Source organism: Pseudomonas sp. GX19020 (assembly GCF_023371075.1).
In the GTDB taxonomy this organism is placed as follows: domain Bacteria; phylum Pseudomonadota; class Alphaproteobacteria; order Rhodobacterales; family Rhodobacteraceae; genus Pseudogemmobacter.
Map to the genome: position 1 here is coordinate 1 of NZ_JAMCCR010000007.1, position 57,671 is coordinate 57,671.

Consider the following 57,671-nt stretch of genomic DNA (forward strand, 5'->3'; position numbering starts at 1 on the left):
CGGGCCGGACCACTTCTACGCCGGTCATATAGCAGGGGCCAAGATAGGCACGGATCCCCAGCTCGATGGCGCTGGCGGCAGAATTGGCAAATTCCGCATAGGTTTCCGCCCATTTGCGGTAGAACATCGAGGTGATCGGCAGCGCCGTCGTGATACCATTCCGGATCAGCTGGGCGAAAGCATACTTCATTTTGAAGGTCTGCTCTTCTTCGCTGTACATCTCGATCGGGCCGGATTGCAGATAATCCTCGGGCCAGGTCCGCCCCTTGGCCCAGTCGGGCTGATTGTCGAAGGCCAGCACCGTCGTATCAAGATCGCCAAGCGCATTCAGGTCGATGAAGCCCGGCCCCAGGACGGCATTGCCGCCGTCGATCTCGATATCGACCTGACCCTCGAACGCTTTGCCGACATAGAGGATCGTGTCGCCCCGGAACACCACTTCGCCATTCAGCAAGGTCCGGTGAGAGCGGCCATCCCAGGCGATGACATAGCGGGCACGGATACGGGTGGTGGTCGACGACATGGCTGGTCCTTGGGATTCGATTTCAGAAAGGGGCAGGGCGGCAGGCATGGTCACTTGCGGCGCCTGATCAGCATGAGCCTTGTGCGCGGATCGAGGGAATCGCGCAGCGAATCTCCGAGCAGATTGAACGCCATGACGAGGATGGTGATGGCAAGGCCGGGGACTGCGGCGATATGGGGGGCGTTGAAGATAAAGTTGCGACCCTCACTGGTCATGATGCCCCATTCGGCGGTGGGCGGCTGCACACCAAGGCCAAGGAAGCTCAGCCCGGCGGCGGTGATGACCACGGCGCCGACGATGGTGCAGGAATAGACCACCGACGATGCGATCACATTCGGCATCATCTCGGACAGGATGATCTTGTAGCCCGGCGTTGCCATGGCCCTTGCCGCCTCGACATAGGCCTGATCGCGTTCAAGACAGGCGGCGGCATAGACGACGCGGGTGTTATAGGGGATCAGCGTGACCACCAGCGCGATCATCATATTGCCTATGCCAGGCCCCATAAGCGCTGCCAGCAGAATGGCAAGCAATGCCATCGGGAAGGCGAAAAGCACATCCATCGACCGCATGATCACCGAGCCCGCAACCGGATACCAGGCCCCGAACATCCCCAGCGGCACAGAGATCACCGCGCCGAGCACGACGGGGGTGATGCCGCAAAGCAGCGTGTAGCGGGCGCCATAGATCAGGCGCGAAAGGATATCGCGGCCCTGATTGTCAACGCCGAGCCAGTGGCCGGGCGTGCCGGGCGGGCGCAGGCGCATCGACGGGTCGGCCTCATTCGGAGGCCAGGGTGCAATCCAGGGCGCGAAAACCGCGGCGAGGAAGAAGATCAGAATGATGCCGACCGCAATACGTGCGACCGGATCACCGAGGACGCCGCGCCAGACGAAATAAAGGTTCGAGCGGCGTTTTTCTGCCGGCTGCCTTGCGCGGCCGGTCTCAAGGGACACATCGCTCATGTCTCAGCCTTTCTTGGGGTCAAGCGCGTAAACCGCGATATCTGACAGCAGGTTGCCGATCACGAAGACCACCGCCACGACGAGCACACAGCCCTGGATCATCGGGATGTCGCGTTGCAGGATCGCGTCATAGACCTGCAGGCCGATCCCCGGCCAGTTGAAGATGATTTCGGTGAAAATCACGCCGCCGAACAGATAGCCGATCTGCAGGCCGCCGATACTGGCGAAGGTGGGCAGGGTATTGCGCACCGCGTGGCGCAGAACCAGCTGGCTTTGCTTCAGCCCGCGGGCCTTGCCGGCAAGGATATAAGGCTGCGCCATCACGTCGATCATCCGCGAGCGGGTGACACGGGCCACGACCGCCACCGAGCCCGCCGCAGTCACGGCCGCCGGCAGGATGAGGTGATGGATCAGATCCCAGAACCCACCCGGACTGGCGACATTATACATCCCCGAAATCGGGAAGAGCTTCCATTTGAAGCCAAAGAAATAGAGCATGATGATGCCCAGCCAGAAGGCCGGAAGACTGGCAAGGACCAGTGTGATCACCACCACGACCCGGTCGGTGATGCTGCGGAATTTTGCCCCCGACAGCACCGCCAGCAGAAAGCCGAAGACCAGCACGATGAAAAGGCTGCCCGCCATCAGGATGAGCGAGTTGATGATCTTGGGCCCCAATATCCCGGCGACAGGCAGTTGCTGCGACAGCGAGACGCCGATATCGCCCTGCAAAAGCGCCGTGAACCAGATGCCGTATTGCACGACAAGCGAACGGTCGAGGCCCATCTGCTCGCGCAGGGCCTGAAGCTGTTCCTGCGAGGCCATCCGGCCAAGGATGGAAAGCGCAATATCCCCCGGCACCAGCTGGACCGCGAGAAAGACGATGATGGTGACGCCGATCAGGACCGGGATCGCGGACAGCATCCGCATGAAGGTGAACTGGAGGATTTGCATGAAGACTTTCTCTTGCCTGCCTGTCCCCCGTTTCCGGACGATTGCCGGAGACACTATGTCCGGAAACGGGGGCGCGATCTGAAGACCGGTTCGGCGCGGCTTACTCCTTGACGATGGAGGTCAGATCGAACCAGTGCTGCGGGGCAAGCCGGAAGTCTTTGATGCCCGGAACCGCGACATAGACGGAATTCGTCGCGAAATAGCTTGAGAAAGCCATGTCTTCGGCCACGATATCGCGGGCTTCCTGCAATTTGGCGACCATCTCCTCTTCCGAGCCGGCAGCGCGCGCTTCACTCAGCAGCCGGTCCATCTCAGGGTTGTCGTAATAGCCGGAATTGCAGCAGTTCGGCGGCATCACAGTGGTCGGGAGCAGCTGGTCAAGCCAGGAGAAGGTGCTTTCCCCCCAGGAGGCCGAGGTGATCCCGGTACCGTCGCGCATCCCCGCCGACATCATATCCCAGAAGGCATTGTTGTCGAACATCTCGATTTTGGCGCGGATCCCGACCTTTGCCCAGTCGCGCTGCAGCCATTCCGCATCGCCTTTGGTATTCACATCGGCGCCGCCGCCGAAGGTCCAGTCCATTCTGGTGTCCAGCCCGTCGGGATAGCCGGCCTCGGCCAGCAGCGCCTTCGCGCCTTCCGGGTCATAATCGCAATCGCGGAAGTCCGGATCATAACCGGGGCCGCCGGGATTCAGCACGCCCCAGGTCGGCTGCGCATATCCCATGCGCTGATAAAGCGCCATTTCCTCGCGATTGATCGCCATACAGGCCGCTTTGCGCACCCGCACATCCTTAAAGATTTCGTCCTTTGTATTGAACCACATGACGTAGATCATCGGGGACGGCCCGGTGATCAGCTGAAGCCCCTGAGCTTCGAGCATTGCGATGGAATCCGGCGAGGGTGTGCCGATGATATCGACCTCGCCGGACATGATCGCGAGTTCGCGGGTCGAGACTTCCGGCATCGCGCGCAGGATGATGCGGTCGGTTTTCGGGATCCGCTCCGGGTTCCAGTAATCGGGGTTCTTTGCGATGGTGACGCGTTCCCCGGGCACCCGCTCGACGAATTTGAAAGGCCCCGTCCCGATCGGGTTCTGCTCGATCCCGTCATTGCCGAAAGTCGCCACCGCCGTCGGAGAGACCATGCGCGGCGACCCGGACCCACCCGCCGTCAGACGGCGCAGAAACTCGGCATTCGGCTGGGTGAGCGTGATGGTGAACGTATAGGGGTCAACGACCGCGTAGCTTTCCAGATCGCCCCAGACCCAGCCCATCAGCCCCGGAGAGGCCGGCACGAAATACTCGAAATCAGGGTTGGTCATGCGGTCGAGATTGAACTTTGCCGCATCGGCATTCCACTCGCTGCCGTCGTGGAATTTTACGCCCTTGCGCAGATGGAACGTATAGGTCCTGCGGTCGTCCGAGATTTCCCAGCTCTCGGCCAGGGCGGGGACAATCTCGGGAACGGCGTCGCCGCCTTTCGTCAGATCTTCCTCGACAAAGGTCTCGTAGACATGGCGGATCACTTTAAAGGTGTTCCAGGTTCGCGCCGCTGCCGGGTCCATACGGCTGAAATCTGCCTCGACCCCCATGACGATGGTGCTTTCAGCCAGTGCCGGGCTGAACCCGGCCATGAGACCCAGAAGCGCGGTGGAGGCGATCCCTCGCCGCAGGCCTTTGACAAAAATTGACATTCCAGTGCTCCTGTTGGGATTTTGTTTTGTTGGTTTTTTGTTGTTTTTTTTGGGGTCAGGCGGTGGCGGGGTACAGAAGACAGGCCACGCTGCGCTGATCATGCAGGGTTCTGAGCGCGGGCATTGCCCGGGCGCATTCGGGCATCCGTTGCTGGCAGTTCGAGACATAGGGGCAGCAGGGGCCGGACATGGCGGGGGCCGCCGATTCCAGATCTTCCGCGCGCTCGGCCGCCGCTTCCCAGCGATTGTCGCGCCTGAGGTGCAACACGGTACCCAGAAAATCCTGGGTGAACGGGTGCATGGGCTGACGGTACACCTGATCGCTCTCGCCGGTTTCCAGCAGCTTGCCGCGATACATCACCATGGTGCGGTCGCAAAACTGCCGGACGATTTTCAGATCATGCGAGACAAAGAGGAATGTCAGCCCGAGTTTGGCCTGGAGATCCCTGAGAAGCGTCAGGATCTGCGCCTGGATCGAGACATCCAGCGCCGAGACGGGCTCGTCGAGGAAGAGGAATTCCGGCTCCAGCGTCAGCGCCCGCGCGATGGCGATCCGCTGGCATTGTCCGCCGGAAAACTCATGCGGATAGCGGTAAGCCTGCCCGGGATCGAGCCCGACCAGCTGCAAAACCTCATCGACCCGCGCCTGCACCTCATCCGCACGCATCCCGAAATTCAAAAGCGGCCTGGCCACATTCTCAGCGACCGTCCGCCTTGGGTTCAGCGATTGCAGCGGGTCCTGAAACACGATCTGCGCCCGCCGCCGGTGCAGCCGCAACTCGGCGGGGCCGAAGCTGCGCAGATCGGCACCATCATAGGTGATGCTGCCGCTGTCGGCCTCGATCAGACGCAGGATCATCCGGCCCAGCGTTGATTTGCCCGAGCCGGACCCGCCGACACAGCCAAGGATCTCGCCTTTGCGGATATTGATCGAAATATCGCTGACCGCAGGGTTTTCTGAGATCTCGCGCCTCAGGAACGAGCCCCGCCTGACGCGGAAGGTTTTCGACAGATTGCGGATTTCAATCAGGTTTTTCACTTCAGACCTCGGCAAAATGGCATCTGACGAAGCGCTCGTCGGCAAGGCCGCGCCAGTCCGGAACCTCTGCGCGGCAAATCGCTTCGGCGCGGCCACAGCGGGGCGCGAACCGGCATCCTTTCGGCGCCAGGGCGAGATTGGGCGGCTCACCCTCGATTGACCGCCACTCGGCTGTCGGCTCGTCGGGGTCCGGGATCGCGGCGATCAGGGCCTGGGTATAGGGGTGTTTCGGATCGCTCAGCAGCGCATCAATCGGCGCCGATTCCTGGATATGCCCGCCATACATGACCAGAACCCGTGTCGCGACCGCTGCAACCACGCCCATATCATGGGTGATGATGACAATCGGCAATCCCGTGCTCAGGCTGCGTCGCTTCAGCAGCAAAAGGATGCGCGCCTGAACCCCCACATCCAGCGCGGTGGTCGGCTCATCGGCGATCAGGATCTCGGGCTTGCAGGCCAGTGTCATCGCAAGCGCGATCCGCTGGCACATCCCGCCCGACAGCTGATGCGGGTAGCTTGCCATGACACGATCAGCCTCGTTAAAGCCGACCTGGTTCAGCGACAGGATGGCCGCCTCGCGGGCCGCGGCTTTGCTGAGCCCGGGTTCATGACGTCGCAGCGTTTCGATCAGCTGCGCGCCAATGGTGAAAGAAGGGTCAAGCGAGGCGCGCGGGTTCTGAAAAATCGTCCCGATCCGCCGCCCCCTGACCTCGGCCATCTGCTTTTCGCTGAGACCCAGCAGATCAAGCCCTCTGAGATTTACCGTCCCGCCAAGATAGATCGCCGGCGGTGTGCTGATCAGACGGGCCAGCCCCATCGAGGTCACGGTTTTGCCTGAACCTGACTCGCCGATGATGGCGAGAATTTCCCCGGAAGATACCGAAAAGCTTATATCTTCAGTTGCGACGACAGTTCCGTTTGGCGTGGCAAAGCCTACAGAAAAGCCGTTCACCTCAAGTATGGGTGCGTCCGTCATCTACCTGTCCGAGTGAATTTGTCACCCGAACTTATTCGGAAGTTGAAGAGTTATTATGTCGAAATTTAATAAACATATATCAACAAATGAGGCCAATCATTCCCGCCAGATCTGGTGCAGTCTGCGGCGGTCCTGAGGTGGCGACCAGGGTGATGGGGACCAGATGCGGCGCGCGAGGCTGCGCTCTGTGGTTCAGAATACCGCTTTTCCCGACCGAGCCTGGCGCATCTCCACATCTGACGAAACATGGCATTTCACCGGGGTTACAGATGTGCCGCCCTGCACGACAGCCATCCCTGGTTCGCCGCTGCGCGCAACATGCGGGCAGGCGGCAGGCCAGCATTCGGCGTGCCGGGTGAGGGCGGAGCTGTGCGCGGATATCATCTTGCCGCGCCGCCATACAATGACATAAATTGTATGCGTGCAATCATGGGCAGCAGAGGCGGAGCATGTGGACCCCCTGGATCACCGATGGCGCGAGACTGAAATATCTCGGTATCGTCGAGGCGCTTGAAGCGGATATTCGCGCCGCAAGGATCGGGCCGGGCGAGCGGCTGCCGCCACAGCGCAGCATTGCCGAACAGCTGGGCGTGGATCTGACCACCGTGACCCGTGCCTTCAACGAAGCGCGCCGCCGACGGCTTGTGGCCGCCCAGGCCGGGCGCGGGACTTTCGTGCGCGATGATCCGGCCGAATTCTTCCCCGACGAACCCGCGCCGGTGCTGGATCTGAGCATGAATATCCCGCCTCAGCCCGAGGGGGTCGATTTCCGCAAACTGATCCCGCAGGGGCTGGCTGCGATCCTCAATGGCCCGCGTGGCGGGCTGAGCCTGCAATATCAGGAAAGCAGCGGCGGCATGGCAGACCGGATCGCCGCGACGCAGTGGCTCTCGCGGCGCCATGGGGCGCTGTCGCATGACCGGGTGCTGGTCACCGCCGGGGCGCAATCGGCGCTGTCCGCGCTGACCGATCTGCTGGTTCCACCGGGGGGGCATATCGCCGCCGGCGAGATGACTTATCCCGGGCTGAAGGCCAGCGCGGCGCAGCGTGGCGTGATGATCGACCCGATTGCGATGGATGCCGGCGGGCTGATCCCCGATGACTTCCGCCGTCTGTGCGAGGCGCGGGCGCCGCATGCGCTCTATGTCACGCCCAGCATCGACAACCCCACAACCGCCACCCTGCCCGAGGCGCGGCGCATCGCGATTGCAGAGATCGCGCGCAAATACAGCGTCGCCATCATCGAAGATGACCCATATGCGCCTTTGCGCGCCCAACAGCTGCCGTCTTTCCTTGCGCTGGCGCCGGATCTGACCTGGCATCTGGCCACGCTGTCGAAATCGGTCACGCCTGCATTGCGGGTGGCCTATGTCGTGGCGCCTGATCCGGCGCGGGCCTTGCGGCTGGCTTCGGTTCTGCGGGCGACTGTCCTGATGGCGCCGCCGCTTCTGGCCAGTCTTGCGACCCGCTGGCTGCGCGAAGGCGTGGTGGATGAGATCGCCGCTGCGATCCGTGCCGAGAACCGCACCCGTCAGACCCTGGCGGCCGAGGCCTTCCGGGGGGCCGATTTCCGCGCTGACCCCGAGGGCCATCACCTCTGGCTGAGCCTGCCGCCGCATTGGCGGGCGACGGACTTTGCCGAACATGCCGACCGCGCCGGTGTCTCGATCGTGCCGGCCTCGGCCTTTGCGACCGGCGAACATGTCTCGGCGCATGTGCGGATCTCGCTTGGCGTGGCGCCAGACCGGGGCGTGCTTGAAGAAGGGTTGCAGCAGCTGGCCGGGCTGATGCAGCGGCCAGCGGGGGCTGTGCGGGCCGTGGTCTGATCGCAGCCGTGGTTCTTCCGGTACGGGCTTTGACAGGGAGCATAGTCGGGTTGTTTTCATCTGCACCTCCGAGCTGCGCGCCGGATCTTTGCTTGCCAGTGCATCGGTCATGCCGCGCGCCGGGGGATTGTTTTCCGCAGTGCGGAAGGCATCATCTTGCAGCCGGATCGGCTTTGCCCCACCCCTGAAAGCCGGAACCCATCCGCAAAGCGAGCCAGAGATGTCGCAAGAGCCCGTGCTGTCGTCCCTTGATCAGGGTGTGCTGCTGGTCGAGCTGAACCGCCCCGAGCGGATGAATGCCTTCACCGAAGAAAGTCATCTGCGGCTGCGCGAGATCCTCGCGCGCGCGGCTGAAGATCACGCTGTGCGGGCCGTGCTCCTGACCGGACGTGGCAAAGGATTTTGCGCGGGACAGGATCTTAACAACCGCGATCCCCGCCAGCCGGGGCCGCGCAGCGATCTCGGCCAGTCGCTGGGCCGGTTTTACAACCCGACCATCCGCGCCCTCCGGGGGCTGCAAAAGCCGGTGATCTGCGCAATGAACGGGGCAGCAGCCGGCGCAGGTGTTGGGCTAGCCCTGGCCTGTGATATTGTTATCGCGGGCGAGAGTGCCAGGTTTGTGCTGTCTTTTTCCAGGCTTGGGCTGGTTCCTGATGCCGGGTCCAGCTGGTGTCTTACCAGACTTCTCGGCGAAGCCCGCGCCAAGGCGCTGTTGCTGACCGGAGAGACGATCCCGGCGCCGCGCGCGGCAGAGCTGGGCCTGATCAGCAAGTCAGTTCCCGATATGGAGCTTGCAGATGAAGCCCGGGCGCTGGCTGGCAAACTGGCCGCAGGCCCGACCCTTGGGCTTGGCCTGATGAAAACGCTTATCCAGGAGGCCGGCGGGCGTGATTTCGACAGCCAGCTGGAGGCGGAACGGCTGGCACAGCAGTGTGCAGGCTTCAGCGATGACTATGCCGAAGGGGTGACCGCCTTCCTCGAGAAACGCCCGGCGCTGTTTCGCGGCAGCTGAGCCCGCCGGGAAGCAGTCCTTCCGCTCTGCGGGACGAAGCCCGGGATATTGGCTTTGACCTTTCGGACACCCTGCGGTCACTGGAGAGCAGAGAAACAGGCTTGCGGAGGCGAGAATGGCAGCGGAACTCCCGTTGAAAATTGGTGTGGTCGGCGCCGGCGCGATGGGGGCGGGGATTGCGGAAACCGCCGCCGCAAGTGGCATTCCTGTCATCCTGACCGATCTGCGGCAGGGGGCGGCTGCCAGCGCCATTGCGGCAATTCTCGCCCGCGCTGCAAAGCGGGTCAGCAGCGGTAAGCTTTCCCAGGGTCAATATGACGCCCTTGCGGGCGCGCTGATCGCCGCCGACAGCCCGGATGCACTGGCAGATTGCGATCTGGTGGTCGAAGCGATCATCGAAGACCCCGCCGCAAAACAGGCTTTGTTTGCCCGGCTGGAGGATCTTCTGGCCCCCGGGGCGCTGATCGCCAGCAATACTTCCTCGCTGCCGATCGGGGTGATCGCGCGCGACCTGAAACATCCGGAGCGCTTCGCGGGGCTGCATTTTTTCAATCCGGTGCCGCTGATGAAACTGGTCGAGGTGATCCCCGGCCCGCGCACCAGCCGTGAAACGATGGAGCGGCTGCTCGCGGTCGCACGCCATCTTGGCAAGGAACCGGTTGAGGTGCGCGACACGCCCGGCTTTCTTGTGAACCATGGCGGGCGGGCCTATCCGACCGAAGCGCTGATGGCGTTGCAGGAGGGGGTGGCCAGCCCGGCTGAAATCGACGCGATCATGCGCGATTGCTGCGATTTCCGCATGGGCCCGTTCGAGCTGATGGATCTGACCGGAATGGATGTGAATTTCACCGTCTGCGAGTTCCTGCATCAGAGCTATTTCGCCGAGCCGCGCCTGCGTTCGACCACCTATCACCGCTATCTGCTGCAGACCGGCCAGCTGGGCCGCAAGACGCAGCAGGGCTTTTACGCCTATCACGATGGCGCCGAACAGCCGTCGGCAGATTTCATCAGCACCGCCGCGCCGGCACAGCAGGTGGTTCTGGCCGAAGATCTGGCTGAGCTGCGTGATTTCGCGGCCTCTCTCGGCTGCCGGGTCGCGGCAGAGGATGATGGTACCAGCCCGGTGCTGGCCTTCCCGGTCGGTGAAGATCTGGCGGGTCATGCAGCCCGTCTTGGCCTGCCGGCCACGCGGCTGGTGGCGGTTGATCTGGCCTTTGACAGCACGCGGCGGGTGGTGCTGATGACCACGGTCGGCGCCGATCCGGCGGTGCGCGATGCGGTGGCTGCGGCGGTGAGTGCAAGCGGGCGCAGGGTCACCGCGATTGCCGATTCCACCGGCTTTGTCGCGCAACGGATCGTTGCGGCAGTGGCCAATCTCGGCTGTGAAATGGCGCAGATGGGGCTTGCCGCGCCTGGCGATATCGACAAGGCCATGCGGCTTGCGATGAATTACCCCTGCGGTCCGCTGGAATGGGTGGATCGGGTTGGCGCGGCACGGATGCTGACAATTTTGCGCAATATGCAGGCGCTCAGCGGCGATGACCGTTACCGCCCGAGCGCCTGGCTGCGGCGGCGCGCGACGCTGGGGCTCGATATCCGCAGCCTGTAAGAAAAAAGGGCGCCGGGACCGCAGCCGGCGCCGCCTTTACAGCAGTTCCTGCACGGTTTCGCGCAGGATGGGGGCGATGATGCCGCGCATATTGGCGACCGAGATCGACCCGGTGGCAAAGGGCACCGTAATCGCGGCCTGTTCATGCGCGGTGCTGATCCCGACCGATACCGCGCTGATGCCACGGCGCCAGGTGTCGCGGCTGAAAGAGACTCCGTCCTTGCAGGCCGCCTCCAATGCCGCATTAAAGGCGGTGACATTGCCATTTTGCTGGGTGAGCTGGCCACGGATCCGGCTGGCAAGCTGGCGCCGCTCTTTCTCGGGCAGGATCGAGAGATAGGCAGGCCCGGCCGCCGAAGTGGCAATCGGCAGCCGCCCGCCCACTGCAAAGCGCACCGCCAGGATATCCGAGCCGGACACAACCTGGACAAAGGTCAGATACATCCCATCGCGCACACAAAGCGCCGCGGTCTGGCCGGTTTTTTCAGCCAGCACCTTCAGCAACGGCGTTGCACGGTCGATCAGGGCAAATCCGGTCAGCACCGAATAGCCGAGATTCAGGCTTTTCGGGGTCAGTTCATAGCTGCGGCCGGTTTCGCTGTGGCGCAGATATCCCAACCGCATAGCGGTATAAGTCAGCCGGCTGATGGTCGAAGGCGGCAGGCCGGTACTTTTTGACAGATCACTGTTCGACATCGGCTTTTTCTGTTTGGACAGCGCCTCGAACAACTGCAGCCCCCGGGCGAATGCTTCGACAAACTGACGATCTTCCTGCGACATCCCTGGCTCCAGTATTCCGCTCTGCGAAATGAATTCCCTGCCTATGGCATTGCAGAATGCCGGATGAAAATCCAGTCTCCGGCGCAAGGGAAATCCGCAAATGCGGGTTCGGAGTAACCTGGAGGGGATATGCTCACCGGTGATATGTTGCGGCGCTCAGCCGAGCGCTTTCCGGAAAAGCGCGCCATTCTGTGGCAGGACAGGTCCATCAGCTATGGCGATCTGGACCGGGAGGCCAGTCGTTTTGCCCATGCCCTTCTGGGCCTTGGTCTTGGCAAGGGCGGCAAGGTCGGCATCCTCAGCCGCAACCGCATCGAATATGGCAGCGTGTTTTTCGGCACCGCCCGCACCGGCGGGGTGATCGTCAATATCTCCGTGCTCTATGCGGCGGAAGAGCTGGCCTATGTGCTGGATAAGGCTGATGTCGAAATTCTGGTCTATGAAGATGTCTTTGCCGCCCGTGTCGCCGAGGCGGCGCAGTCACTGCCAAAGATCCGTCACCTTATCAGCCTCGGCACCGCGCAGCCCGGTGCGCATGATTTCCAGGCCCTGATCGCGGATCAGCCCGATCATGTGCCCGAAGTGGAAATCCACGAGGATGATCCCTTCTGCATGACCTATACCGGTGGCACCACGGGACGGCCGAAGGGGGTGCTGGCAAGCCATCGCAACCGCGTCACCACCGCGCATACGGTGATGCATCACGAGAATATCCAGGAACGCGATGTGGTGGGGATTGTCACCCCGCTGTTCCATGTCGCGGCGCTGAACATCATGTTTCAGCCGGCAGTGCTGGCCGGAGCGACCTGCACCTTCCTGACCAAATGGGACGTGCAGGACTTTGCGCATATGGCGCAGCGCACCGGAATGACTGCCTGTTTCATGGTGCCGACCCAGGTCGCAATGGTGGTCTCGGACCCGAACTTCCAGGCCTCGAATTATGTGCAATGGGAAAAGCTTGCCTTTGCCGGTGCCCCGATGCCCGATTGGGTGCAGCGCGATCTGATGGAAAAGCTGCCCGCGATCAGGCTGACCCAGATCTATGGTCAGTCGGAAGTGGGGGTGATCACCACCCTTGGCCACTGGCATCTGCCCGAGCGTCTCGGCTCCATCGGCCAGCAGGCTTATAATGTCGATCTTGCGGTCGTGGACCCCGATGGCAATGCCGTGGCGCCGGGGGTGATCGGCGAGCTGGTTTCACGCGGCGCGAATGTCATGCTGGAATATTACAACGAGCCGGAACAGACCGCGAAGTTCTTCCGGCATGGCTGGGGCTGGACCGGCGATCTGGCGGTGATGGACGAGGCGGGCTTTGTCACCCTCGTTGACCGCTCGAAAGACATGATCATTTCGGGTGGTGAGAACATCTATCCCAAAGAGATCGAGAACGCGATTTTCGGCCTCGACGCCGTGGCGGAATGCGCGGTCTTTGGCATTCCCGATGATAAATGGGGTGAGGTGCCGGCAGCCTATATCCTGCTCAAGGCCGGGTCGGTGCTGGAAACCGAAACCGTTGTCGCGCATTGCGAGAAGACCCTGGCGCGGTTCAAACGTCCGCGCATTGTCACTTTCGTCGAAAGTTTCCCTAAGACGCCGATTGGCAAAATCCAGAAGAACCTACTGCGAGAGCCCTTTTGGGCGGGCCGGGAGAAGAACATATGAGCCTCGATATCACCACCTATAAGCGGCTGAAATTCGACTGGCCGGATGCCGGTATTCTGCGCATTACCATGGACAATCCGGGCCGCCTGAACTCGGCCGACCGGATCATGCATGGCGAGTTGTGCCGGGTCTGGCGCGATATCGACGCTGCCGATGATGTTCGCAGCGTCATCATTCGCGGCGCGGGCGAGGCCTTCTCATCTGGGGGCGATCTCGACCTCGTCAAAGAGATGACCGAGGATTTCACCACGCTCACCCGGGTGTGGAAGGAAGCGCGCGATCTGGTCTACAATATCATCAACTGCTCAAAGCCGATTGTGTCTGCGATGCAGGGGCCGGCGGTCGGGGCTGGTCTGGTGGCTGGTCTGCTGGCCGATGTCTCGATTGCCTCGAAGACCGCGCGCATCATTGATGGCCATACAAGGCTTGGCGTGGCTGCGGGTGATCACGCGGCTATCGTCTGGCCGCTGCTCTGCGGTCTTGCCAAGGCCAAATATTACCTGCTGCTCTGTGAATCCGTTTCGGGCGAAGAGGCCGAGCGGATCGGGCTGATCTCGCTGGTCACCGAAGATCACGAATTGCATGACAAGGCGCTGGAGGTTGCGCGCAAACTGGCCAAGGGCTCGCCAAGCGCGATCCGCTGGACAAAATATGCGCTCAACAACTGGCTGCGCATGGCGGGCCCCACCTTCGACACTTCGCTGGCGCTGGAATTCATGGGCTTTTGTGGCCCGGATGCGCGCGAAGGGCTGGCATCTCTGAAGGAAAAGAGACGCCCGAATTTCGACCAGGACTGCCCGCTCTGAGGATCATGTGACCATGAGAGAAGCTTTTATCTGCGCCGGGGTTCGGACCCCGATCGGGCGCTTTGGCGGCGCTTTGGCGACAATCCGGCCCGATGATATGCTGGCGCTTGTGCTGGCAGAGGTCGTGGCACGCGCGCCGGGCCTGGACCCGCTGGAGATTGACGATGTGTTCACCGGCTGCGCCAATCAGGCGGGCGAAGACAATCGCGACGTGGCCCGGATGGGGGTGCTGCTGGCCGGCCTGCCGCAATCCGTGCCAGGAACCACGCTGAACCGGCTTTGCGGCTCGGGGCTGGATGCGGTGGGGCTCGCGGCGCGCTCCATTCTTGCGGGCGATGCCGAGGTGATTATCGCCTCGGGCACCGAAAGCATGACGCGCGCGCCCTTCGTACAGGGCAAGGCTGAAACCGCCTTCTCGCGGCAGGCCGATATCTACGACACCACAATTGGCTGGCGCTTTGTCAACCCGGTGCTGAAACGGCAATATGGTGTCGATTCCATGCCGGAGACGGCCGAGAATGTCGCCGGACGCTTTGGAATTTCCCGCGAGGATCAGGACGCTTTCGCCCTGCGCAGCCAGCAGCGGGTGGCGGCCGCCCAGGCGGCGGGTGGCTTTGACGATGAAATCCTCCCGGTCAGCATCGCACAGCGCAAAGGTGATCCGGTGGTGTTCAGTCGCGACGAACATCCGCGCCCGACCACGCTGGAGGCGCTGGCAAAACTGCCAGCCCCGTTCCGCGAGGGGGGTTCGGTCACCGCAGGCAATGCCAGCGGCGTCAATGACGGGGCGGCGGCGGTGCTCGTCGCCTCGGCAGCAGCGGTAAAACGCTTCGGCCTGACGCCGATGGCACGGATCACCGGGCTGGCAACTGCCGGGGTCGAGCCGGCGATCATGGGAATGGGGCCGGTTCCGGCCAGTCAGAAACTGATGGCGCGGCTGGGGCTGTCCATCGCGGATTTCAGCCGGATCGAGCTGAATGAGGCTTTTGCCGCGCAAAGCCTTGCCTGTCTGCGCCAGCTTGGCCTTCCCGATGATGCCGCACATGTCAATCCGCTGGGTGGTGCAATTGCCCTTGGCCATCCGCTGGGGATGTCGGGCGTGCGTCTGGCCCTCACCGCTGCGCTCGGGCTGCACAAGGCCGGCAGCGGCCGTGCATTGGCCACCATGTGCGTCGGTGTCGGTCAGGGCATTGCCCTCGGGCTTGAGGCAGTATGATGACAGAGAAAAATGATCTGGTGCTGGTCGAGGATCTGGGTGCGGTGGTCGTGCTGCGCCTCAATCGTCCCGAAGTGCTGAATGCGCTGAACATGCCGCTGCGCCGCCAGCTTGCGACAATCTTTGAAGGCCTTACAGATGGAGGCACCCTGCGCGCAGTGGTGCTGACCGGCGATGAGAAATCCTTCGCGGCGGGGGCAGATATTGCCGATATGGCGCAGATCGACAGTGTCGATATGTATCTGCGCCATACCGAGCGGCTCTGGGAAGCGGTGGCCCGCTGCCCGGTGCCGGTGATCGCAGCGGTCAATGGCTTTGCGCTTGGCGGCGGTATGGAGCTTGCGATGCATGCCGATATCATTATCGCCGGAAAATCCGCACGCTTCGGTCAGCCAGAGGTTAAGGTCGGCATCATGCCAGGCGCAGGTGGCACCCAGAGGCTGACCCGCGCGGTTGGTAAATTCAAGGCGATGCGGCTTTGCCTGACCGGCGAGATCATTGACGCAGACGAGGCCTCGGCAATGGGGCTGGTCAGCGAAGTTGTCGAAGATGACCAGGTCTTCGATCACGCCATGGGGCTGGCACGGCGGATCGCCGGCCTGCCACCTATCGCGGTCAATCAGGTCAAAGAGGTTATCCTGCACGGTCAGGATGCCTCGCTTTCTGCGGCACTCGCGCTGGAGCGCAAGGCGCTGCAGATTCTGTTCTCGACGCAGGATAAATTTGAAGGCATGGCCGCCTTCACCGAAAAAAGACGGCCCAGCTATACGGGCCGCTGAACAGCAAAGCGGGAGGAAATCATGGATCTGGGCATTTCGGGTCGGGTGGCGCTGGTGCTGGGCGGCAGCAAGGGTCTTGCCTATTCAACCGCGCGCCATCTGGCGGCGGCGGGGGTGCGGGTCGTGCTGAATGGCCGCGACGCCGAGGCAGGCGCCGCCGCCGCGGCCGGGCTTGGCCAGGGCGCCTTTTTCGTGCAGGGCGATGTGTCGCAGCCGGGCGTCACCGCCCGGGTCATCGCGGAGGCACAGGCCAGGGCGGGACAGATTTCGATCCTGGTGACCAATGCCGGCGGGCCGCCCACCGGGCGGTTCACCGATCATGATATCGAGACCTGGCGCCAGGCGCTGGAGACCAATATGCTCTCGGCAATATCGGCCACCCAGATGCTGTTGCCCGATATGATTGCGGACGGCTTTGGCCGCATCGTGAACATCACCTCTTTCGCGGTGAAAGAACCCTATCCGAATATGGCGCTGGCCAATTCGGTGCGGGCCGGCCTGACCGGTGCGATGGCGACACTGGCGCGTGAGACCGTCGCGCAGGGGGTGACAGTGAACAATGTTCTGCCAGGTCTGATGGCGACCGGCGCGCTTGATCGTGTCATCCGCGCGAAGGCAAAACGCGAGGGAATCACCGAGACCGAGGCCGCCGCTGCCATGGCCGGATCGGTGCCGGCGCAGCGCCTGGGCACGGCGGAAGACTTCGGTCCGATCGCCGCATTCCTGTGCTCGGTCCATGCCGGATATATCACCGGCCAGAATATCGCGGTGGATGGCGGTCTGACCCGCGGGCTGCTCTGAGGTCTTCCGCAGAGCGGAACGCTTTGCCGCATTGTGGTGATGCTGGCGGGGCAAAGAGCGGCCATATTGTCCGCAATGAGAGGGAGGAAGCTCATGAGGATTTTCGTTTCTGCGCTGGCATTGCTGGCCGCAGGTGCCACTGCTGCATCGGCTGAAATTTCAAATAACTCTGTCAAAATCGGCGTGTTGACCGATCAGAGCGGGGTGTTCTCTTCCCTGGCGGGAACCGGCTCTGTGGTCGCAGCTGAGATGGCGATTGCGGATTTCGGCGACCGGCTCGGGAAGATCGAGCTGGTCAGTGCAGATCACCAGAACAAGGCTGACATCGGTACCCAGATTGCACGGCGCTGGTATGATGTCGAAGGCGTCGATCTGATCGTTGACGTGCCGAATTCTTCGGTGGTGCTGGCGGTTCAGGAACTGGCGCGCGAAAAGGACAAGCTGCTGATCGTCTCGGGTGCGGGCACTGCCAGCCTGACCAATGAGAACTGCTCGCCCAACGGCATTCACTGGACCTGGGACACCTATGCGGTGGCGGTTTCGACGGGCAAGGCCATGGTTGCCCAGGGGGGTGACAAATGGTTCTTCCTGACCGCCGACTATGCGTTCGGCCATACCATGCAGGCCGATGTGACCGCGGTGGTTGAAGGCGCGGGTGCCTCGGTTGTCGGCACCGCGATCGCACCGCTGAACACGGCCGATTTCTCGACCTATCTGCTGCAGGCCCCTTCGGCCGGGGCCAATGTCATCGCCCTCGCCAATGGCGGCACCGATACGATCAACTCGCTGAAGCAGGCGCAGGAGTTCGGTCTGACCATGCAGGCCAAGCTGGCCGGTCTTGCGATCTTCCTGACCGACGTGCATTCGATGGGTCTCGATTCCGCTCAGGGTCTCTATCTGACCACCGGCTTCTACTGGGATCGCACCGATGAAAGCCGCGCCTGGTCGCAGCGGTTCTTTGAAAAGCACGGGGCGATGCCGACCATGTCGCAGGCCGGGGTCTATTCGGCCGTGACCCATTATCTGAATGCCATCGCTGAAACCGGCACCGATGCCGCCGGTCCGGTGATCGCGCAGATGAAGGCAACGCCGGTCAATGATTTCTTCACCGAGAATGGCGTGATCCGCGAGGACGGCCGCATGGTGCATGATATGTATCTCGCCCAGGTCAAAACCCCGGCGGAATCCACCGGCGCCTGGGATTACTACAATATTCTCGCAACCGTCCCCGGTGACGAAGCCTTCCGCCCGCTCGCAGACAGCGCCTGCCCGCTGGTGAAATAAAGCCCCGGAGCAGCGGCCCCCTGCGGATGGCCGCTGCCTTTCCCCGCTTCAGCGCAGCCCGAAAGATGTCAAATGTCCGATGATATTGTCCTGAAAGCGACGGGTCTGACCAAGGATTTCAAAGGGTTCCGTGCCGTGGATGCGGTGAACCTGAATGTTCAGCGCGGTTCCGTCCATGCCCTGATCGGCCCGAATGGCGCCGGAAAATCCACCTGTTTCAATCTCTTGACCAAGTTCCTGACTCCAAGTGCCGGCACCATCACCTATGATGGCCGAGATATCACCCGCCTGAAGCCGGAGGTGATCGCGCGGATGGGTCTTGTGCGCTCGTTTCAGATTTCGGCGGTGTTCGGCTCGATGACGGCGCTTGAAAATGTGCGCATTGCCCTGCAGCGACGCCGCCATGGTGACAGCTGGGATTTCTGGCGCAGCCAGAAGGTGCTGGCGCGCCTCGAAGATGAGGCAATGGACCTGCTGGATCAGGTCGGCATGACAGGATTCGCCCGGGAACAGGCCAGCGATCTTTCCTACGGGCGCAAACGTGCGCTGGAAATTGCCACCACGCTGGCGCTGGATCCCAAAGTCCTGCTGCTCGACGAGCCGATGGCCGGCATGACGCAGGAGGATGTCGCGCGCATCACCGCGCTGATTGCGCGGGTTGCTGTCGGCCGCACCGTGCTGATGGTCGAGCATAATCTCTCGGTGGTCGCCACGCTTTGCGACCGCATTACCGTCCTCGCACGCGGCGCCATCCTGGCAGAGGGCAGCTATGACGAGGTTTCCAAAGACCCGCAGGTCATCAATGCCTATATCGGGGTGCCCAATGGCTGACAGGCTTTCTCAGAACCCGCATTTTCAGGTCACCGATCTTGAGGCCTGGTATGGTGAAAGCCATGTGCTGCACAGGGTCAGTTTCGACATCCGCGAAGGCGAGGTGGTGACGCTGCTGGGCCGCAATGGCGCCGGCAAAAGCACCACGCTCAAATCCATCATGGGCATGATCAAACGCCGGCAGGGTTCTGTCCGGCTGCGGGAAAAAGAGCTGGGCCGCGCCTCCAGCCGGGCCATCGCCCGGGCCGGGATCGCCTTTTGCCCGGAAGATCGCGGCATCTATTCCAGCCTGACCGTGGAAGAGAACCTGATGCTGCCGCCGGTGGTGGCCAGCGGTGGCATGAGCGTGGCCGAGATCCACACGCTTTTCCCGAACCTCGCCGAACGCCGCCGGAGCCAGGGCACCCGGCTTTCAGGCGGCGAACAGCAGATGCTGGCGATCGGCCGGATCCTGCGCACCGGCGCCCGGCTTTTGCTGCTTGATGAGCCGACCGAGGGCCTGGCTCCGGTGATTGTGCAGCAGATCGGCGCCACCATCCGCCAGCTGAAAGAGCGCGGCTATACCGTGCTGCTGGTCGAACAGAATTTCCACTTCGCGGCGTCGGTGGCCGACCGCCATTACGTGATGGATCACGGTCAGGTGGTCGACATGATCCCTGGCACGGAAATCGCCGACAACATGGCGAAGCTCAGCACATATCTGGGGGTCTGAGGCGCAAATATGCTTATATTCGGAATACCACTGCAGCTGCTGTCGACCCAGATCCTGCTGGGTCTGATCAATGGTGCATTTTACGCGATCCTCAGCCTTGGGCTTGCGATCATCTTTGGCCTGCTGAACATCGTAAATTTCGCCCATGGCGCCTTTTACATGATGGGGGCCTTTGGCGCATTGCTGATGCTGGATCACTTTGCGATGAATTACTGGCTGGCGCTGCTTGTGGTGCCGCTGACCATCGGTCTGCTGGGCTGTGTTATCGAACGGCTGATCCTGCGCCGGATTTATGATCTCGACCATCTCTATGGCATGATCCTGACCTTCGGCATGGGGCTGGTGATTGTCGGGCTGTTTCGCAATCAATATGGCGCGACCGGCCTGCCCTATTCGATGCCCGCGGCTTTGCAGGGCGGGTATAATCTCGGCTTCATGTTTCTGCCGGCCTCGCGCGCCTTTGTGATCCTCGCCTCAGTGGCGGTCTGTCTGGTGACCTGGCTGGTGATCGAGAAGACGAGGCTTGGTTCCTGGCTGCGGGCGGCAACCGAAAAACCGGCGCTGACCGAGGCTTTCGGCATCAACGTGCCTTTGCTGATCACCCTGACTTACGGCTTTGGTGTCGCCCTTGCAGGCTTTGCCGGTGTCCTCGCCGCGCCGATCTATTCGGTCAATCCGATGATGGGGTCTGACCTGATCATCGTGGTGTTTGCGGTGGTGGTGATCGGCGGCATGGGGTCGATCTCGGGCGCGATCCTGACCGGCTTTATGCTGGGGCTGATAGAAGGGGTGACCAAGGTCTTCTGGCCACAGGCCTCGACGACGGTGATCTTCGTGATCATGGCAATCGTCCTTCTGATCCGCCCTGCCGGGCTGTTCGGCAAGCAGGCCTGAGATGGGCCGTCAGAAACCAAGGCCCTTCAGACCGCAGGAGCATTGCACATGACCACGCAACCCGAGATCACCGCTGCCGGCCTGCCTGGCATGAGCGCAAGCCATCGCAACCTTTTCTTGCTTTTGCTGGTGATCGTCGCTGTGGCGCCCTTCCTGGCCTATCCTTTGCTGGTGATCAAAGTCCTCTGCTTCGGGCTGTTTGCCCTGTCGCTCAATCTGATGCTGGGCAATCTGGGGCTGCTTTCTTTTGGTCATGCCGCCTATTTCGGCCTGTCATCCTATGCTGCGGCCCATGCCGCGAAAGTCTGGGGTTTCACTCCCGAATTCGCACTTGGCTTTGCGGTGCTGGTGGCGGTTGCGACCGGGGCGGTGTTTGGCGCGCTTTGCGTGCGCCGCCAGGGCATCTATTTCGCCATGGTGACACTCGCCTTCGCCCAGATGATCTATTTCTTCTCGCTCCAGGCTCCGTTTACCGGCGGCGAGGATGGCATTCAGAATGTGCCGCGCGGGGCGTTGTTCGGCCTCTTCTCGCTGCAAAGCGATATGGCGCTTTATGCCCTTGTCGCTGTCGTGTTCTTCGTCGCGGTGCTGGCCCTCTACCGCATCACCTGGTCGCCTTTTGGTCAGGTCCTGCGGGCGATCCGCGACAATGAACCGCGTGCGATCTCTCTGGGCTACCGGGTCGACCGCTACAAATGGGCAGTTTTCGTGCTGGCCGCGGGTTTCGCCGGGCTGGCGGGTGGGCTGAAGGCGATTTCCTTTCAGCTGGCGAGCCTCACCGACGTCTATTGGGGCATGTCGGGCGAGGTGGTGCTTATGGTGATGATCGGTGGCATGGCGACATTCTTCGGACCGCTGGTCGGCGCGCTGCTGGTGATCTGGATGCAAAATGAGCTGGCCGCTTTCGGAGCCTGGGTCACCATCATGCAGGGGTTGGTTTTCATGGCCTGCATCCTCGTCTTCCGCAAAGGCCTGCTCGGAACCATTGCCGACAGGCTGGGCCTTAAGGTCTGAAGATCATCAGGGTTGTCCGGCGCCGCCTCACAGGCGCCGGATGGCCGGGTCCCCCGTGTTTCTCAGCACCACCACAGGCCTGGTCCCGGGCCGTTTGCTCCAGGTTGCGCAGGGCCTCCGAAACCGCCTGGCCGCCCGGATATGCCAGAGGCAGCAGCGCAGAGGTCCTTGCGCAAAACCGCGCCCTTAAACCGAGCTGATCTGCGCGTGCAGCCGCTCTCCCCCCAGGGGGGCAAAGGCGCGTTGGCGGCAGGTCAGGACGATGATCTGCTGATCCTGCGCCACCCGGTGCAGGGCGGTGAACATCGCTTCGATCCGGTCATCATCACTATGGACCAGGGCATCATCGAGGATCACCGGCACCGATCTGCCCGACTGGGCAAAGAGCCGCGCAAAGGCCAGCCGCGTCAGCACCGCCAGCTGTTCCCTGGTTCCACCGGACAGGATCTCGATCTCTTCATCCTGACCGTCGCGCATCAGTGCCACCGGCAGGAGGCTGGTATCGTCTATCCTGAGCGATGCGCCCGGATGCAGGATCGACAGAAGCGGGTCAAGTTCGCGCAGGACCGGGCCAAGATAGGCTTCGCGCGCCTCGCGTCTGGCCGCTTCGAGCGCCGTCCGCAACCGGGCAAGCGCCTTCACTTCGCGTTCATAACGGGCCGCGCGGGCAAGGGCGGTCGCTTCGCGGCCCCGCAGATCGCCAAGCGCCTCCTCGATCCCCTCATCGGCCAGCGCCCCGATTGAGCCGCTCACCCCGGCAAGGTCGCTTTCCAGCCGTGCCCGGTCGCGCCGCCGTCCCTCGATCACCGAGGCAAGGCGGGTGACAGCCGCCCGGGCGGTCTCCAGATCGGGGGCGTTGGTGGTCAGCCGGGCCAGGGTCCCGGCGGCCTGGGTTTCGGCCCCGGCCAGCCCGGTCTGGACCTGGGCGAGGTGCAAAAGCCGCGCAGCAAGGTCCACCGGATCACCGGCCTCGGCTCGGACCGCGTCCAGCACCTGCCTGGCGGCCAGCTCCGCCGCACGCGATGCGGCGCGCGCCTCGCGCAGGCGGGCATGACGGGCTTCGGCCTCGCGCCTGTGCACCTGCGCGCGCTCTTCGGTCTCTCTGGCACTGCGGAGCTGGCTTTGCAGACCGGCAATGTCTTCCGCCGATGCCGCATCCGGCGCCGCGCCCGGCAGATCACCCGCCTCGCTGCGCGCCACCGCCAGCGCGGTACGCAGGGCGTCAGTCCCCTCGGGCGCCAGCTCTGCAAGCAGCGCCCTCGCCTGGGATATGGCCGCATCGAGCCGCCCGGTCTCGGCAAAGGCGTGACGCGCGGCCGCCAGATCCGCCGCGCCGCAGGCCATCAGCGCTGTGGCCAGCCGGTCCTGCGCCTGTTGCAGCTTTGCGCCGATATCGCCTGCCGCAACGAGGCCCGGGTCGATCACCATCCGGCCGATGCCGGGCAGATCCAGCGCGGTGCTTCCCCTGAGCTTCAGCCCTTCCGTGCCAATGGGCTGACCTGCGGCCGTGACCCGCGCCGCGCCCGAATAGGTGAGGGTCACCGCAACAAGACGCGCTTCGTCCTGAAGCGCCAGGCGGTCGCGCTCGCCCTGGGCTTTTTCCGCCAGATCCAGCAGGTCGCGCGTGACCTTCAAAGGGCTGCGGGCCGCGAGATGGTCATCAAGCGCCGTGCGCTGACGGTCGGCGCGTTCCAGCCTTGCGGCAAGACCTGCCATGCGATCGCGTGCGGCCAGCGCCAGCCCGGCCCGTTGCGCTAGATCCAGCCGCGCGGCAAGGGCCTGCACCGCCCCCGCGGCGGCGGCCTGTTCGCGGGCCGCTGTCGTATCAAGGGCTGCGGCCTCGCTGGTCAGGGCCTCGGTTCTCGCCAGCTCTTCCGAGGTCTTCGCCTGCGCGGCTATGGCCTGGCCAAGCCGGAGCTTCAGATCTTCAAGCCGCCGGATCGTTTCCGCGCCCTGCCCTGCGGTCAGCTGCGCCAGTCGCAGGTCGCTTTCGGCCTTGCGGGCCTGTTCGGCATGGGTTTCGGCCGCGCGCAATGCCTGGCCTGCCTGATCAAAGGCGGCCTGGTCGCGCGCCGCCTGATCCGGGTCGGCCAGCCGGATCAGATCGCGGGTGATCGCCGCGCGGTTTGCCAGTTCAGAGGAAAGCCGGGCCACCTTGATCTCAAGCCCCGCGCGGTCCTGTGCGAGCTCCTCGGCCTCGTCAGTGGCACGCGCCCATTCCCCGCCCGATCTCGGCCGCAGCGTATTGGTCGCAAGCTTCGCAAGCGCCTCATTCACCCGCGCAAGGACCTGATCCATACGCCGCCCGCCGGTCATCATTTCGATCTCGCCCGCGACCGAGGACAAAAGATCGCGCCGCGCTGTCAGCGCCTTTTCGCGGTCCGATTTATCGGCGGCACCGGCGCCTTCCGGTTCCATCCCAAGAAGACCCTGGCGCACCCATAAAAGCCCCGAAGGCCCGGCCAGCCCCTGACCTGTCAGCCGGTCAATCCAGGCCTCGGCCTCGTCCTCCTGCGCGATCAGCCTGCCCGTTGCATCCAGCACCCGCGCCGTCGGGCGCGAGAGCCAGCGTTTTTCCAGCCGGAACCGGCCCTCGGGAAGGTCAAGCTCTACCGCGACCTCGGGGGCACCGCCCGAATGGGGCTGCAATGCTTTCACCGGCGCGCGCGATGACCGATGCGCCTGGAAGAACAGGGCATGCAGCCCGTCGAAAAAGGTCGATTTGCCGAACTCATTGGGCTGCGACAGCACCGAGACCCCGTCGCCTATGCCCTCGATCCGGGCACGTTTTGCGCCGAAGCGGCGCAGATTGGTCAACTCAAGCGCGCGGATCTTCATGCCTCGACCTCCTGCACCAGCGCATAGAGCCGGGACAGTGCCATTTCGGCCAGCTGGCGGTCGATCCGGGCCAGCGCCGGGTCGCGGGCCTCATCAAGCAAACCTTCTGCGGCCCGGCGCAGCGCACCGCCCCGGTCGATCAGGTCGAGATCATCCGGCTGCACATCTGTGCCAAGGCGGGAAAGATCGGCCTCGAACCAGCCGAAATCCGGGGCGATCGCGGCCAGCGCGGCCTCAAGACCGGCGCGTTCGGCCAGGGTCAGACGGCCGCTGGCCTCGATCCGAATGAGACTGTCCCGGCGTTGGTTTTCGCCGGGCAGAAGCCCGGCAAGATGGCCCGCAATATCCTCGCCCGGCAGCAGATCAAGCTCTGGCCGCAGCCAGTGAAACTGACCGGTTGGGGTGACTTCCACCCGTGCCGGCGCGCCGCCGGCGTCAAGGCCGACCGCAAGCGCGCCCGGGGCTGTGGCATGTTTGAACCCATCCGCCTCGGGTGTACCGCAATACCAGGTCGCGGGGCCGATCTGCATCCGCCCATGCCAGTCGCCAAGGCCCAGGTAATCAAGACCCGACAGCCGCGCCCGATCCGGCGGGATGATCCCCGGGCTGCCCTCGCCATCGGTGAAATCCATGATCGCGCCATGGCCAAGGCCGATGCGGATCGCGCCCTCCGGGGTTGGCGCCGACATCGCTTCGGTCAGATCGCGCCCCGGGCGGCGTTGTGTCGGGGGCGCCGGCAAAAGCCAGATACCGGGCGCAAGTTCCAGCGCGCCGGGCCGGTCAAGAACCGTCAGATTGGCCGGCGCATCGGCAAGGATCCGGCGCCAGAGCTCGGTCGCCGCGAGGCTGTCATGGTTGCCGGGCATCAGGAACCAGCGCAGATCGCCCTCAACCGCCATGGCCCGAAGCGCGTGGCGCAAAGTCTCGGGCGAAGGGGTCTCGGCGTCGAATGTATCACCTGCCAGCAGCACATCGCGCGCGCCATTGTCGCGGGCCGCATGGGCGAGACGGGAAATGACGGTATGGCGCGCCTCGCGCAGGCGGCCGCGAATGTCTTCGGGAAAGCCGCCAAAAGGCCGGCCCAGATGCAGATCAGAGGTGTGAAGAAAGGTATAGGTCATGCGGGGTTCCAGGCGGGGGATCAGGGCGGCCCGGCCGCTGATCGCAGTTTGATGCGATACGGACGAGGCGCGCAAGGCGCGGCTTGCCGCAATACTGGCCCCGTCCGATCTGATCCGGTTATCAATGCGGCTGAAATGGACATATCCTTGTGCCACGACAACCGGGATCTGCTCTGCGCGACCGCTTTTGGGTCTTATGATGCCGGAGCCCTTACGGAGACCTTTGGCCTGTCATCACGGCAACAGCACCTAGAGGCGGCGCGAGACAAGGATCAGATAAAGCCCGCCCAGCAGCCCTGTGGTCAGCCCGATCGGCATAGCAAGGCCGAAAGGCGCATTCTGGCTGACGAGATCCGCGCTCAGCAGCAGGAGAGCCCCGGCAATTGCTCCCGAAACCACCGGTACATCGGGCGAACGGGTCAGCCAGCGCGCCAGTTGCGGCCCGGCCAGCGCGACAAAAGCAATCGGGCCGGTACAGGCCGTCGCAACGGATGCCAGCCCGACCGAGGCCAGCACCAGAACCAGCCGTGTGCGACCCGGGTCAAGCCCGAGCTGGCGCGCGAGATCATCACCCATCGACATCACCAGAAGCCGCCGTGCATTCCACAAAACCAGCGGCGCGAAGACGACCAGCCCGGCACAGGCGGTTGCGACATGGGTCCAGTCACGCGCGGCCAGGGATCCGGCCAGCCAGATCTGGGCTGACATCGCACGTTCCAGATCGCCCATCACCATCAACAGCGTGTTCAGCCCCGACATCAGCGCGCCCATGCCGATACCGACAAGGATCAGCCGGTAGCCGCCGCCCCCTTCCCGCCCGCCTTTCCGGCCGCGCGCCAGCCAGAGGACGACCAGCGCCGTCATCACCCCCGAGGCCACTGCCGCCAGCGCGGTCTGCACCGGCCCGGCATTGAACAGGATGATCTGCGCGATTGCGCCGCTTGCCGCGCCTGTGGTGAAACCGATCACATCCGGCGATCCGAGCGCATTGCGTGAGATCGACTGAAACACCGCGCCGGACATGCCAAGCGCCGCCCCGACCATCGCGGCGGTCAGCAGCCGCGGCAGCCGGATGCGCAGGACAAGGCGGTTGATCACATCGGTTTCGGCCTGGCCGGTCAGACCCGCCAGCGCCCCGGCAGGCGTAAGCCGCATTGTGCCGCTGGCCAGCAGGAAAAGGCCAAGGAGCAGGCCAAATGCGATCAGCAGCCCGCAGACCAGCATGGCGCGGGGGCGCCATAACAGGCTGAGCCCGCCGATCCGCAAGACGCGCTGGCCTCTGACCCTCACAGCCGCACCAGCCGGAAACGCCGCGCGACATGAATGAAGAACGGCCCGCCAAGGATCGCCGCGACGATGCCCGCTGCCAGCTCGGCCGGAGGGGCCACGATACGGCCAAGGATATCGGCCGCGGTCAGGATGCCTGCGCCGATAATCGCGGAAAGCGGCAGGAGGCTGCGATTGTCCGGCCCGCTCAGCGCCCGCGCCAGATGCGGCGCGACCAGCCCGACAAAGGCAATCGGCCCGGCGCTTGCAGTTGCCGCCCCGGCCAGGATCATCACCGAAAGGCAGGACAGCGCCCAGACCGGCCCCGGCCGCAACCCGAGCGCGCGACCGATCTCGACCCCCATCGACAGGGCATTCAGATCGCGCGCCAGCACCAGCGCCAGCCCGCCGCCCAGCACCAGGGCCGCCCACATCACCAGAGCGACCGCCATGCCGCGCCCCTCCAGCGTGCCCGAACCCCAGTTGCGGAATATATCCAGCACATCCAGCCCGGAATTCAGAATCACAAAGCCGGTCGCCGCCCCCAGAAGCACCGAAAGCCCGGCGCCCGCCAGCACAAGACGCACCGGATCGGTGCCCGACCCATGCGCGCGGCCCAGAATAAAGACCGCAACCCCCGCCAGCCCGGCACCTACAAAGCCGAACCAGACATATTGCGTGATCTGGGTCAGGCCAAAAGCCGATGCCCCCAGGACAACCGCCATCGCCGCACCGGAATTCACACCCAGAAGCCCCGGCTCGGCCAGGGGGTTGCGCGTCACCGCCTGCATCACCGCCCCGGCAAGGCCAAGCGCGGCACCGGCGCCAAGCGCCAGCGCGGTGCGGGGCAGCCGCAATTCGCGCAGCACAAGATGCAGGTCATTGCCGGGATCAAATGCGGTCAGCGCGCGCCAGAGCTCCGACAGCGGCACCGCGCGCGAACCGATGGCGAGACTGGCAAGCGACAGCAAAAAAAGCACCGGCAACCCAGCCAGCCAGATCCCTGCGCCCCTTCTGCCGCCATTGCCCGTCATCTGGCGAAGTAACGCCCGATGGTCTCCAGAATATCGCGGCCGGAATAGTAATCGACGCGGAACGAGGTCGGCCCCAGCGGCCAGACCTGGCCGGATTTCACCGCCGGCAGATTGGCCAGAACCGGATCGGCCATAAACGCCTCCACGCTTTCTTCGGTGCCGTTCAGGAGAAAGACCCCCTCGCCGGTGATCGCCGCGCCAAGATTCTCATGCGAGATGAAATCGAAATCCGAAGCCCGGGTAACATTGCCCGCCATCGCCTCCGGCAGACCCGTCACCGTGAAGCCAAGGACCGAGAGCAGCTTTGCCTGGGCGCTGGTCGGTTTTGACACCGCGTAAGTGCCGCTGAAATTATACGATACCAGCGACACATCCCCCGGCGGGATCTCAAGCCGTGCCGCCAGATCGGCGGCGCGCGCGTCGAAATCCCGGATCACCGCCTCGGCGCCCGCCTCATGCCCGGTGGCACGGCCAAGCTGGCGGGCAAGGTCTTCCCAGGACCCGGAGGAATAATCCAGTACAACCACCGTCATGCCCTGTGCGCGCAACGCCGGGACATAGGGCAGGATCGCATCCCCGCCGGTCGAAGAGGCCACAACCAGATCCGGGTCGGCCAGGATCAGCGATTCTATGTCAAAGGTCAGATTGCCGTAAAGCTGCGCGACGCCGCGTTCATCCGCCGTCTTCGCCCATTGCAGGAAGAAGCCCTTTTCGTCGGTCAGAGGCCCGATCATCGCCATCGATGTCGATTTCACCGGCGCGTCGATTGCCAGCAGGATCCCGGTCAGGCTGGGCGCGGTCGAGGCGATATTGACCGGCTTTGCCGCGATCACGACCTCGCCAAGCGCATCGGTCACCCTGCGCGGCCAGCCTTCTTCGGCCCTGGCAGTAAGCGGGGTGATCAGGGCAAAAACGGTCAGGGAAAGGCGCAACATACGGATACCTTTTGTCATTCTCAGACCGGCAGATCGATATCGCCAAGTGTTTCCAGGGTGAGGCCCCGGGCGCGCAGCGCCTCATATTCGGCAAGTCGCGCGCGGTCGAGATCCGAGCTGCTCATCCCCTTTTTCCAGTAGCCAAGCACCTGGAGATCGGCGCGCGCCACGCCGGCCTTGCGCAGATGATTGCGCAGATCGCGCATCTCGACGCGCTCGCCTGCGGCCCAGACCGTCCAGTTATGCGGATCGGGCAGGGCCTTCGCCGCCTGAAGCAAACTCTGCGCTGTTCCCGCGGCGACGCCCGCCGGGCGCAGGATAAGATGCAGATCGACCCCGTCAGGGCGCGGCAATTCGTCAAAGGCACCACGGTCCGGGGTCTCGATCCAGGCGGAGCCTTTCAGCCCGGCAGGCCAGGCCTTCAGGATCGCATAGACCGCCGGGATCGCGGTTTCATCGGCAAAGATCGCCGCCCGCCTGTCGCCCGAGGGCAGCGGGATGAAATGCTGGCGCGGCCCGATCACTGGCAGCACCGTGCCAGGACGCGCGGCTTTCAGCCAGCGCATCGCCGGGCTGTCATCCTCATGGATCACGAAATCAATCTCGACTTCGCTGCGCAGAGGATCGAAGGCGCGGATCGTGTAAACGCGCACCACCGGGCGCTGCCCTTCGGGTTCCCCGACCGCAATGCGCACGGCCTGGTTTGGCGGCATCCAGGGCGCGGGATCTGCCGGTGCGATCCGGCCGGTGACCCGCGCGACCGAAGCGAAAGGCCTGCTGATCGAGATGACTTCCATCCCGATCCGCTCCATTCCGCGCATGTGATCCTCTTCCTCAAGAATCCCGCTGCGGTCTTCGACGGATTCTGTACTGATCCTGGCCATATGCTCATCCTTGCGCGCGCAGCTCCGGAGCCGGGCGCGAATTTGCCTCTGTGCTGCCGGGGATACTGTAGGGGAATGGCTGGCCCCGGCCGGAAACGACATCGGAAGGGGGTAGCTGTCTCCCATATTGCAGAGCGCATCCCGCAATGCAATACGAAGAGCCGCCAAAAAACCCGCCGGGCCTGCGGTCGGGCGAAAGGAGAATATGATGCAGCACCGCCTGAGCGCCGAGAATGTGACGCTGCGCTATGAGACGCGGATGATCTCGCGGGATCTGTCGCTGGAGGTGCCGGACCGATCTTTCACGGTGATCGTCGGCCCTAATGCCTGTGGTAAATCCACTCTTCTGCGGGCTTTGTCGCGGCTTTTGACCCCGGAAAGCGGGCGGGTGCTGCTGGACGGAAAGGCGATCCATACCCTGCCCTCGCGTGAGGTGGCGCGTCGGCTTGGCCTTTTGCCACAATCGCCGGTCGCGCCCGAGGGGATCAGCGTGGCGGATCTGGTCGCGCGGGGACGCTTTCCGCATCAGAGCTTTCTGCGGCAATGGTCGCCAGGGGATGCGGCAGCGGTCGAGGTGGCGCTGCGCGATACCGGCACAGCCGATCTGGCCGACCGGCCGCTGGCGGAACTGTCAGGCGGGCAGCGGCAAAGGGTCTGGATCGCGATGGCGCTCGCCCAGGAGACCCCGATCCTTTTGCTGGATGAGCCGACGACCTTCCTTGATATCGTGCATCAGGTTGATTTGCTTGAAATGCTGGCACGTCTGAACCGCGCCGGGCGCACGGTAGTGGCGGTTCTGCATGAGCTGAACCTTGCCTTCCGCTATGCGACCCATCTGATCGCGATGCGCGAGGGGCAGGTCATCGCGACCGGCGCGCCTGATGCCATCGTCACCGAAGATCTGATCCGGCAGGTGTTTGATCTGCCGGCGCTGGTGATGCCCGATCCACTGACCGCGCGTCCGATGGTGATCCCCTGCCCGCGCGCGGCGGATCAGGGCTGATCCAGCGCGGTTTGACCACCTGTAGCGCGGTTTATCAGCCTCGCCACATCCTGTAGTGCAAGCCGGTCGCCCGGCGCATTCAGCTTCCCCAGATCGGTGACTGAGGTCACCACACAGACCAGTTCGCCCTGGGCATCGAGGATCGGAGCGGCCTGGCCGGTGATACCTGACAGAAGATGGCTTGTCAGTTCGACCCAGCCGGTGCGGCGGATCTGGTCAAGCTGCGGACGCTGTACCGGGTCGCCGGCGAAAGCGGCGGGCTGGATCCGGCGCGCGGCCTCGGTCACCGCGCGCGGCAGAAAGGCCTGAAACACCTGGCCACAGGCTGAATTGTCGATGGGCAGCACATCCCCCAGCTGCACCGGCGAAATCGCGAAAAGCGCGCTGCGATACCAGCGGACAAGGGTCGGGCCCCGTTCGGTCCAGATCGCGACCCCGCCGCTGATCGCGTGATTAGTGGCCAGCTGCTTCATCTGCATCCCGGCCATTTCAACAGCATCAACCCGGCGCAGCGCTGCAATGCCGATCGACAGAGCCGCCGCGCCCAGATCGTAATGGCTTGAGACCGGATCCTGCACCGCGAGCCCCTCTTTCACGAGGCTTTGCATATAGCGATGCGCGGTCGACCGGCCGGTGCGCGACAGCCGCGCGAGCTCTCCCAGAGGCAGAGCACGTTCGGCGGCGGCGAGGATGTTCAGGAACCGCATCGCGACCGAAATCGACTGAATGGTGGTCACCCGCCTTGTATCGACAGCGCCGGCATCCTCGTCGGGGAAAATCTCGAATTCCATCATCCCTGGGATTCCTTTGCCTCGGGCAGCGACCATGAAAGGCTCTGCGAGATCTTAATGCAGCATGGGCGCCGGGGTAAAGGCCCGCACATGGCAGCCGAATTGACATGCATAACACGTTATGCAATTCGGAACTCATCATATGCCGCCAGCCCATCGCCCGCCTCCGCATGTGCCTCACCAGAAACCGGGGAACATCATGCCGAACTTTCATCATGGCCGGCTGGCGCGTGGGGCCAGCCTGCTGACCATAATTGCAGCCCTCGCGGCCCATGCCGCCTATGCCCAGGACACGCCCGTCGATCTGGGCACGATCTATCTGACCGGCGAAAAACAGCAGCGCGATCTGAAGGATACCGCGAGTTCGGTGACCCTTGTGACCGCAGAAGAGCTTGAGCAGGACAAGCCGGGCAAGGATGAGGTCCGCACTGTGCTGCAGGGCACGCCGAACGTCATCTATACCGACAATGTCTCAACCCCCGTGATCCGGGGCCAGAACTCTGAAGGCCCGCATACAGGCGCGACGGCGTTCTTTGCCGGGACCATGCCGCGCGCGACGGTCAATGTGGATGGTCATTATCTCAGCTGGGCCGAGCTGTATTTCGGCGGCACTGCCACCTGGGATGTCGGCAGCGTCGAGGTCTTCCGCGGGCCGCAAACCACCAGCCAGGGCGCCAATGCCATTGGCGGCGCGATCCTCGTGAATACCAAAGACCCGACCTGGGAGCCCGAGGGCAGCTACCGGCTGGAATTCGGCAATTACAACCAGCGCCGCGCCTCATTTGCCTGGAGCGGGCCGATCAATGACCAGCTCGCGGCACGGATCGCGCTGGATTACGCGGCGCGCGACACCTTTATCGATTATGTCAGCCCGCGCTTTATCCAGAACGAAATCGGCCAGGATTTCAGCAATTTCACCGGTCGGGCCAAGCTGCTGTGGCAGCCCGCCGATATTGACGGGCTGACGGTCAAACTGACCTATTCGCGCTCGGATGTGACCCGGCCAAGCGCCGAGGGTGCGGCGGAAGACCCCGAATACAGCGATCTGCGTTCGATCACGATCTGGATGCCGGGCTGGGATACGGTGACCGATACCGCTGTGCTGGATGTCGATTACGATCTGGGCAACGGTCTTGTACTGACCAATAAATTCGAGACCTCGAAATCCGATGTTGAACGCCGCGTCGGCACGCCCACCGCCGGAGACGCCAATATGTGGCGCAAGAATTTCTCGAATGAATCGAAGCTGGCCTTTGGCACGCCCGAAGATGTTTTCTCTGGGGTGGCCGGTCTTTACGTCGCCTATAGCGATCAGGATGAATGGCTGAACCAGGGCGGTATTTCGACCTTCAACGACAAGAAGAACCAGCTAGGCGTCTATGCCGAACTCAGCTGGCGTATTGATGACCAATGGACGCTTTCGGGCGGGCTTCGCTATCAGCGTGACCATCTGCGTCGCACCGGCGATGTCTCGCCGCTCTTTGCCAACAGCGATATCGATTATGATCAGACGTTTGAGGAGGTGCTGCCGAAGCTTACCCTGTCCTATGCGGCGACGCCGGACTGGACCGTCGGCGCGATGATCTCGAAGGGCTATAATCCCGGCGGCATTTCGCTTGATTTCGTCGGCACCCGCGACTGGACGAAATACAAGGAAGAGACCGTCTGGAACTATGAACTCTTCAGCCGGGCAAGCCTGATTGACGAGACGCTCTTCCTGACCGGAAACCTCTTTTATATGGATTACACCAACGCCCAGCACAGTGTGACCCAGATGACCTCGTCCGGGATCAACCAGACCCAGACGCTGAATGCTGAAAAAGCCCATTCCTACGGGCTTGAGATCGGTGCGGATTACAAGCCCGTCGACAGCCTGACGCTGCGCGCAAGTGCCGGTTTCCTCAGGACGAAGATCGACGAGATGTCTTCGGCAAAGGCCTGGGAGGGCAATGAATTTGCCCGCTCGCCCGGCAAGACCTTCACCCTTGGCGCAAGCTGGGATGCGAGTGACAAGCTGAAACTTGGTGGCCAGGTGCGCTTTATTGACGGCTATTATTCCAATACCGCCAATACTCCGGCCTATGAGGTGGACAATTACACCCTCGTGGATATCCATGCGAGCTATCAGCTGCGCGACAATCTTGAAGTCTATGGCTATGTGAACAACCTCTTCGACGAACGCAGCCCGACCCTGCTCGAGGCCGCGCGCGGCACAGTGGCCTTCACGCAGGGCTCGATGACCTCGCCGCGAATGTTTGGCATCGGCATTCGCGGCACGTTCTGAGCCATCGCGACAGAAACTGCGGCCGGCCCGTCTCTGGGCCGGTCGTTTCATGAACTGACGAGGCAGGGCGATGAAGCTCCGACCGAAACTCTGCATTGGGATCTCGCTGGCGCCGACCTGGCTGTCTGGCGAAGGCTGGCGGCTGGATGGCAGCGGCATCGAGGGGCTCTATTCCAGCGATTTTGCACTGGAAACCGCACAGCGCGCCGAGGCCGCCCATCTCGATTTCGCCTTCCGCCCCGATGCGAGCTTTCTGCCTTTGGCGATCATGGATCAGTCCTTTGGCTTTTCCAGCCTGGACGCGACTTTGCTGATGACTTCGGTCGCGCGCGAGACGCAGCGGATCGGCCTCGTGACTACGATCTCGACCACATTCGGCCATCCCTATCAGGCCGCGCGGCAGCTGATGTCGCTGCACTGGCTCAGCAAGGGCCGCGCCGGCTGGAATGTCGTGACCGCCTTGCAGGGCAATGAGAATTTCGGCGTGGCAGAGATGCCTTCTTCGGATGCGCGCTATCTGCGCGCGCGCGAATTTACCGATGTCGTGCGCAAACTGTGGTCCAGCTTTCCATCCGGGGCGTTGCTGGTTGACCGCGAGACCGGGCGCTATGCCGATACCGATCTGATCCTGCCGATCAACCATCGCGGCCAGGGATTCGAGGTTAAGGGGCCGCTGAACCTGCCGGCATTTCCCGGACCGGGGATCCCGCTGATGCAGGCGGGCGGGTCGGCCACCGGCATCGATTTCGCGGGCGAGGTGGCGGATATGGTCTTTGGCATGACCCCCGATCTGGCAACGGCGCAGCAGATGCGCAGCCAGCTTTCCGCCCGCGCCGTGGCGCATCGCCGCGCGCCGCGTGATATCCGGCTTCTGCCCGGGCTCAGCCTCTATCTGGCCCCGACCCGCGAAGAGGCGCGCGCGCTGTTTCAGGACAACCACCGCCGCGTCGGACGCGCGCAGCGTCTCCAGCGCATCCAGGAAGCTATCGGGCTGGATCTGAGCAGTTGGCCCGAAGATCGCCGCCTCACCCCGGCCGATCTGCCGAAAACGCATCACTCCATGCGGTCTGCCAGCCATCGCGCCCTCTTGCAGCGGATCGTGTCTGACACGCAGCCGACGGTGGCCGAACTGCTGGCGCGGCCCGAGATCCTGTCATCGGTGCATTGGCAGATCGTCGGCACCCCCGAAGACGCGGCCCGGGAAATCGCTGTCTGGCATGACGCCGGCGCGATTGACGGCTTTATCGCTGTGCCCGGCGGCTCGCCCGAAAGCCTGCGCCTGACACTGGAGGACCTCGTGCCACGGCTGGTCAGCGACGGGCGCTTCCGCCGGGACTATGCCGGCGACACATTCTTTTCGCATCTGACGGAAGACTGACCCGGGCGCCGGTCCGGGCCAGGCCTGTCCGGGCTCAGAACCGGGTGGTCAGGCCAAGATGGAGCCGGCGACCTTCGGGCAGAACATCGCCCTCATGCCGGTCGTTCAGGTTATAGACCGCCAGCACGCCGCTGACCCGGTCACTGAGATCAAAGCTCAGGCCCAGATCGACAATCACATGCGCAGGGATCGGCGGCTGCCGTCCCGAAGCGGGCGCGCGGCTGCGGGCGCGGGCCTGACCCCAGAGGTTCAGCCGATCTGCCACCTGCCAGTCGAGCGAGAGATTCAGCATATGCAGCGGCAGGTTGTGAAAGCGTTGCCCGACATTGCGGCCCCGGGTTACGCGCGACTCCGAATACGTATAGCTCGCGGCGATATTCCAGTCGCCCAGGGGCAGATCCAGCGCCAGCTCAGCCCCGCTGAGCCGCGCGCTGTCATCGTTGATATATTGCGTCACGGCAACATATGGCGTTCCGTCCAGCAGGCAGCCCGGCGCCTGGCCGGTCGGCGTGCGGCACAGATCGGCCCGGGCGATCCGGTCGTAAAAACGGCTGTGCCAGAGCGTCGCGCCCAGGTGCAGCCCTTCGGGCCCGGTCCAGATCAGGTCAAGCTCGACATTGGTGCTGCGTTCCGGCCGCAACGAGGAATTGCCCCGGTCGCGCGATCGTCCATCGCCGCCCGAGGGCTCGGCCACACCATCATCGGCCTGTTTCAGCGCAGGCACCTTATAGCCGCTGCCAATGCCGCCTTTCAGCACCAGATCCGGTGTCATATACCAGATGAAAGAGGCGCGCGGCGTCAGCGCGAAGCCGTATTTCTGGTTCTGATCGGCACGCAGGCCAAGGGTCAGCGTCACGTCTTCGCCCAAAGGCAGCGCGCCTTCCAGAAAGACCGAATGATGCCAGCGATGCAGGCGCGGATTCGCCAGATCGGGCAGCCGGTCCGGGTCGTGCCTTGTCCGCTCCCGGCGGTATTCATAGCCCAGGGTGAGGTTGCGCCGCCCCTCGCCCAGCGTGGTGCGGGTGTTGAAGACCAGCGCATCATGGCCGCTTTCATTGACCGATCTGAAATCGGTTGCTTCCCATTGCAGAAAGCTGGTGGTCTCGCAATTTTCGCCCCAGTTGATGCGATGTGACAGCGCCGCGATGCGGTCGGTCACCCTTGTATCGGCAAGGCTGCGCGCGGACAGGGGGCTGCGGCTGAAATCGACGCGACTTTCCTGCAGGCTCAGCTCAAGGCTCTGATCCGCCACAGGGATCCAGCGCAGCCGAAGGCCCGATATGCTGCGCCGCGCCGCGCCGAGGCCCTGGCTCTGATAGCCCGCGCTGATCCGGTCATCTTCCTGCCGGGCCGTGAGCGATGTGAACAGCGCAAGCCCCAGCCGCCCCGGAACCAGCGGCCCGCCCAGCCAGACCCGCGCCTCCTGGCTGTTCCCCGAGGCCGGATCACGGGCCTTGCCAAAGCCCAGCATGGCCTCGCCGCCCCAGATCCCGGGAATGTCGCGCGAGATCACATTGATCACGCCGCCCGCTGCTGCCGACCCGTGAAGCGCCGATAACGGGCCACGGATCACCTCGATCCGGTCCAGCGCCAAAAGGGGCGGCAGGAACCCGATCCGCGTGTTCAGCCCATGGCCGTTATAGCTGGCCTCTTCCGAGGCGCTGAGCGGGCGGCCATCGATCATCAGAAGCACATAGCTTTGCCCCATGCCCCGCAGGGAAATCGCCGGCAGCCCTTCGCGCCCCGGGCCGGGCACATAAAGGCCCGGAACGCTGCGCAGCGCATCAGCGAGGCTCGCCATCGGGCGGCCCGAAAGCCCCTCTGCCGGGATCACGGTCACCGAGGCGGGCGCATCGATCAGATGCTGCGGCTGGCCGCTTGCTGTCAGGACGATGGTCCCGAGATTCTCGGCCGGTGATACCGGTGCCGCCGCAGGCAGCGTGACGACAAGGCTGCCATCCGAGGTGAACCTGTACACCGCGCCGCTGCCCGACAGCACCTGATCCAGCGCCGCCTGCAACCCTGTAATGCCCCGGACCGCCGGAGCATTCAGCCCGGCGCTGTCGCCTTTGATCAGAACCGAAATGCCCGCGCTTTCGCCGATGCGGGTCAGCGCCCGCGCCAGCGGCAGTGCGGGCTGATCAAAGGTCGCGACCGGCTCGGCCGGTGATGGGGTCGGGGTAAGGGATGTAAGGCACATGGCCAGCGCCGCCGCGCACAAAACACTGCCGCGCGCGGCCCGGCAGTGGGGCGGCGACGCGGGGCAATATGGTCTGGCGCGGCTGGCTCGCATCCTGTCCTTTCTCTGGCCGTGCCCGGCACGGGCCTTTGCCTCTGATCTTCACGCATGAGGCCATGCCCCACTGAACCCGCGCCCTGGCGGATTTGCGGCAATATCGCTGGCAGAGGGAGGGCTGGCAGGCGATGTCGCTGGCCCCGGCGGCTGGCGAGAGGGTCACATCAACAGATTGCCACCCGGCAGGGCGAAGATGCGAAAGCCCATCGCCTCTGAAAGCGCCTGCAATTCGGCGCCGGTATCGGAGAGGCTGATACTGCCCGAGATCTTGCGATCGGCCAGTGCCGCATCCCCGAAAAGGATCGCGCCGGCACCATGGCGGGCCAGCACCCCGGCGACTTCGCGCAGGGTCACATCGTAAAAGATATAGCGCCCGTCGCGCCAGGCCAGCGCCTCGGGCGCATCACTGCCGGCAAGCTGCGGTGGCGCACCAGGGCGCAGGCGCACTTGCTGGCCGGGGGTCAGATATATCTCGGCGAGGCCGGGCGTCGTGATCGCGATACTGCCCTCTTCCAGCGAAATCTCAACGCAATTGCCGCAATCACGAACCCCGAATTGCGTGCCAAGCGCACGGATTTCGGTCTCGCCCAGCCGCACGGTAAAGGGGCGGCCGTCTTTTTCAACATCGAACCAGGCGGCACCGGTCAGCAGCGTCACCCGGCGGCTGTCGCTGTCAGCGGTGAAATCCAGCGCCGAACCACCGTCAAGCAGCGTGCGGCTGCCATCCTGCAGCGCGAAATCGCGGATCTCGCCCGCAACACTGACGTGATCCGCTACCAGCCGCAGCCGCAGATCCGGGCGCACCTGGTTCAGCCAGAATGCGCCCACCAGCGAGGCCGCCAGCGCGATCCCGGCGCCGGCCCGCCAGAGCCGCTGCCCGACAGGCCGCAGTGGGATGACCGCAACCGGCGCCTCTGCCGTGGGTTCCGCACCCACCAGACCGGCAATCTGCCAGGCCTGTTGCGCTTTGGCAAAAGCTGCGGCGTTGCGGCTGTCGGCCGCAAGCCAGGCGCGGAAAGCCCTGTCCTGCTCCAGTGCCGGATGCGCGGTCACTGCGACCAGCCATCCGGCGGCCTCATCACGGATCTGATCCTGGGAAACGGGGCTTTGCGCCAAAAGAACCGGCCTCATTCGCTGCGCTGTTGGGCGGGGCTGTCTGCGGGGGGATCTTCAAGCGCGCGGGCGCAGCGCGCCACCGCCTTCGCCATATGTTTTGCCACATTGCGCTCCGACATGCCACAGCGGCTTGCGATTTCCTGGAAGGTCAGGCCCTCGGCCCGGTTCATCAGGAACAGCCGGCGCGTCGTTTCCGGCAGATCGCGGATCGCGCGTTTTACCGCCTCCTGCGACTGGCGCGCAGCGATTTCCGCGAAAGCCGGATCGGCGGGTGCGGTTTCGGGCAGCGCACTGCTGGTATGGCTGTCGCGCACCTTTTCACGCCGCAGATGGTCGATGGCCGCATTCCTCGCGGAACGGCTGAGAAAGGCCGAAGGATTGCCGGAAAACGCACCTGTCACCCCGCGTGTCCGTTCCCAGACCCTGAGGAACACCTCATGGACCAGGTCGCGCGCAATCGCGGGATTACCCGTTCGCCGCGCAATCTGCCGCTCAAGACGGGCGCTCTCCTCGCTGTAGAGGCGGCCGATTTCGTCGGACTCGGTGGAAGACATCAGGGGCGCCAGAGGATCCGGGACAGGGATGAAAGATCTGGCATAGAGGGGCGCGATGGCCCGCATCCGGCTGGAGCCAGACCCTATTTCGCGCCCCGGGCCCTGTCCACCGGCTGCGACGGTTCCGGCGGGCCCGGGCGGGTCGCTGTTGCATATTGGCGCCATTTTCCCCGCCCCGTCGCCGGTTTTGCAAAGGCGCGGAAAAAACCGACAAAAAAACTTTGCACGTCGGTTCAGTGACCGCCTCTCTGCTGCGTGAACCCTTCATGAAACCGAATTTTGCTCTGGGCCCGACCTGGCCCGGCTGGGGGGATGGGATGAGAAACAACCACAAAATCAGGGCCGGGCTGTTATCGGGCCTGCCGGTCTGGGCCTTTGCGCTGGCCATGATCGTGCCGCAGACGGCTGTGATGGCCCAGACCCCGGAGACCGGCAAAGAGGAAGAAGCGCAGAACCTTGGCACCATTGTTCTGACCGCAACCGGCCAGGCTCAGGCCCTGCCTGACGCGCCTGCGACGGTCACAGTGATCACCGGTGAAGAGATCGCCTCACGGCCCTATGCCTCGATCGCCGATGTGCTGCGCCGGGTGCCGGGCGTGGTTGTGTCCTCGCCGTCGGCGCGCTCCGGTGCCGAGACCATCTCGATCCGGGGGCTTGGCGAAAGCTATGTGCTGACACTGGTCGATGGCCGCCCCATCGGCAATTCGCAGGAGGCGACCTATAACGGCTTCGGCTCCGGCCTCGCGATGTCTTACCTGCCGCCGCCTTCCGCCATCGAACGGATCGAGGTGATCCGCGGCCCGATGTCATCGCTTTATGGCACCGCAGCATCGGGTGGTGTGATCAATGTCATCACCAAGCCGGTTGCCGATGTCTGGTCGGGATCGCTGATGCTGGGGAATTCCACCTGGCAGGACAATAATGCCGGTTCTGCGCATGAGGGGCGGTTCTATCTGAGCGGTCCGCTGATCGAGGGGCGCCTTGGCCTTGCGGTCTATGGCTCGATCCATGACCGCTCGAAGCCGGCGCTGCAGGTTGCGGGCACCGGCGCGCGCCCTTCGCAGGATACCGAACGCAAATCCATCGGGGCCAAGCTGACCTGGATGCTCGACGACAATCAGGGCCTGGATTTCGAGGTTGCGTCCGGCACCTCGGACACCGTGAACCTGACCCCCGGCGGCACCCCCGGCGGCGTGAAGGTCGAGCGGATGAACTACGCGCTTGGTCACAAGATCACCTGGGGCGAGGGCTATGAAACCAACAGCTTCGTCACCTATGAAGATGTCGATTTCAGGAACGGCACCAATATCTCGGGCTATGAGCTCTGGAACCTGAATTCGAAAACCAATGTCAGTTTCGGGCGCCATGACCTGACACTGGGCTTTGACTACCGCGACGAGACCACCCGCCATTCGCCGAACCGCGTCAGCGTCAATCCGGTGATGACGCGCTGGAACTGGGCGGTGTTCGGTGAAGACAATTTTCACCTGACCGATGATGTGACGGTGACCTTTGGCCTGCGCTATGACGAGAACGAGCGCTATGGCTCGCATGTCACGCCGCGCCTCTATGCGGTCTGGCATGCCTCTGACGCGCTGACGATCAAGGGGGGTGTCTCGGGCGGCTATAAGACGCCGTCGCTGAAACAGGCCGACAGCAATATCTTTGAACCCTCGGGCGGCGATGGCCGGGCGCGCGACCAGGGCAATACCAATCTGAAACCCGAAGAGAGCACCAATTTCGAGATCGGCGCGATCTGGGAATCGGAGGGTGGCGTGCAGATCGGCCTTACCGCCTATCACACCCGCTTCAAGGACCGCATCACGACCGAGCGGATCTGTATGAACCCCGTCGATCCGGTCAATTACCCCGGCCTGCCCACCAATTGCGGCATGAACACCCCCACCGATCCGATCAAATGGATCAACCAATATGTGAACCGCGACGCGGCAGAGCTGAATGGGGTCGAGGCGACCGTCGACTGGGTGTTGGGCGATGTCGGCTTCAACCTGAACTACACCTATGCCGACAGCAAGGTGACCAAAGGGGCGCGCACCGGCACAAGGTTCAACAACAGCCCGCTGCATGTCGCCAATCTCGGCGTCGACTGGCAGGCGAATGAGGCGCTGTCGCTCTGGGGCAATGCGCAATATCGCAGCGCTTCCTTTGACACCGGCAACAGCAGGATCAAGGAACATGCGATCTTTGATCTCGGGCTCGATTACGAGTTCAACGAGAACGTCAAAGGGTCGGTCGCGGTCTATAATATCGGCGACAAGACCTTCGGCTCCACCAATTACAATGATGGCCGCCGCTTCTTTGTCGGGCTGACCACCACCTTCTGAGCCAATCCGATCCCCGCCCTTGTCACGGGGGCCGGGCGCTTTCTCACCGATCTTCCAGGAGCCGTCATGACCCGCCTTTCCCGCCCTGTTCTCGCGCTCGTCCTTCTGATGGGCAGCAGCTCGCTTGTCGCCGCCGATGCGGTGTTTGACACGCCCGCGCCCTTTACAGGCCAGATTTCCTTCTCGGGGCCGAACCGCAGCCCCGCCTATGCCGGCGGCGCGGTCGAGGTCTCGGGCGAAGGCTTCGCCCCTGGCCAGATCGTCACCCTGAGCCGGGGCGGCGATCTGATTTCGCCCGAGGGCCTCAGTGCCGATCAGGAGGGCAAATTCGCCTTCCCGCTGACCTTGCCGGCGGATGCGGTGACCGGCCAGCACCCGATTGTGGTCGAGGCCGAAGGCCCCGACAGCGCTGCCGTGGTCGATCTGAAAATCTCGCCCGAGATCCCGCTTTCGGGTGGTGAGAAATACACCGGCATCAGCGTGAAAACCGCGCCGGGCGTCTATCAGGTCGCCCATAGCGCCAAAAATGGCACCGTTTTTACCGCATCTGCCACCGGGCGCGGCGACAAGGGCACCTCTTCCATCGTCAAATTCGACGCGACCACGCTGGAAAAACTGGCCGAGGCCTCGCCCTATTTCGACAAGGAAAACGGGCTTTACGGCGCCTTTGGCATCGCGGTGGATGACGAGAATGGCACCGTCTGGGTGACGAATACCCGTACCTCTTCGGTCGCGATCTATAAGCAGGATGACCTCTCGCTGGTTAAGCAGTTCGAACCGGGTTCGGTCGAAAAGCCCCGCGATGTGGTGATCGACCAGGCGCGCGGCCGGGCCTGGATCTCGACCCACCGCACGCGGATCGAGGAATTCGATCTGAAGACGCTGGAAAAACTGGAAGGATTAGAGGTGCAATCGGCCGAGCGTGGCGGCCAGTTCGGCACCATGAGCCTCGTTCTCGACGCAGATAAAGGCCAGCTTTACACCGTGTCACTGCGCACGCCGGAAGTGGCCCGGATCGACCTCGCCAGCCGCGAGACCACGATCATCGCGCTGCCCGGGGCGAAGACCGCGTCGGGCGTTGATATCGACCCGGCGACCGGGCGGATCTTCATCGCCTCGCAAGGCAGCGATGACGTGATCGCGCTGGAGGCCGACGGCAAGGTGCTCTTTGACACGCCGGTCGGCGCGCAGACGCTGAATGTGGTCTTTGATGCGGTTTCCGGCCAGCTCTATGTGGCGAACCGGGCCTCGGACACGATCACCGTTGTTGATGCGGCGACGGGGGCGATCACCGCAAATCTCGACGGCCATTCCTTCCCGAACCACCTCGCCATAACCCCCGAAGGCGTGGTCTTCGCGGTCAACAAGGCGCGTGGCCCCGAGGATACCAAAGGCGATCAGCTGACCCGGATTGCCCCCGCAGAGTAAGCGGTTCCCCCCATTGCGGCACACCGCTCCCGTGCCGCAGATCTCCCGCAGCTTTCCCGATCCGGATTCCGATATGCCAGCCCGCGCGCGCCAGACCGAAGCCGTAAGGCCGAAACCCGAAGATGAGGGATTGCGTTACCGCCTCGCAGTCACCTCGCGCAGCCTTGCGGCCCTGGCGGGGGGCTATTTGCTGGCGAACCTCTTTGTGTTGGCCTTCCGCGCGCAGGTACCGATGGAGCCGCGTGACGCAGGCCAGCTTGCGCTGATGCTGTCCTTTGTCGTCTTCGCCCTGGCCGCGATCTGGGCCTTTGCAACCCGTGACGCATGGCGCGCCTGGATCGGCATTCTGGTGCCGGTGGCGCTTTGTGCAGCCCTGTGGTGGTTCGCCCCGGGGGCCCGCGCATGAAAAACGGCTTCCGTCAGTCGATGGCCTGGCTGCACACCTGGACCGGGCTTTTGCTCGGCTGGCTCCTGTTCGCGATCTTCCTCACCGGCACCGTGGCCTATTTCCGCACGGAGGTGACCTGGTGGATGAAACCCGAACTGCACGCTTCGGTGGTCGCCGAAGACCCCGTTGGTCTCGCTGTGTCGCGGCTGAAGGAGCTGGCACCTGCGGCGGCGTCCTGGTCGATCACCCTGCCCGAAAGCCGCAGCCCGCTGCTCTCGGTCTCCTGGGCCAAGCCCGGCGAGGCCCCGGGCCGGCGCGGCGCGCCCGCCACTGTGCTTGATGCCACCACCGGCGAGACCCTCACCCCGCGCGAGACGGCGGGGGGCGAATTCCTCTACCGTTTCCATTTCGAATTGCACGGATTGCCGCGTGAGCTGGCGCGCTGGATCGTCGGCATCGCCACAATGGCAATGTTTATCGCGATCATCTCGGGCGTCATCACCCATAAGAAAATCTTCAAGGAATTCTTCACCTTCCGCCCCGGAAAGGGCCAGCGCTCCTGGCTCGACATGCATAATATGACCGCTGTTCTGGCGCTGCCTTATCATATCATGATCACCTTTTCCGGGCTGGTGCTGTTTGTCGCCACGCTGATGCCTTTTGTGATCGAACGCGGCCCTGCGCGTGGCCCCGCGCCTGCCGAGGAGGTCGCAGAAGCCCTGCCACCCGGCCCGCTGGCCCAGCTGACCGCGCTTGCACCACTAATGGCGCAGGCCGAAACCACCTGGAACGGCATGCCGGTCGGGCGGATCCAGATCGAAAAACTGGATACCGGCCGGCCCGAGATCCTTCTGATCCCGCTCCGCCAGTCGGTGGTGACGGTGCAGAGTGGCTCTGGCTCCAACGGGTCCGAGAGGATGCGGTTTGACGGATTGAACGGCACGCTGATCGAGGCGACCGGACGGCCCGGGGCCTCGGCGGTGGCCAATGTGAATATGGCGCTTGGTGCGCTGCACCGGGCGCGGTTTGCCGATACCGGGTTGCGATGGCTGTTTTTTGTCGCGGGTGTCGCGGGCACAGTGATGGTCGGATCGGGCCTGGTGCTCTGGGTGTCGAAACGGGCGTCGAAACATGCAAAATCCGGGGTGCAGCCTTTTGGCCTGCGGCTGGTTGACCGGCTGAATGTCGGCGCGATTGCCGGGCTGACAGTGGCGACTGCGGGCTATTTCTGGGCCAACCGGCTGATCCCGGCAGGGGCGAAGGACCGGGCAGATCTCGAGATTTATGCCTTCTTCGCGATCTGGGCGCTGGCGCTGATCCACCCTTTCCTGCGCGCGCCCGCGAAATCCTGGTGTGAACAGTTCGGCCTTGCGGCGGTGCTTTTGCTGACGCTGCCGATCCTGAACGCGCTGACCGGCCCGTCAGACCTGATCCGGGCGCTGTGGCAGGGCAATATGGTGCTGGTCTCAGTCGATCTGATGGCGCTTTTCAGCGGGTCCGCCTGCCTTTACGCAAGCTGGAAAGCGCGGCCCGGGCGGCAGAAACAACCTGCCAGACGCGCCCGCAAACCGGTGGCGCCCCCTGCCCCCCAGATCGCCGGAGAATGATCATGTATGCGTGGTCTGCCCTGATCCTGAGCTATGCCGGTTTCACCGCCCTTGCCCTTGCGATGCCGCGCCATCACGAGGAACTGCGCGGCGGGAAGCCGGGCGAGGCGGCAAAGCACCTCTTCCGCCTGGCCGGCATCGTTTTTCTTAGCCTGTCTTTTCTGGGCGCGATGCGGGCCTGGTCGAACCCGGCGATTGCAGTCTCGGCCTGGCTGGGGCTTCTGACCGTCTCGGCCTTCGCGCTGGCAATGGTGCTGACTTATGCAACCGGGAAGAACCGCCGCCTTCTGCCGTTTCTGCCGGCGCTGGTGATGCTTGGCGCTGGCCTTGCCAGGCTTTGATGTTCAGGATCCGTATTAATGACCATAATTATGGACGTAATACGCTTTTATGTTCAGTTTAATGATCACTCATTGACAAGGATCCGGCTGCAGCAGCATCATGTCCGGAATTATGGACACGATCTCGTCTTATGTCGGGAAAACCGGACAAGGCCCCGTCATGCCGCGCAGAAGAACCTATTCCCGCGTCACCCGCGAGGCGCTCCTGATGCTGGGTCGCCTGATCCGCATTGGCCGGGCTGAACGCGGGCTGACGGCACAGGATCTTGCCGATCGGGCCGGGATCAGCCGCACCACGCTTTCCAATATCGAAAAGGGCGCGCCCGGTCCCGAGATCGGTACGGTGTTCGAGGTCGCGGCGCTGGTCGGTGTCGCGCTGTTTGGCGAAGAGGAACGCGGCCTGAAGCTGCAAAATGCGCATCTGGGCGAAAAGCTGGCTTTGCTGCCGAAAGCGGTTCGCCGCAGCGTGAAGGAGGCTGATGATGACTTCTGACACGCCCTTCAGCGCCCCGACAAGCGCTTATGTCTGGGTCTGGCTGCCGGATGCGACAGAGCCGGTTGTGGCCGGGCGTCTCGACCGCGACGGCCAGCGGCTGAATTTCACCTATGGCGCAAGCTACCGGCGCCTGGCCGGGGCAATTGCACTTTACACCCCCGAACTGCCGCTGCGCGAGGGGCTGATCGAACCGGCACCCGGTCTGCAGATGGCCAGCGCGATCCGCGACGGCTCGCCGGATGCCTGGGGGCGCCGGGTGATCCTCAACCGGCTGACGGCCAGACGCCCGGATGCCCCGGATGTGCCGGAACTGAGCGAGCTGACCTTTCTTCTGCACTCGGGATCAGACCGGATCGGTGCGCTGGATTTTCAGGCTTCGGCAACGGAATATATTCCGCGGCTTGCCACCGAGGCCTCGCTCGGCGAACTGACAGAGGCCGCAGCCCTGATCGAACAGGGTATACCGCTGCCGCCGGCGCTGGATCAGGCGCTCAATCACGGCACTTCGATCGGGGGCGCGCGGCCCAAGGCGCTGATTGACGACGGCGATCGGAAATTCATCGCCAAGTTTTCCGCCAGCAATGACACCTACAGCGTGGTGAAGGCCGAGTTCATTGCCATGCGGCTGGCGCGGGCCTGTGGCCTGAATGTTGCCCCCGTGCAGCTGACCCGCGCCGCACATAAGGATGTGCTTCTGATCGAACGCTTTGACCGGCGGCACACGGGCCATGGCTGGACAAGGCAGGCGATGGTCTCGGCCCTGACCATGCTCGGGCTTGACGAGATGATGGCCCGCTATGCCTCTTACGAGGATCTGGCAGAGCTGATCCGCCACCGTTTTACCGATCCGAAGGCGACGCTGCACGAGCTTTACGCGCGGATCTGTTTCAATGTGCTTTGCGGCAATACCGATGATCATGCGAGGAACCACGCGGCCTTCTGGGACGGCAGGATGCTGAGCCTGACACCGGCCTATGACATCTGCCCCCAGGGCCGGACAGGCAGCGAGGCCAGTCAGGCGATGCTGATCAAGGGCACCGCGCGCACAAGCCGCCTGGCGACCTGCCTGACTGCCGCATCTGATTTCCATCTGAGCGAGGCGGCGGCACTGGCGGTGATGCAACACCAGATCGAAACGATTGCGACCCTGTGGCGGCCGATCTGCGAAGAGGCGGCGCTCAGCCCGGTTGACCGGCGCTTGTTCGCGGGTCGCCAGTTCCTCAATGCCTATGCGATCGAGGCGCTGACGGGCCACCCGGCGCTGCGTGACGCATTCGACCAGGCGCGCAGCAGCATCATGGCAGACTGAACGCATCTTAGCCCGCCCCCGGGCCGCGATGCGCGCGTGGTTTCGGCGGCCCTCTTGACACATATCCCAATTTGAAACATATGAAGTTACATGAAACGTGACAGCCGCCTTTCCTCGGTCCTGCATGCGCTCTTGCATATGGCAGAGCATGACGGGCCCATGACATCCGAGGCGCTCGGCCTCTGCCTTGGCACCAACCCGGTCGTGGTGCGCCGCACCATGGGGCTGCTGCGCGAAGCCGGGCTGGTGGCTGCCGCGCGCGGCCATGCCGGGGGCTGGCGGATCTCGGCCGATCTCAGGACAGTCAGCCTGCGCCAGCTGCATGAAGCCCTGGGGGAGCCCGCGATCTTCGCCATCGGCAATCGCAACGAGACGCCGGACTGCCTCGTTGAACAGGCAGTGAATGCGGCGCTGGACCACGCTTTCGAAGAGGCCGAGGCGCTGCTGCTGAAGCGTTTCGCCGCCGTTTCCCTCGCCGATCTGGCCGGGGATTTCGCCCGCCGTCATGCCGCAAGGCGGGCCGCTCAGGAGTAGAAAGATGCAGGATGTAATCGTAATCGGGGGCAGCTACGCCGGAATGGCAGCCGCCCTGCAACTGCTGCGCGCGCGCCGCAAAGTGACGGTGATCGACGCGGGCGAAAGGCGCAACCGCTTTGCCGGCCAGTCACACGGGTTTCTGGGCCAGGATGGGGTCGACCCGGCGCTGATCTGGTCACAGGCGCGCGACCAGCTGCTGGACTATCCGACCCTGACCTGGATCAGGGACGAGGCCTCAGGGGTCTCCGGCCAGCGTGACGGGTTCCAGGTTGACCTGGCGGCGGGAGATCCCGTCCGGGGCCGGCGTCTGCTGTTTGCCAGTGGTGTGAAAGATCAGCTCCCCGAGATCCCGGGACTTGCGGAACGCTGGGGCAAATCGGTGTTTCACTGCCCCTATTGCCATGGCTATGAGCTTGATCAGGGCCGGATCGGTGTCATCGCCACGGGGCCGATGTCTTTGCATCAGGCGCAATTGCTGCCGGAATGGGGCGCGGTCACCTTTCTGACCCACGGCCTCTGCGCGCCCGATGCGGCAGAGCGCGCGGATCTGGCGCGGCGCGGTGCAGAGATCGAGGCGACCCCGATTGCCCGCCTTTCCGGACATGCCGATCTTGAACTGACAGACGGCCGGGTGCTGCAATTTGCCGGGCTCTTCACCGCGACGCGCACCTCACCGGCCTGCCCTCTGGCCGAAGACTTTGGCTACGCGATGACCGAGACGCCTATGGGCCGCCAGATCCTCACCGGCGACAGCAAGGAGACCACGATTTCCGGTGTCTTTGCCTGCGGCGATACCGCCCGCGCGCCGCATTCGGTCTCGCTGGCGGTGGGCGATGGCGCCTGGGCCGGGGCGCAGATCCATCGCTCGCTGGTCTGGCCGGAAGGGTGAGATCCCGAGGCTGAGCCCCCGGCATCTCACGCTGGCAGCAGGGCAGGAACGCGATGCGCCGCAGCCGGATGGCCGGGGCCAAGCAGCGCGCCCCGGCCGGGAAACAGCTTTTCGCGCAAGGTGCCCGGCGCATAATCGGTCTGTGCCAGCCCGCGCTGGCGCAGAACCGGCATCACATGTTGCGCGAAATCGGCAAAGCTGCCCGGCAGGGTCTGATAGGCGATGTTCACCCCGTCAATCCCGGCGTCGCGCCACTCTGCCAGCCGGTCCGCGATGGTCTCGGGCGAGCCGATGATGCGGCCATTATAGCTCATCGCCGTGCTCAGATCACGCAGCCGCACCACCTTGCCGGGATTGGCCTCTTCAACAAAGGTGGTGAAGCCCTGCAACCCTTCGATCTTCAGCTCGCGCACCGGCTGATCAGGGTCCAGCCTTGCCAGATCCACGCCGAGGTCCCGCCCGACATGTGCCGAAAGCGCGTCGAAATTGACCCAGTCATCGGCTTCGCGCGCCTTGCGCTGCGCCTCTTCATCGGTCGAGCCGATCACGAAAGACAACCCCTGGAAGAACAGGATATCGCCGGGGGCACGGCCATTGGCAGGCAACTGGCTGTTGATATCGGCAATCGCACGCCGCGCGCCATCCGGCGTCAGGGCCACGATAAAAGTCGCCTCGGCATGGGCCGCGGCAAAGGCACGCCCGCTGGGCGATGACCCGGCCTGGACCAGAAACGGCGTCCGCTGCGGCGATGGGGTCGAACTATGCACGCCCCTGATACGGTAGCGCGGCCCCTGGTGATGAATGTCATGCACCAGCGCCGGATCGGCGAAACGACCCCCCGCCCGGTCTTTCAGCAGCGCACCCTCCTGCCAGGAGCCCTCCCAGAGCCTGTAGGTGGCCTCGACATAATCCTGCGCCCAGGCATAGCGATCATCATGCCGCGTAAGCCCGTCATGGCCGAACAGATCCGCCGAGGCCTTATTGGCCGAAGTGACGATATTCCAGCCGACGCGGCCTTTCGTGTAATGGTCCAGCGTCGAGACGCGGCGGGCGAATTCGACCGGATGCGCCTGGATGATCGACGAGGTGAACATCAGCCCCAGATGTTCGGTCGAAGCCGCCAGCGCGCCCACGAGGATTGACGGATCATTCGAGGGGAAATGGATACCCTGTTCGATATAAATGTCGCGGCTGTTGTTATAGACCGGGTCGACGCCCATCACATCGGCCAGAAACAACCCGTCAAACCGCGCCTCTTCCAGCAGCCGGGCGAGATTGGTCCAGACCTTCAGATCGTTGAAATCGACCTGACGGCTTTCGGGATGGCGCCAGTAGCCGTGATAGACATGCGACAAAGCATTCATGCAGAAGGCATTGAAAATCAGTCTCTTGGTCATCGTAAGGTCCGGGATTGAGGCGGGACAGGGGGGCTCAGGCGCGACATTTCGCAACCGGGCAGAGCCCCGGGGCTGGCCTCATTGCCAAGGGGAAAGACATCTTGCCTCGGCTGAAAATTGCGGGCGTGGGGGCGCTGCGGGTGGGGCCGCTTTGATGCGATGAGTATAGCTGCCGATGCGGGTATTTGATTTCAAATACAGGGTCAGTGCCGCAGTGCGGAAACCAAAGCCGGGCAGCCGCCCCGGCAGGCAGGGCTCTCATGCATCTGCCCGCGCGGCCCCTGTGCTGGACGGGTGCCGGAATCAGACCCCCGGCATCACGCATGTTCAGGCCGGCGCCGCAGCCGGGGCGCGCACGCCAAGCGCGATCAGCAGACCGGCGAGAACCAGAAGCACCCCGCCGAAAGCATAGACCCCGTTCGCCCCGGTCGTGTCGTAAATAACGCCGCCACTTGCCGCACCAAGCGCGATGGCGAACTGGATCGCGGCCACGATCAGGCCCCCGGCGCTTTCGGCATCATCCGGCGCGATCCGCGTGTTCCAGGTCGTCCAGGCCACCGGCACCCCGCCAAAGGCCATACCCCAGAGCGCGATCAGCGCAAGGCTCAGCAGCGATGCAGTATGAAGCCCCGACAGGATCAGCGCGCAGACACCCGCGATCAGCGGCATGGCAAAAAGCGTGAAGCTGACACTGCGTTTCAGGAGCGGCCCGGCCAGCAATGTGCCGATGAAATTCGCCACACCAAAGCCCAGCAGAAAGGTCGTGAGCCAGCCGACACTCGCGCCGAGGGCAGTTTCGATAAATGGCCGGATAAAGGTGAAAAGCGCGAACTGGCCGGTGAAGACCAGGGTGACGCAGACGATCCCCTGCCAGACGCCAGAGCGCAACAGAACGCGGAAGATGGTGCCGATGCTTGCGCTTCCGGTTGCGGCCATCATGGGCAGGGTCCGCCATTGCAGCAAAAGCCCGATGGCGCCGAACCCGGCCGACCAGAGGAACACTGCGCGCCAGCCGACCAGCGCGCCAAGCCAGCTGCCCAGTGGTGTCGACACAACCGTCGCCAGCGAGACGCCGGCAAAGATCAGCGACAGCGCTTTGGGCACATCCTCGCCCGGCACAAGCCGCATCGCGGTCGCGGCCGACATGGTCCAGAACCCGCCAATGGCCACACCAAGCAAAAGCCGCCCGGCCAGCAGGGTCGGGAAATTGAGCGCGGTCGCCACCAGAAGGTTCGACACGACCAGCAGGACCGAAAAGCTCAGCAGCACATGCCGCCGGTCGATCCCCCGCGTCAGTGTGGCAATCAAAAGCCCGGTGAAGAGCGCGACCACCGCAGTCGCCGTCACGCCCTGGCCGGCCATGCCCTCGCTGATCTGCAGGTCCTCTGCCATCGGTGTGAGCAGGCTCATCGGCAGGAATTCGGCGGTGATCAGGCCAAAGACACCGACGCTCAGCGCATAGACGGCGCTCCAGCGCGGGGTGATCCGGTCGGGGCCGGCGGGGAGGGAGAGCGATCCGTGCATCTGTCAGAACTTTCGAAGGTCATTCGGGACTGGTGGTCTATCCTTCCTGTTGCGGACGATCTATGATGGCATGTCCGCAATTTTTGATCAGGCGTCCGCCATGCTCGACCGATCTCCCAATGCCACGCTGCCGATAGGCGGCGCCAGTACCCCCGACATGATGAGCGAGCTGTTGATGGGCATGCGGCTTAATGGCATCAGCTATCGCCGGATGCAGCTGTCGGCCCCCTTTGGCATCGGATTCGGCGGCGCGCCCGGCAAGGCGCAGCTGCATTTCGTGGCCAGGGGCGAGGCCTGGCTGGTGATCGACGGCACGCCGCGCCGCATTGGCTGTGGGGATGCGGTTTTCCTGCCGCGCGGTACCGGACATGCGCTGGTCTCACAGCCGGGTGCGCCGCTGCGCGACCTCGCCGATTTTGCCAGCGCGCCGATCTGTGACGCGGTGGATGAGATCAAAAGCTGTGATCAGGCGGCCTGTCGCAGCCAGGATGTGATCCTGTTCAGCGGCTGTATGGATCTCGACCTTGGCACCATGCTGCCACTGATCGGCATGATGCCCGAGGTGATGCAGCTGAGCCAGCTTGCCGACCGCCAGCCCGAAATCCTTCCGGTGCTGGAGGCGATGGAGCGTGAGGCCCGCACCCGGCGCGCGGGTTTTGCCGGCATCCTTGCGCGGCTGGCGGATGTGGTCGCGGCCTCGATCATCCGGGGCTGGGTCGAAAGCGGCTGTGGCAGCGCCTCAGGCTGGGTCGAGGCTTTGCGCGATCCGAAACTTGGCCGGGTGCTGCTGGCTTTGCACCAGGATCCGGGCCGGGCCTGGACGGTCGCCACGATGGCCCATGAGATGGGCGCCTCGCGCTCGGTCTTTGCCGAACGGTTCCTTGCAGTGACCGGCCTGACGCCGATCCGCTATATCACAGATCTGCGGATGCGGCTGGCCGGGCAATGGATCGCACAGGGCGGGATCGGGATCGAAGAGGCGGCGCATCGTCTGGGCTACAGTTCACAGGCCGCCTTCAGCCGCGCCTTCAAACGCGCAACGGGGCAGCCGCCTGGCCTTGCCCGCCTTGCGGTGAAACAGGCCTGACCCAGGGATCAGCCCGGACCAATCCGCAGCGCGAGCGCCGCGACCTCGCTTTGCCGATGGGTGCCGGTTTTCCCGAGGATCGCCTTCAGGTGAAACCGCACCGTCTCGCGCGAGACCTGCAACAGGCCCGCGATCCGGTCGAGGTCGTGGCCATGCCCGATCAGCGCCATGACCTGCGCCTCGCGCGGGGTCAGATCGAACACCGCGCGCAAAGCCGCGGCCGAGGTCTGCGGGGTGGTGGAAAGATCCACCAGCGTCAGGAGCGCACCTTCCACGCCAAAGGCCCCGATCATCGCCCCGTGATAGGGCGAGGCGCGCAGAACCAGCGGCGCAATGCCCTCATCGCCGGGCAGCATCAGGGGGCCAGGGCTGTGACCAAGGGACAGGCGCGACTGCGTGGCGGCTTCGATCATGCCGGCCAGCGCCGACTGACGGCCGGGGTCACTGGCCACCAGGCGCCCCGCACTGACCCGGATCGCGCTATGCGACAGACGATCGAAACAACTGTTGGAAAACAGCACTTTCCCCCAGCCATTCACGATCAGCGCCGGCGTGCCCGCCCGGTCTAGGCCCTGTAAAATGCCGCCAGCCTGGACATGGGCCACCTTGCGTGCGAGTTCGGCCGCATTGCGCAGATGCGGCAGGAGCTGCGCGAGTTTTGCCAGGTCATGATCGTCAAACAGGCCCTGCGCCTCGGTCCGCTGCAACGAGAGCGCGACATAATTACGGGTCCGGTCTATAGCCAGGGACGCCGCACAGAACCAGGGCACTCCGGCGGAACGGGCAAACCCGTCATAATAGCGGCTTCGGGCAATCTCTGCCCTGGAAAATAAAAGCTGATCGGTCACCACCTCATGCGCGCTGACATAGCGCTGTGCGGCGATGGTGCGGGCATCGCACAGATGCCAGTTCTCCTCGAAGAACTGCTGCAGCACCGGCTCCATCCCCTTTGAATGCGGCAGGGCCCCTTTCACAAAGGTCGCGGCGGGCAGAATGGCGCCGCGCGCATTGAAGGCAAGGGTGATCAGATCCAGCGCTTCTGTCCAAAGGTCCGAATTCAGCGCCGCCGCATAGAAACGGGCCACAACCTCGGGCAGCTCGGCAACGGCACTGGTCATCAAGGTCTCCCGACCTGGAAATCCGCAGCGGCACGATCCCGGAGAGATTTACGGTGACTAACTCGCAGGGCGGGCAGGTTGCGGGTCTGGAATTTCATCATCCTACCCGAACGGGGGAGGATTTCCACAACAGCCTGTCGCTAGCTGGTGCCGGGGAAAATGGAGGGTCTGATGGTGTTTTTTACTCCTGTCGGGGGGCGGGTTGCGGCCCTTGCGCTGAGCGCGGCGCTGGCTCTGCCGGTCATGATCCCAGGCGCGGCACGGGCCGAAGCCCAGCGGCTGAGCAGCGGGCCGGATGGCGAGGTCATCTTCGTCACGCCATCGGGGAATATCGGCTGCATCTATATCCCGGCGGGCGGCACCTCTGTCTATGAAAGTGCCGATGGTCAGGCCGAGCTGCAATGCGACCGGGTCGCGCCGGGCTATGTCACAGTGATCCTTGGCGCGACAGCGAAGGCAATGCGGATCAATGAGCCGGGCGAACAGGGCTGTTGTTCCCTCGATCAGCCGCTGCAATACGGCAACAGCTGGTCGGAGGGGCCATTTACCTGCCTGTCGTCAAAAACCGGGCTGACCTGCAGTTCGCAGGCCGGGCACGGCTTCTTCATCAGCAAGGCAAAGATCGAGGTGCATTGATATGAAACGCATCTCTCCGGCTCTGCTGTGCCTCGTGCTGGCCGTCTTTCCGCAGGCAGGCTTTGCGCAGTCACAGATATTCGAGCTGCCCCGGATCAATGGCGCCCTGCTCGACTGGTGCTACAATTGGGGTGCCGATTGCGGCAAACCCGCCGCCGACCGCTTTTGCGTCATGAACGATTACGCCGAAGCCGTGGATTTCGGCGAGAAGCCGGGGCCCCTTGGCGAGCCGACAATGCTGATCAGCGATGGCCGGATATGCGAGGCCAATGATTGCGGGACTTTTGAATATATCGCCTGTGAAGGCAGTCTCGCGCCCGGTCCCACCGGCAGCACCCGGTTTGAAGCACCCGCCTTCAGCGGGATCAGGCTCGACTGGTGTTACGCATTCGCGGCGCAATGCGGCGCGCCATCGGCGGATCGGTTCTGCTCCTCGCAGGGCTTTGCCAGGGCCTCGGCCTGGCAGATCGAAGAGAATATCGGCCATACCATCACGCTCGCGACCGGCAAGGAATGTGACGCCGGGAGATGCGACGGTTTCACCTATATCGACTGCACGAAGTGAGGAGGCCGGAATGAACCGCCAGATCTGGACGCTGGCCGGAGTGGTGCTGCTGCTGGCGGCGGGAGGCGGTGGCCTGTGGCATTACGGGGCCCGGACCGCGCCGCAACCTGCCTCTTTGCCTGCGGATCAACCCGATCCCCTGCCCGGGACAGACTGGAATGACCCGCTGAACTGGCCGCTGACCGTGCCGGTTGGCCCGGATGGCAACGCCCTCCCCCCTCGCGCGGACCTTGGCCTGCGCAAGGCGCCGCCGGTGCAAAGCCGGACCTCGGCGCTTTTGAAACTGGCCCGGGGCCAGCGCAGCGGCACGGATCAGCTGATCCTGGCGCGTGGGCCCAGCCCGAATCCCGGCCCGGTCAGACTGGAGCCGATCGGCCCGGGGACGCATACTATGTCGCCCCCGGGTGGTGGCACGGGAAGCGGCACGAATTACGGCGCCTCACCGGGGGGCGGCAAGGGCTGGGAGAGCGGCTTCCGCGGCTCTGTCAGCCATGGCGACGGCTCTTATGATTACTGGGACGACAGCGGCCACTGGCATGGCGATGCCCCGCGCGAAGATGGGTCACGCGACGGCTGGTATCGCGACAATGACGGCAATATCGACCGGTTCTTCGATATGGGCGATGGCTGGATGTCGCATTACGACCCGAATGGCGACATCGAACTGGCCGGGCCGGACGGCTCGCGCGAAATCGAACATGCCGATGGTTCGCACGAATATATCGACCCGGAGGGCAATCGCAGGATCGATCTGGACCCGGAAGAGAACTGGCACGGCACCAATGGCCCGGCCGGACCCGATGGCGCCGGAAACGGCGGCAAAGGCAGCGCCAGCGGCATTGGAGAGCCACATTTTCTGACCTTTGACGGCACCGGCTTTTCCACCCAGGCCGTGGGCGAATTCGTGCTGGCCACCGGCATCGCGGGCCAGGAGTTGCAGGCCAGGATCCGCCCCTGGAAGGACAGTCGTTCCGTGAGCGCGATCACTGGTTTTGCGATCCGCGCCGGGGGTGTGGTGATCCAGGTTCTGGCAGATGGCAGCCTGCGCATCGATGGTGCCCTGGTCGGGCCGGGCGAGACACTGCGCTACGACCTGCCGGATGGCGGCGCGCTTGGCCTCTGGCGCGAAGGCGATGAGATGAAACATGTGGTGCTGATCTGGCCCGATCTCTCCACGCTCTGGGTCGACCGTCACGCGGGGTATCTGGATTTTTCGGTGCAATGGCGGCAGGCCGATACGACGCGGCGCGGGCTTTTGGGGCTGGATGATGGCGACGCGACAAATGATCTGACCGGCCGTGACGGCACCGTGGCCAGGGCCGGTGATGCCGTGCAGCTTGCGGGCTTTGTCAATGGCTGGCGGGTGAGCGATGAGGAATCGCTGTTCTCCTATGCGGATGACGAGGGAACGGCAGATTTCACCGACCTCGGTTTCCCCTATGAGGCGCCGGCCCGGATGGCTGCCGACCTCGCGCAAACTCTCTGCGGGAGTGTCAGCCATCCCTTCCTGCAGGAGGCCTGCCTCTTCGATGTCGCCGTCACCGGCGAAGAAAGCTTTGCCCGATCCGCGATCGCTGCAGAGACCCGGCTGACGACGCTTGCGCCAAAAGACGCGCCATTTGCATCCGCGGACGGGCTATGCAAGACAGAGGGCGACGACATCACCACCGCCACCACGCCCGCAGGGGGCACCATCGAGGTGACCACGACCGCCGCCGCCCCGCGCCTCTACCGCATTGAAACAAATGGCGGAATTACGGTGATGACACAGGCAGGCATCTCCTGGTCAGGCGCCTATGCCGAGGGTCTGCCGGGCTATTGCCTCTTTGATGCGACCGGCGCGACGATCATCCCGCTCACCCATTCCGGCAGCGATTCCTCATTCTCGCGCAATGACCAGGGCGATATCCCGGCAGGCATCTACTACCTGAAAGTGGTCGGCACAGGCGAGACGCGGCTGAGCGTGGTGACCGGCCCGTGAAATCCTTGCTGAAAGACCGAAAGGCCGAAGCCATGCGCCTGATATCTCCGCATTTCGCCGCTGCCCTTCTTCTGCCGGTCCTGTTCGCAGCGCATGTGAAAACCGACAGGCCGTGCTCGGCCCCATACCAGGATTTTCACACATATCCTGCATAACCACGGTATTTCTGGAGATGCAGAAGCTTTCGTCGTTTTTCAAGAAAGCCGTAATCCGCACTGGCCTCAGGCAAAGGTCATCAGGCGGGTGTGACCGCAACAGATCGTCTTTGGACTGGATTTCCGGGGCCCGACCATGGCATCTGGGGCGAAGATCCTGGATGTAAATGCAATGGTCTTTTCCTTTCTGAGACGTGCCGCTACCCCTGCCCGCCGGCCGGCCTTGCGCGCGGATGAGCGTATGACCACCCGTCCAGGCCTGCCGCCGCCCTGCCCGGATGAACCGGTGTGCCTTCTGGGCGACCTGCATGGCCGCAGCGATCTCCTGAAGCGGTTTCTGACCCTGCGCGCCGCGCATTTCCCCAATGCCCGCATCATCTTTCTGGGAGATATGATCGACCGGGGCCCGGACAGCGCCGGGATACTGAGCCTTGTGCGCGAAGAGGTCGCGAAAGGCGCTGTGGCACTTTCGGGAAATCATGAGGCGATGTTTCTCGATTTTCTCGACCAGCCGGAAAAGGGCCTCTCCTGGCTGAAACATGGCGGGGTCGAGATGCTGGCCAGCTATGGGCTGGAACCCGACCGGCCCGATTCCCTTTGCGACCGCATCCGGGCCACACTGGGCGAAGACATGATTGCCTGGCTGCGGGCCCTGCCGCTTTCCTGGCAAAGCGGCACTCTGGCCGCGGCCCATGCCGGGATGGACCCGCAGCGCCCGGTCACCGATCAGGAGCCGCAGGTGCTGCAATGGGGGCACCGGGATTTCGGTCGCATCCTGCGGACCGACGGGATCTGGGTTGCGCATGGACATACGGTGATGGACCGTGCCTTTGCCCATGCCGGCCGGATCGCACTGGATACCGGCGCCTATGCGACCGGCCGGCTGAGTTTCGCGGTGATCGACCCTGACCTGCCCGAAACCGAACGGCTGATGATCGCCGTCACCCCGTAAACCGGCGGACCCTGACCGGCGGTTGCCGGCGCGC

General features: G+C 63.8%; 49 protein-coding genes and 1 pseudogene. 30 read left to right on the forward strand and 20 right to left on the reverse strand.

Annotation, left to right across the window (positions count from 1 at the left end):
• From M3484_RS12625 to M3484_RS12650, 6 genes and pseudogenes are all read right to left on the reverse strand, one after another.
• Positions 1–523 (reverse strand): annotated as a pseudogene (locus M3484_RS12625) (N-ethylammeline chlorohydrolase); the annotation flags it as partial.
• A 50-nt stretch (positions 524–573) separates the two neighbouring features.
• Positions 574–1,488, reverse strand: a complete 915-nt coding sequence (locus M3484_RS12630) for an ABC transporter permease (protein WP_249497142.1) — start codon at positions 1,486–1,488, stop codon at positions 574–576.
• Between the two features lie 3 nt (positions 1,489–1,491).
• Complete coding sequence (locus tag M3484_RS12635) at positions 1,492–2,442, reverse strand: ABC transporter permease (RefSeq protein WP_249497143.1); 951 nt, start codon at positions 2,440–2,442, stop codon at positions 1,492–1,494.
• Positions 2,443–2,542: 100 nt separating this feature from the next.
• Entirely contained in the window at positions 2,543–4,138 is a 1,596-nt protein-coding gene (locus M3484_RS12640; RefSeq protein WP_249497144.1) for an ABC transporter substrate-binding protein, read from the reverse strand.
• A 55-nt stretch (positions 4,139–4,193) separates the two neighbouring features.
• On the reverse strand, positions 4,194–5,177 hold the full coding sequence (locus M3484_RS12645) for an oligopeptide/dipeptide ABC transporter ATP-binding protein (RefSeq protein WP_249497145.1): 984 nt from the start codon (positions 5,175–5,177) through the stop codon (positions 4,194–4,196).
• Position 5,178: 1 nt separating this feature from the next.
• On the reverse strand, positions 5,179–6,156 hold the full coding sequence (locus M3484_RS12650; protein WP_249497146.1) for an ABC transporter ATP-binding protein: 978 nt from the start codon (positions 6,154–6,156) through the stop codon (positions 5,179–5,181).
• A gap of 449 nt (positions 6,157–6,605) precedes the next feature.
• Here M3484_RS12650 and M3484_RS12655 point away from each other — a divergent pair, with 449 nt between their 5' ends.
• The 3 genes from M3484_RS12655 (at position 6,606) to M3484_RS12665 (ending at position 10,603) form a co-directional block, all read left to right on the forward strand.
• Entirely contained in the window at positions 6,606–7,982 is a 1,377-nt protein-coding gene (locus tag M3484_RS12655) for an aminotransferase-like domain-containing protein (RefSeq protein WP_249497147.1), read from the forward strand.
• A gap of 220 nt (positions 7,983–8,202) precedes the next feature.
• Positions 8,203–8,994: an enoyl-CoA hydratase-related protein gene (locus M3484_RS12660; protein ID WP_249497148.1), complete on the forward strand. Its 792-nt coding sequence runs from the start codon at positions 8,203–8,205 to the stop codon at positions 8,992–8,994.
• Between the two features lie 115 nt (positions 8,995–9,109).
• Positions 9,110–10,603 (forward strand): 3-hydroxyacyl-CoA dehydrogenase, encoded by a 1,494-nt coding sequence (locus M3484_RS12665; RefSeq protein WP_249497149.1) that lies wholly within the window; start codon positions 9,110–9,112, stop codon positions 10,601–10,603.
• Positions 10,604–10,639: 36 nt separating this feature from the next.
• Here the strand turns inward: M3484_RS12665 and M3484_RS12670 are convergent, their stop codons facing one another.
• A complete protein-coding gene (locus M3484_RS12670) occupies positions 10,640–11,383 on the reverse strand; it encodes an IclR family transcriptional regulator (RefSeq protein ID WP_092904569.1) in 744 nt (247 codons plus the stop codon).
• A gap of 129 nt (positions 11,384–11,512) precedes the next feature.
• On the opposite strand from M3484_RS12670, the gene M3484_RS12675 reads away from it, so the two are divergent.
• The 10 genes from M3484_RS12675 to M3484_RS12720 all read left to right on the forward strand — a co-directional run bounded on the left by M3484_RS12675 (position 11,513) and on the right by M3484_RS12720 (position 21,382).
• Positions 11,513–13,045 (forward strand): class I adenylate-forming enzyme family protein, encoded by a 1,533-nt coding sequence (locus tag M3484_RS12675; protein ID WP_249497150.1) that lies wholly within the window; start codon positions 11,513–11,515, stop codon positions 13,043–13,045.
• Entirely contained in the window at positions 13,042–13,851 is an 810-nt protein-coding gene (locus M3484_RS12680) for an enoyl-CoA hydratase/isomerase family protein (RefSeq protein ID WP_092904565.1), read from the forward strand. Before M3484_RS12675 ends, M3484_RS12680 begins: the two co-directional genes overlap by 4 nt.
• Before the next feature lie 13 nt (positions 13,852–13,864).
• Positions 13,865–15,067 carry a 3-oxoadipyl-CoA thiolase gene (pcaF, locus tag M3484_RS12685; protein WP_249497151.1) on the forward strand — a complete coding sequence of 401 codons (1,203 nt, stop codon included), beginning with the start codon at positions 13,865–13,867 and terminating at the stop codon, positions 15,065–15,067.
• Entirely contained in the window at positions 15,067–15,846 is a 780-nt protein-coding gene (locus M3484_RS12690) for an enoyl-CoA hydratase-related protein (protein WP_249497152.1), read from the forward strand. Before pcaF ends, M3484_RS12690 begins: the two co-directional genes overlap by 1 nt.
• Before the next feature lie 21 nt (positions 15,847–15,867).
• A complete protein-coding gene (locus M3484_RS12695) occupies positions 15,868–16,647 on the forward strand; it encodes an SDR family oxidoreductase (protein ID WP_249497153.1) in 780 nt (259 codons plus the stop codon).
• 93 nt (positions 16,648–16,740) lie between these two features.
• A complete protein-coding gene (locus tag M3484_RS12700; protein WP_249497154.1) occupies positions 16,741–17,931 on the forward strand; it encodes an ABC transporter substrate-binding protein in 1,191 nt (396 codons plus the stop codon).
• Between the two features lie 72 nt (positions 17,932–18,003).
• Entirely contained in the window at positions 18,004–18,762 is a 759-nt protein-coding gene (locus M3484_RS12705; protein WP_092904556.1) for an ABC transporter ATP-binding protein, read from the forward strand.
• On the forward strand, positions 18,755–19,474 hold the full coding sequence (locus tag M3484_RS12710) for an ABC transporter ATP-binding protein (RefSeq protein WP_092904554.1): 720 nt from the start codon (positions 18,755–18,757) through the stop codon (positions 19,472–19,474). The genes M3484_RS12705 and M3484_RS12710 overlap by 8 nt, the downstream gene beginning before the upstream one ends.
• Before the next feature lie 9 nt (positions 19,475–19,483).
• Positions 19,484–20,368, forward strand: coding sequence for a branched-chain amino acid ABC transporter permease (locus M3484_RS12715; protein WP_092904552.1), 885 nt, complete (start codon positions 19,484–19,486; stop codon positions 20,366–20,368).
• Between the two features lie 48 nt (positions 20,369–20,416).
• Positions 20,417–21,382, forward strand: coding sequence for a branched-chain amino acid ABC transporter permease (locus M3484_RS12720; RefSeq protein WP_249497155.1), 966 nt, complete (start codon positions 20,417–20,419; stop codon positions 21,380–21,382).
• Positions 21,383–21,568: 186 nt separating this feature from the next.
• Here M3484_RS12720 and M3484_RS12725 read toward each other — a convergent pair whose 3' ends face one another.
• From M3484_RS12725 to M3484_RS12750, 6 genes are all read right to left on the reverse strand, one after another.
• Positions 21,569–24,220 (reverse strand): AAA family ATPase, encoded by a 2,652-nt coding sequence (locus M3484_RS12725; RefSeq protein WP_249497156.1) that lies wholly within the window; start codon positions 24,218–24,220, stop codon positions 21,569–21,571.
• A complete protein-coding gene (locus tag M3484_RS12730; protein ID WP_249497157.1) occupies positions 24,217–25,341 on the reverse strand; it encodes a metallophosphoesterase family protein in 1,125 nt (374 codons plus the stop codon). Before M3484_RS12730 ends, M3484_RS12725 begins: the two co-directional genes overlap by 4 nt.
• 249 nt (positions 25,342–25,590) lie before the next feature.
• On the reverse strand, positions 25,591–26,565 hold the full coding sequence (locus M3484_RS12735; RefSeq protein WP_249497282.1) for a FecCD family ABC transporter permease: 975 nt from the start codon (positions 26,563–26,565) through the stop codon (positions 25,591–25,593).
• Between the two features lie 62 nt (positions 26,566–26,627).
• Positions 26,628–27,641, reverse strand: a complete 1,014-nt coding sequence (locus tag M3484_RS12740; protein ID WP_249497158.1) for a FecCD family ABC transporter permease — start codon at positions 27,639–27,641, stop codon at positions 26,628–26,630.
• Positions 27,638–28,576 carry a Fe2+-enterobactin ABC transporter substrate-binding protein gene (gene fepB, locus M3484_RS12745; RefSeq protein WP_249497159.1) on the reverse strand — a complete coding sequence of 313 codons (939 nt, stop codon included), beginning with the start codon at positions 28,574–28,576 and terminating at the stop codon, positions 27,638–27,640. Before fepB ends, M3484_RS12740 begins: the two co-directional genes overlap by 4 nt.
• A gap of 20 nt (positions 28,577–28,596) precedes the next feature.
• The gene (locus M3484_RS12750; RefSeq protein WP_249497160.1) at positions 28,597–29,460 is read right to left on the reverse strand and encodes a siderophore-interacting protein; all 864 of its coding nucleotides are present in this window, start codon (positions 29,458–29,460) and stop codon (positions 28,597–28,599) included.
• A gap of 208 nt (positions 29,461–29,668) precedes the next feature.
• Between M3484_RS12750 and M3484_RS12755 the strand changes: the two genes are divergently transcribed.
• A complete protein-coding gene (locus M3484_RS12755; protein WP_249497161.1) occupies positions 29,669–30,463 on the forward strand; it encodes an ABC transporter ATP-binding protein in 795 nt (264 codons plus the stop codon).
• On the opposite strand, the gene M3484_RS12760 is transcribed toward M3484_RS12755, so the two are convergent.
• The gene (locus tag M3484_RS12760; protein ID WP_502942463.1) at positions 30,454–31,257 is read right to left on the reverse strand and encodes an IclR family transcriptional regulator; all 804 of its coding nucleotides are present in this window, start codon (positions 31,255–31,257) and stop codon (positions 30,454–30,456) included. The two genes, M3484_RS12755 and M3484_RS12760, sit on opposite strands and share 10 nt — an antisense overlap.
• A 196-nt stretch (positions 31,258–31,453) precedes the next feature.
• Here M3484_RS12760 and M3484_RS12765 point away from each other — a divergent pair, with 196 nt between their 5' ends.
• Positions 31,454–33,538, forward strand: coding sequence for a TonB-dependent receptor (locus M3484_RS12765; RefSeq protein WP_249497162.1), 2,085 nt, complete (start codon positions 31,454–31,456; stop codon positions 33,536–33,538).
• 70 nt (positions 33,539–33,608) lie between these two features.
• Positions 33,609–34,916, forward strand: coding sequence for an NtaA/DmoA family FMN-dependent monooxygenase (locus tag M3484_RS12770; protein ID WP_249497163.1), 1,308 nt, complete (start codon positions 33,609–33,611; stop codon positions 34,914–34,916).
• A gap of 34 nt (positions 34,917–34,950) precedes the next feature.
• Here M3484_RS12770 and M3484_RS12775 read toward each other — a convergent pair whose 3' ends face one another.
• From M3484_RS12775 to M3484_RS12785, 3 genes are all read right to left on the reverse strand, one after another.
• The gene (locus M3484_RS12775) at positions 34,951–37,116 is read right to left on the reverse strand and encodes a TonB-dependent receptor (protein WP_249497164.1); all 2,166 of its coding nucleotides are present in this window, start codon (positions 37,114–37,116) and stop codon (positions 34,951–34,953) included.
• Between the two features lie 255 nt (positions 37,117–37,371).
• Complete coding sequence (locus M3484_RS12780; protein ID WP_249497165.1) at positions 37,372–38,343, reverse strand: FecR family protein; 972 nt, start codon at positions 38,341–38,343, stop codon at positions 37,372–37,374.
• Complete coding sequence (locus M3484_RS12785; protein WP_249497166.1) at positions 38,340–38,882, reverse strand: RNA polymerase sigma factor; 543 nt, start codon at positions 38,880–38,882, stop codon at positions 38,340–38,342. Before M3484_RS12785 ends, M3484_RS12780 begins: the two co-directional genes overlap by 4 nt.
• 266 nt (positions 38,883–39,148) lie before the next feature.
• Between M3484_RS12785 and M3484_RS12790 the strand changes: the two genes are divergently transcribed.
• The 9 genes from M3484_RS12790 (at position 39,149) to M3484_RS12830 (ending at position 48,222) form a co-directional block, all read left to right on the forward strand.
• Complete coding sequence (locus tag M3484_RS12790) at positions 39,149–41,227, forward strand: TonB-dependent receptor domain-containing protein (protein WP_249497167.1); 2,079 nt, start codon at positions 39,149–39,151, stop codon at positions 41,225–41,227.
• A gap of 66 nt (positions 41,228–41,293) precedes the next feature.
• Positions 41,294–42,655 (forward strand): Vgb family protein, encoded by a 1,362-nt coding sequence (locus M3484_RS12795; RefSeq protein ID WP_249497168.1) that lies wholly within the window; start codon positions 41,294–41,296, stop codon positions 42,653–42,655.
• Positions 42,656–42,728: 73 nt separating this feature from the next.
• Positions 42,729–43,061, forward strand: coding sequence for a DUF3649 domain-containing protein (locus M3484_RS12800; RefSeq protein ID WP_249497169.1), 333 nt, complete (start codon positions 42,729–42,731; stop codon positions 43,059–43,061).
• A complete protein-coding gene (locus tag M3484_RS12805) occupies positions 43,058–44,650 on the forward strand; it encodes a PepSY-associated TM helix domain-containing protein (protein ID WP_249497170.1) in 1,593 nt (530 codons plus the stop codon). The genes M3484_RS12800 and M3484_RS12805 overlap by 4 nt, the downstream gene beginning before the upstream one ends.
• 2 nt (positions 44,651–44,652) lie before the next feature.
• Complete coding sequence (locus tag M3484_RS12810) at positions 44,653–44,991, forward strand: DUF3325 domain-containing protein (RefSeq protein WP_249497171.1); 339 nt, start codon at positions 44,653–44,655, stop codon at positions 44,989–44,991.
• A 100-nt stretch (positions 44,992–45,091) separates the two neighbouring features.
• Positions 45,092–45,484 carry a helix-turn-helix transcriptional regulator gene (locus M3484_RS12815; RefSeq protein ID WP_249497172.1) on the forward strand — a complete coding sequence of 131 codons (393 nt, stop codon included), beginning with the start codon at positions 45,092–45,094 and terminating at the stop codon, positions 45,482–45,484.
• A complete protein-coding gene (locus M3484_RS12820) occupies positions 45,474–46,796 on the forward strand; it encodes a type II toxin-antitoxin system HipA family toxin (RefSeq protein ID WP_249497173.1) in 1,323 nt (440 codons plus the stop codon). Before M3484_RS12815 ends, M3484_RS12820 begins: the two co-directional genes overlap by 11 nt.
• A 90-nt stretch (positions 46,797–46,886) precedes the next feature.
• A complete protein-coding gene (locus tag M3484_RS12825; RefSeq protein WP_249497174.1) occupies positions 46,887–47,330 on the forward strand; it encodes an Rrf2 family transcriptional regulator in 444 nt (147 codons plus the stop codon).
• A gap of 4 nt (positions 47,331–47,334) precedes the next feature.
• Positions 47,335–48,222 carry an NAD(P)/FAD-dependent oxidoreductase gene (locus M3484_RS12830; protein WP_249497175.1) on the forward strand — a complete coding sequence of 296 codons (888 nt, stop codon included), beginning with the start codon at positions 47,335–47,337 and terminating at the stop codon, positions 48,220–48,222.
• A 26-nt stretch (positions 48,223–48,248) separates the two neighbouring features.
• On the opposite strand, the gene M3484_RS12835 is transcribed toward M3484_RS12830, so the two are convergent.
• Positions 48,249–49,619: an NtaA/DmoA family FMN-dependent monooxygenase gene (locus M3484_RS12835; protein ID WP_249497176.1), complete on the reverse strand. Its 1,371-nt coding sequence runs from the start codon at positions 49,617–49,619 to the stop codon at positions 48,249–48,251.
• A 327-nt stretch (positions 49,620–49,946) separates the two neighbouring features.
• Entirely contained in the window at positions 49,947–51,143 is a 1,197-nt protein-coding gene (locus M3484_RS12840; protein ID WP_249497177.1) for an MFS transporter, read from the reverse strand.
• Positions 51,144–51,243: 100 nt separating this feature from the next.
• Here M3484_RS12840 and M3484_RS12845 point away from each other — a divergent pair, with 100 nt between their 5' ends.
• The gene (locus M3484_RS12845) at positions 51,244–52,230 is read left to right on the forward strand and encodes an AraC family transcriptional regulator (RefSeq protein WP_249497178.1); all 987 of its coding nucleotides are present in this window, start codon (positions 51,244–51,246) and stop codon (positions 52,228–52,230) included.
• 8 nt (positions 52,231–52,238) lie between these two features.
• Here the strand turns inward: M3484_RS12845 and M3484_RS12850 are convergent, their stop codons facing one another.
• A complete protein-coding gene (locus M3484_RS12850) occupies positions 52,239–53,348 on the reverse strand; it encodes a helix-turn-helix transcriptional regulator (RefSeq protein WP_249497179.1) in 1,110 nt (369 codons plus the stop codon).
• Positions 53,349–53,519: 171 nt separating this feature from the next.
• Here M3484_RS12850 and M3484_RS12855 point away from each other — a divergent pair, with 171 nt between their 5' ends.
• The 4 genes from M3484_RS12855 to M3484_RS12870 all read left to right on the forward strand — a co-directional run bounded on the left by M3484_RS12855 (position 53,520) and on the right by M3484_RS12870 (position 57,637).
• Complete coding sequence (locus M3484_RS12855) at positions 53,520–53,984, forward strand: hypothetical protein (RefSeq protein WP_249497180.1); 465 nt, start codon at positions 53,520–53,522, stop codon at positions 53,982–53,984.
• 1 nt (position 53,985) lies between these two features.
• The gene (locus M3484_RS12860) at positions 53,986–54,549 is read left to right on the forward strand and encodes a hypothetical protein (protein WP_249497181.1); all 564 of its coding nucleotides are present in this window, start codon (positions 53,986–53,988) and stop codon (positions 54,547–54,549) included.
• Between the two features lie 10 nt (positions 54,550–54,559).
• Positions 54,560–56,530 (forward strand): hypothetical protein, encoded by a 1,971-nt coding sequence (locus M3484_RS12865; protein WP_249497182.1) that lies wholly within the window; start codon positions 54,560–54,562, stop codon positions 56,528–56,530.
• 396 nt (positions 56,531–56,926) lie between these two features.
• A complete protein-coding gene (locus M3484_RS12870) occupies positions 56,927–57,637 on the forward strand; it encodes a metallophosphoesterase (protein WP_092904796.1) in 711 nt (236 codons plus the stop codon).
• The last annotated feature ends 34 nt before the right edge of the window (positions 57,638–57,671 follow it).

Excerpts from the sequence above, each read along its gene's own strand:
- M3484_RS12850 (WP_249497179.1), bottom strand. The coding sequence starts at position 53,348 with ATGACCAGTGCCGTTGCCGAGCTGCCCGAGGTTGTGGCCCGTTTCTAT.
- M3484_RS12840 (WP_249497177.1), bottom strand. The coding sequence starts at position 51,143 with ATGCACGGATCGCTCTCCCTCCCCGCCGGCCCCGACCGGATCACCCCG.
- M3484_RS12870 (WP_092904796.1), top strand. The coding sequence starts at position 56,927 with ATGACCACCCGTCCAGGCCTGCCGCCGCCCTGCCCGGATGAACCGGTG.
- M3484_RS12790 (WP_249497167.1), top strand. The coding sequence starts at position 39,149 with ATGAAACCGAATTTTGCTCTGGGCCCGACCTGGCCCGGCTGGGGGGAT.
- M3484_RS12815 (WP_249497172.1), top strand. The coding sequence starts at position 45,092 with ATGTCCGGAATTATGGACACGATCTCGTCTTATGTCGGGAAAACCGGA.
- M3484_RS12705 (WP_092904556.1), top strand. The coding sequence starts at position 18,004 with ATGTCCGATGATATTGTCCTGAAAGCGACGGGTCTGACCAAGGATTTC.
- M3484_RS12825 (WP_249497174.1), top strand. The coding sequence starts at position 46,887 with ATGAAACGTGACAGCCGCCTTTCCTCGGTCCTGCATGCGCTCTTGCAT.
- M3484_RS12805 (WP_249497170.1), top strand. The coding sequence starts at position 43,058 with ATGAAAAACGGCTTCCGTCAGTCGATGGCCTGGCTGCACACCTGGACC.
- M3484_RS12710 (WP_092904554.1), top strand. The coding sequence starts at position 18,755 with ATGGCTGACAGGCTTTCTCAGAACCCGCATTTTCAGGTCACCGATCTT.
- M3484_RS12635 (WP_249497143.1), bottom strand. The coding sequence starts at position 2,442 with ATGCAAATCCTCCAGTTCACCTTCATGCGGATGCTGTCCGCGATCCCG.
- M3484_RS12765 (WP_249497162.1), top strand. The coding sequence starts at position 31,454 with ATGCCGAACTTTCATCATGGCCGGCTGGCGCGTGGGGCCAGCCTGCTG.
- M3484_RS12740 (WP_249497158.1), bottom strand. The coding sequence starts at position 27,641 with ATGACGGGCAATGGCGGCAGAAGGGGCGCAGGGATCTGGCTGGCTGGG.
- M3484_RS12690 (WP_249497152.1), top strand. The coding sequence starts at position 15,067 with ATGACAGAGAAAAATGATCTGGTGCTGGTCGAGGATCTGGGTGCGGTG.
- M3484_RS12655 (WP_249497147.1), top strand. The coding sequence starts at position 6,606 with ATGTGGACCCCCTGGATCACCGATGGCGCGAGACTGAAATATCTCGGT.
- M3484_RS12845 (WP_249497178.1), top strand. The coding sequence starts at position 51,244 with ATGCTCGACCGATCTCCCAATGCCACGCTGCCGATAGGCGGCGCCAGT.
- M3484_RS12835 (WP_249497176.1), bottom strand. The coding sequence starts at position 49,619 with ATGACCAAGAGACTGATTTTCAATGCCTTCTGCATGAATGCTTTGTCG.
- M3484_RS12640 (WP_249497144.1), bottom strand. The coding sequence starts at position 4,138 with ATGTCAATTTTTGTCAAAGGCCTGCGGCGAGGGATCGCCTCCACCGCG.
- M3484_RS12715 (WP_092904552.1), top strand. The coding sequence starts at position 19,484 with ATGCTTATATTCGGAATACCACTGCAGCTGCTGTCGACCCAGATCCTG.
- M3484_RS12860 (WP_249497181.1), top strand. The coding sequence starts at position 53,986 with ATGAAACGCATCTCTCCGGCTCTGCTGTGCCTCGTGCTGGCCGTCTTT.
- M3484_RS12735 (WP_249497282.1), bottom strand. The coding sequence starts at position 26,565 with ATGCTGGTCTGCGGGCTGCTGATCGCATTTGGCCTGCTCCTTGGCCTT.
- M3484_RS12760 (WP_502942463.1), bottom strand. The coding sequence starts at position 31,257 with ATGATGGAATTCGAGATTTTCCCCGACGAGGATGCCGGCGCTGTCGAT.
- M3484_RS12680 (WP_092904565.1), top strand. The coding sequence starts at position 13,042 with ATGAGCCTCGATATCACCACCTATAAGCGGCTGAAATTCGACTGGCCG.
- M3484_RS12695 (WP_249497153.1), top strand. The coding sequence starts at position 15,868 with ATGGATCTGGGCATTTCGGGTCGGGTGGCGCTGGTGCTGGGCGGCAGC.
- M3484_RS12750 (WP_249497160.1), bottom strand. The coding sequence starts at position 29,460 with ATGGCCAGGATCAGTACAGAATCCGTCGAAGACCGCAGCGGGATTCTT.
- M3484_RS12785 (WP_249497166.1), bottom strand. The coding sequence starts at position 38,882 with ATGTCTTCCACCGAGTCCGACGAAATCGGCCGCCTCTACAGCGAGGAG.
- M3484_RS12730 (WP_249497157.1), bottom strand. The coding sequence starts at position 25,341 with ATGACCTATACCTTTCTTCACACCTCTGATCTGCATCTGGGCCGGCCT.
- M3484_RS12830 (WP_249497175.1), top strand. The coding sequence starts at position 47,335 with ATGCAGGATGTAATCGTAATCGGGGGCAGCTACGCCGGAATGGCAGCC.
- M3484_RS12865 (WP_249497182.1), top strand. The coding sequence starts at position 54,560 with ATGAACCGCCAGATCTGGACGCTGGCCGGAGTGGTGCTGCTGCTGGCG.
- M3484_RS12670 (WP_092904569.1), bottom strand. The coding sequence starts at position 11,383 with ATGTCGCAGGAAGATCGTCAGTTTGTCGAAGCATTCGCCCGGGGGCTG.
- M3484_RS12820 (WP_249497173.1), top strand. The coding sequence starts at position 45,474 with ATGACTTCTGACACGCCCTTCAGCGCCCCGACAAGCGCTTATGTCTGG.
- M3484_RS12775 (WP_249497164.1), bottom strand. The coding sequence starts at position 37,116 with ATGTGCCTTACATCCCTTACCCCGACCCCATCACCGGCCGAGCCGGTC.
- pcaF (WP_249497151.1), top strand. The coding sequence starts at position 13,865 with ATGAGAGAAGCTTTTATCTGCGCCGGGGTTCGGACCCCGATCGGGCGC.
- M3484_RS12800 (WP_249497169.1), top strand. The coding sequence starts at position 42,729 with ATGCCAGCCCGCGCGCGCCAGACCGAAGCCGTAAGGCCGAAACCCGAA.
- M3484_RS12700 (WP_249497154.1), top strand. The coding sequence starts at position 16,741 with ATGAGGATTTTCGTTTCTGCGCTGGCATTGCTGGCCGCAGGTGCCACT.
- M3484_RS12795 (WP_249497168.1), top strand. The coding sequence starts at position 41,294 with ATGACCCGCCTTTCCCGCCCTGTTCTCGCGCTCGTCCTTCTGATGGGC.
- M3484_RS12660 (WP_249497148.1), top strand. The coding sequence starts at position 8,203 with ATGTCGCAAGAGCCCGTGCTGTCGTCCCTTGATCAGGGTGTGCTGCTG.
- fepB (WP_249497159.1), bottom strand. The coding sequence starts at position 28,576 with ATGTTGCGCCTTTCCCTGACCGTTTTTGCCCTGATCACCCCGCTTACT.
- M3484_RS12770 (WP_249497163.1), top strand. The coding sequence starts at position 33,609 with ATGAAGCTCCGACCGAAACTCTGCATTGGGATCTCGCTGGCGCCGACC.
- M3484_RS12725 (WP_249497156.1), bottom strand. The coding sequence starts at position 24,220 with ATGAAGATCCGCGCGCTTGAGTTGACCAATCTGCGCCGCTTCGGCGCA.
- M3484_RS12810 (WP_249497171.1), top strand. The coding sequence starts at position 44,653 with ATGTATGCGTGGTCTGCCCTGATCCTGAGCTATGCCGGTTTCACCGCC.
- M3484_RS12855 (WP_249497180.1), top strand. The coding sequence starts at position 53,520 with ATGGTGTTTTTTACTCCTGTCGGGGGGCGGGTTGCGGCCCTTGCGCTG.
- M3484_RS12630 (WP_249497142.1), bottom strand. The coding sequence starts at position 1,488 with ATGAGCGATGTGTCCCTTGAGACCGGCCGCGCAAGGCAGCCGGCAGAA.
- M3484_RS12755 (WP_249497161.1), top strand. The coding sequence starts at position 29,669 with ATGCAGCACCGCCTGAGCGCCGAGAATGTGACGCTGCGCTATGAGACG.
- M3484_RS12720 (WP_249497155.1), top strand. The coding sequence starts at position 20,417 with ATGACCACGCAACCCGAGATCACCGCTGCCGGCCTGCCTGGCATGAGC.
- M3484_RS12675 (WP_249497150.1), top strand. The coding sequence starts at position 11,513 with ATGCTCACCGGTGATATGTTGCGGCGCTCAGCCGAGCGCTTTCCGGAA.
- M3484_RS12650 (WP_249497146.1), bottom strand. The coding sequence starts at position 6,156 with ATGACGGACGCACCCATACTTGAGGTGAACGGCTTTTCTGTAGGCTTT.
- M3484_RS12665 (WP_249497149.1), top strand. The coding sequence starts at position 9,110 with ATGGCAGCGGAACTCCCGTTGAAAATTGGTGTGGTCGGCGCCGGCGCG.
- M3484_RS12780 (WP_249497165.1), bottom strand. The coding sequence starts at position 38,343 with ATGAGGCCGGTTCTTTTGGCGCAAAGCCCCGTTTCCCAGGATCAGATC.